Raw genomic sequence first — 56,277 nt, forward strand, 5'->3', positions numbered from 1 at the left:
TCTGGCGCAGCCGCGCCGACCGCACCGCCGAGCTGGGGTACGTCTTCCATCCCGACCACGGCGGCCGGGGCCTGGCCACCGAGGCGGCCGGCGCGCTGCTGGACTGGGGGTTCGGCGCGTTCGGGCTGCACCGGGTGACGGGCCGGTGCCACGCCGGCAACGAGGCGTCCGCCCGGCTGCTGGCCCGGCTCGGCATGCGCCGGGAGGCGCGGCACGTGCGCAGTTACCGGTTCCGTGACGAGTGGGCCGACCAGCTCGTCTTCGCCGTCCTCGCCGACGAGTGGCGCCCCCGCACGGGCTGAGCCGGCCGCGTGCGGCCCCGGGCGGGCTGAGCCGGCGGCGGGCGGCCCCGGGCCCCGGGAGGCGGTCAGTCGGCGGTGACCGGGTCGCCGACCCGGATCTCGCCGGCGCCGACCGGGATCAGCCGGATGCCGAACCACACCTTCCCGTCCCACCGCCGGTGCCGCGCCAGCGTGCGGATCGGCTCCCTGCCGCTGGTGAGCGTCACCGGGTCGATCAGCGTGAGCGAGCAGCGGTCGCAGCGTTCGGCGACCCGGAAGTCGACCGCGCCGATGCGCACCCGGGTCCAGCCGTCCTCGGCGAACGGCGCGACCGGGCCGTCGAGCACCACGGTGGGCCGGAACCGGGCCATCGGCAGCGGGTCCGGCGCCGGCTCGCCCCGCTCCAGCGCGCCCTCCACGATCCAGTCCCGCAGCCGGCGCAGCGACGGCAGCGTGGCGACCAGCAGCGGGCCGGCGTCGGCGAGGTTCAGCGGGTCGCCGGGGCGGCCTCCGTGGTCGGTCGACACCGGGCGGCGGCGCGGGTCGTCCAGCCAGCCCAGCCGCACCGGACGCGCCAGGCGCTCGGTGAGCCAGTCGTGCGCCTCGGCGGTGGCCAGGCGCACCGAGTCCAGCCGGGACAGCGTGGTGGCGGCCGGTGGCCCGGCCACCGGCTCGGGGACGACCAGCGAACCGCCGGCCCGGTCGGTGAGCGTGAGGGAGTCGACGCCGGGCACGGCGGTCAGCCCGAGCATCCGGGGCGCGGTGCGGGCGGTGAGCACCGCGCCGTCCGGTTGCAGCAGCACCCAGCGCCGGTCGTGGCGCAGCCCCCACGGCTCGACCGTGGCCCGTTCGACGTCCACGCCGGCCAGCGACTTCACCGGGTGGATGTGGGCCGAGACGAGTCGCACCGGTCAGCCGACCTTCGGGGTGGCCCGGTCGATGATCGCGGCGAGGTCGAGGCCGCCGGGCAGCGTCCCGTACGCCTGACCGTGGTCGCCGCCCAGCCGGGACGCGCAGAACGCGTCCGCGACCGCCGGGTGGCCGTGCCGGACCAGCAGCGCGCCCTGGAGCACCAGCGCGAGCCGCTCCACCACGCGGCGGGCCCGCAGCTCCAGGTCGGTGTGGTCGGCCAGCTCGTCGCGCACCGCGCGGACCGCCGCGTCGAGGCGCGGGTCAGCGCCGGCCGCGGCGGCCACCTCCGCCTCGTACGCGGCCAGCACCTGCGGCTCCCGGGTGAGCGCGCGCAGCACGTCCAGCGCGGCGACGTTCCCGGAGCCCTCCCAGATCGAGTTCAGCGGCGACTCGCGGAACAGCCGCGGCATGCCTGATTCCTCGACGTAGCCGTTGCCGCCCAGGCACTCCAGCGCCTCGGCGGCGTGCCCCGGCCAGCGCTTGCAGACCCAGTACTTCCCGACCGCCAGCGCCAGGCGCTTGAACGCGGTCTCGCCGGCGTCGCCACGCGCCGACCGGTCGGTCGCGCCGGCCAGCCGCGTCATCAGCACGGTGGCCGCCTCGGACTCCACCGCCAGGTCGGCCAGCACGTTACGCATCAGCGGCTGCTCGGCCAGGTAGCGGCCGAACACCTTCCGGTGCGTGGCGTGGTGCACGGCGGTGGTCACGCCCTGGCGCATGCCGGCCGCCGCGCCGATCACGCAGTCCAGGCGGGTCAGGTTGACCATGTCGATGATGGTGCGCACGCCGCGACCCTCGTCGCCGACGCGCCACGCCACCGCGTGCTCGTACTCGATCTCGGCGGAGGCGTTGGAGCGGTTGCCGAGCTTGTCCTTCAGCCGCATCAGCCGCATCGGGTTGCGACCGCCGTCGGGCAGCACGCGGGGGACCAGGAAGCAGGTGAGGCCGTCCGGCGCCTGGGCGAGCGTGAGGAACAGGTCGCACATCGGCGCTGAGGTGAACCACTTGTGCCCGACCAGCCGGTAGCTGCCGTCCGGCTCGGGTTGGGCGGTGGTGGTGTTGGCGCGCACGTCCGAGCCGCCCTGCTTCTCGGTCATCGACATGCCGGCCAACAGGCCGCGCTTGCTCTCCGGCGGGCGCAGCCCGAAGTCGTACTCGGTGCTGGTCAGCAGTGGCTCGTAGCGCGCGGCCAGCTCGGGGCTGTGCCGCAGCGCCGGCACCGCCGCGTAGGTCATCGAGATCGGGCAGCCGTGCCCGGCGTCGGGCCGCCAGACGTAGAAGCCGGCGGCGCGGGCCACGTGCGCGCCGGGCCGGTCGTCGGCCCACGGCGCGGCGTGCAGGCCGTGCCCGACCGCGGTGCGCATCAGCTCGTGCCAGGACGGGTGGAACTCCACCTCGTCGACGCGGTGGCCGTAACGGTCGTGGGTGCGCAGCACCGGGGGGTGCTCGTTGGCCAGCCGGCCGTGCTCGGTGGCCGTCTCGCCGCCGGCCAGCCGGCCCAGCTCGCGCAGCCCGGCGGCGGCCCAGCCGGCGCCCTCCCGCGCCAGCCCGTCGAGCAGCGCCGGATCGTCGGCGGTGTCGTGGCCGACCAGCGGCGGGACCTGGTTGACGACCTCGTGTGTGGTCACGGCGGCACTCCCAGCACGCGGTGGCGGAAGGTGGATTGAACCACCGTTCAACCCCGACCGGCAACCGCGCGTCGACCGGTCGATTCGGCTCGATTCGGTTGACATCATCCCGCTCGGCGAGAAGAGTGGCCGAAACTTTCTTTTGTTCGGAAAGCGGCAGGGGGGCCAATGTCCAGGAACAAGCTCGGCGTGATCGGCGCGGCGCTCACGCTCGCGGCCGGTGTCCTGTCCGGATGCAGCGGCGGCGAGGCCGTCGACGTCGGTGACGGCGGCGGGAGCGCCGGGGGCGCGGGCGGTGTCCTCAACGCCGCGATCGGCGGCGAACCGGACCAGCTCGACCCGCACAAGACGTCCGCCTACTACAGCTTCCAGGTCCTGGAGAACGTCTACGACACGCTCGTCGAGCCGGACGCCGACCTGAAGATGGTGCCGTCGCTGGCCACCAAGTGGACCACCAGCGCCGACCAGCTCACCTGGACGTTCACCCTGCGCGACGGGGCGAAGTTCTCCGACGGGTCGCCGCTGACCTCGGAGGACGTCGTCTACTCCTACGAGCGGATCATCAAGCAGAAGCTGAACACCGCCTACAAGTTCGCCACCGTCAAGTCGGTGACCGGCCCCGACCCGGCCACGGTCGTGGTGACGCTGACCGCGCCCACCCCCAACCTGCTGGCCAACCTGGGCGGCTTCAAGGGCGTGGCGATCGTGGAGAAGTCCAACGTGGAGTCCGGCAAGGTGAAGACCGCGCCGGTCGGCAGCGGCCCGTTCAAGGTCGCCGGCTACACCTCGGGTGACAGCATCAAGCTGGTCCGCAACGACACGTACTGGGGCGACAAGCCGAAGCTCGACGGCGTCACCTTCACGTTCGTCAAGGACCCGACCGTCGCGCTGCAGAACCTGCGCAGCGGCCAGGTGCAGTGGACCGACAACCTGCCGCCGCAGCAGGTGACGTCGTTGCGCGACGGCGACGACCCGGTGGTGAAGACGGCCCCCTCCACCGACTACTGGTACGTGGCGCTCAACGAGGCCCGCAAGCCGTTCGACAACCCCGAGGTCCGCCGCGCGATCGGCTACGCGCTGGACCGGGAGGCGATCACCAAGGCGGCCAAGTTCGGTCTCGCCACGGTCAACCAGGCCGCCATCCCGCGCAACAGCGCGTTTTTCTACGACTACGCGCCCTTCTCGCACGACCCGGCCAAGGCGAAGCAGATGCTCGGCCAGGCCGGCGTCGGCAACCTCACCATGGACCTGATGGTCACGAGTGAGTACCCGGAGACGGTCACCGCCGCCCAGGTCATCGCCGCGCAGCTCAAGGACGTCGGGATCACCGTGAAGATCCGTACGCTGGACTTCGCCCAGTGGCTCGACGAGCAGGCCAAGGGGAACTTCGACGGGTTCATGCTCGGCTGGCTGGGCAACGTCGACCCGGACGAGTTCTACTACGCCCAGCACCACAGCGGCGGCACGTTCAACTTCCACAAGTACGCCAACCCGGCCGTGGACAAGCTGCTCGACACCGCCCGCACCGAGACCGACCAGGGCGCCCGCAAGCAGGCGTACGACCAGGCGGCGAAGCAGATCGTCGACGACGCCAGCTACCTCTACCTGTACAACCCGGACGTGGTGCAGGGCTGGTCGAAGAAGGTCTCCGGCTACGACGTCCGCAGCGACCGGGCGATCCGGTTCCGCACGGTCGCCCTCGGCAAGTGACATGACCCGCTTCGTCCTGCGGCGGGTCCTCCAGTCCGCGGTCGTGCTGCTCGGGGTGACCCTGGTGGTCTTCCTGCTGCTGCAACTGGTGCCCGGCGATCCGGTGCGGGTGGCGCTCGGCACCCGCTTCGACCCGCAGACGTACGAGGCGCTGCGGGAACGCGCCGGCCTGGACCAGCCGCTGCCCGTGCAGTACGCCAGCTATCTCGGTCACGCGCTCACCGGCGACCTCGGGGTCAGCTTCCGCACCGGCCAGCCGGTCAGCCGGATCGTGCTGGAACGACTGCCGGCGACGCTGTCGCTGGCGCTCACCGCGGTGGTGTTCGCGCTGCTGGTGGCGTTCCCGCTGGGCATCGTCGCGGCGGTGCGCAGCGGCTCGGCGGTCGACCACGCGGCGCGCGTGTTCAGCCAGTTCGGCGTCTCGGTGCCCGACTTCTGGATGGGCATCATGGGGATCATCCTCTTCGCCGGTGTGCTGGGCTGGCTGCCGCCGTCGGGCTACGTGGCGCTCACCGAGGACCCGGGCCGGTGGGCGTCGCACGTGGCGCTGCCGGCGGTCACCGTCGGCCTGGTCACCGCGTCGATCCTCACCCGGTTCATCCGCTCCTCGGTGCTGGAGGTCCTCTCCGCCGACTACGTGCGCACCGCCGAGGCGAAGGGGCTGCGCAACCGGGTGGTGATCCTGCGGCACGTGCTGCGCAACGCGCTGATCCCGGTCGTCACCGTGGTCGCGGTGCAACTGGCCAGCCTGCTCGGCGGGGTGATCGTCATCGAGGTGCTGTTCGCCTGGCCCGGCATCGGCCGGCTCACGTTCGACGCGGTCCAGGCCCGCGACTATCCGGTCCTGCAGGGCGCCGTGCTGCTCGTGGCCGCGCTGTTCCTGCTGGTCAACCTGCTGGTGGACATTCTCTACGCCCGCCTCGACCCGAGGATCACGGTCAGGTGAGCGGCGCATCCGAGAGCACCCGGCGTCGCGTGCTGGACGCGCTGCGCCGCGACCCGCTCGCCGTCGGCGGCACGCTGGTCCTGCTGCTGCTGGTCGTGGTGGGCGTCGCCGGTCCCTGGCTGGCCCCGTCCGGCGTCAACGACGTCGACGTCGACGCGATGCTGCGACCACCCAGCGGGGCACACCCGTTCGGCACCGACGAACTGGGCCGGGACGTGCTCAGCCGGGTGCTGGTCGCGGCGCGCGTCTCGCTCCAGGTCGGCGTGGTCAGCGTCGGGATCGCGCTGGTCGCCGGCGTGACGCTCGGGCTGTTCGCCGGCTACTACCGGGGCTGGCTGGACAGCGTGCTGATGCGCTGCATGGACGTGCTGTTCGCGTTCCCGGTGCTGCTGCTGGCGGTGGCCATCGTGGCGGTGCTCGGGCCCGGCCTGCTCACCGCCATGGTCGCCATCGGCGTGGTCTACACGCCCATCTTCGCCCGGATCACCCGCGCCGGTGTGCTGGCCGTCCGCGAGCAGGTCTTCGTCCGGGCCGCCGTCTCCATCGGCGCGTCCGACCTGCGCATCATGCGCCGGCACGTGTTGCCCAACATCGCCGCGCCGCTGATCGTGCAGACGTCGCTGTCGTTGGCGTTCGCGATCCTGTCCGAGGCGGCGCTGTCCTTCCTCGGGCTGGGCATCCAGCCGCCGGCGCCGGCCTGGGGTCGGATGCTCTTCGACGGGCGGGGCTTCGTCACCGACGCCTGGTGGCTGGGCGTGTTCCCGGGCGCGGCGATCTTCCTGACCGTGCTCGCGTTCAACCTGGTCGGTGACGCGCTGCGCGACGTGCTCGACCCCCGCCAGCTCACCCTCAGCGAGGCCCGCAGGAGCACCACCGCATGAGCGAGCGCACCGAGCGAAGCGAGGGCCACGAGCGCATGACCAGTGACGATGTCGTGTTCTCCGTCGAGGACCTCACCGTCACCGTCGGCACCCGGCGCGGGCCGGCCCGCGCCGTGGCCGGCGTGTCCTGGCAGGTGCGGGCCGGCGAGACGTTCGCGCTGGTGGGCGAGTCCGGTAGCGGCAAGAGCATGACGCTGCTCGCGGCGACCGGCCTGGCGCCACGCGCCGCCACGGTCACCGGCCGGGTCCGGCTGCTCGACACCGAGCTGAGCGCGCTGCCCGACGACCGCCGGCGCAGGCTGCGCGGCCGGCACGTCGGGTTCGTGTTCCAGGATCCGATGACCTCGCTCAACCCGGTGCTGCCGGTCGGCCGGCAGGTCACCGAGGCGGCCGAGGCGCACCTCGGGCTGACCCGCCGCGCCGCCCGGGCCCGGGCGGTGGAGCTGCTCGACCTGGTCGGCATCCCGTCGGCCGCGCAACGGGTCGACGCGTTCCCGCACCAGTTCTCCGGCGGCATGCGCCAGCGCGTCGTCATCGCCATGGCGCTGGCCTGCGAGCCGGACCTGCTGATCGCCGACGAGCCGACCACCGCGCTCGACGTCACCACCCAGGCGCAGATCGTCGAGCTGGTCGCCGACCTCCAGCAGCGGCTCGGCACCGCGGTCGTCTGGGTCACCCACGACCTGGGCGTGGTCGCCGGTATCGCGGACACCGTCGCGGTGATGTACGGGGGGCGGATCGTCGAGCAGGGCCCGGTCGACGCGGTGTTCGACGCCCCGACGCACCCGTACACCCGGGCGTTGCTCGCGGCCCGGCCGGACCCGGCCCGCCGGGGCGAGGACCTGGTGGCGATCCCGGGCGCCCCGCCGAGCCCGCTCGACCTGCCGCCGGGCTGCGCGTTCTGGCCGCGCTGCCCGGTGCGCGCCGACCCCCGGTGTGAGCACGAGCTGCCCCCGCTGACGCCGGTCGGGGACGGGCACACCGTCCGCACCTTCTATCCGGGAGAGACGCCATGACAGCGGCGGACGTGGTCGCCGAACTGGACGACCTGGCGGTGCACTTCCCGACCCCGGCCGGCGTGGTCCGCGCCGTGGACGGCGTGACGCTGGCGGTCCGCCGGGGCGAGACGCTCGGCCTGGTCGGTGAGTCCGGCAGCGGCAAGTCCACCGCCGGCCTGGCGCTGATGCGGCTGGTCGACCCGACCGCCGGCCGGGTCCGGGTGGCCGGCGCGGACGTGACCCGGCTGTCCCGGCGTCGACTGCGCGGCATGCGCCGGCACGTGGCGATGGTGTTCCAGGACCCGCAGGCGTCGCTGGACCCGCGCCGTACGGTCGCGGACAGCGTCGCCGAGCCGCTTGTGGTGCACCGGCTGGCCACGTCCGCCGCCGCCCGCCGGTCCCGGGTGGCCGAGCTGCTGGAGCTGGTCGGCCTGCGGCCGGAGACCGCCGACCGGCACCCGCACGAGCTGTCCGGCGGCCAGCGCCAGCGGGTGGGGGTGGCCCGCGCGCTGGCCGGCGAACCGGATCTGATCGTGCTGGACGAACCGATCGCCTCGCTGGACCTGAGCGTGCAGGCGCAGATCATGAACCTGCTCCGGCGGCTGCAACGCGATCTCGGGCTGACCTACCTGTTCATCGCGCACGACCTGGCGGCCGTCGAGCACATGAGCGACCGGATCGCGGTGATGTACCTGGGCCGCATCGTGGAGACCGGCCCGCCGGAGCGGATCTACCAGCGGCCGGCGCACCCCTACACGGCGGCGCTGCTGTCGGCGGTGCCGGTGGCCGATCCCCGCGTCGAGCGGGAACGCCGGCGCATCGTGCTCTCCGGTGACATCCCCAGCCCGGTGGACCCGCCCAGCGGTTGCCGCTTCCGTACCCGCTGCCCGCAGGCCCGCGACGCGTGCGCCGGAACCGATCCGGCGCTGGTCGAGGTCGGTCCCGGCCAGCACGCCGCCTGCCTGTTCCCGCTGGACGGCGCGCTGCTGCCCGTCGTCGGAACGGACCGCGCGGACGGGCCGGACCGGGACGGCGGCGCGGCGCGCGCCGACACCGGCGCGGCGTAGGCTCACCGGGCCGCCGTCGCCCGCAGGAGCCGCCCGATGACGTTCACCACCCGGCCGACGCTGCGCGGCACGTTCGGCATGGTCTCCTCGACGCACTGGCTGGCCAGCCAGTCCGCGATGGGCGTGTTGGAGCGCGGCGGCAACGCGTTCGACGCCGCGGTCGCCGCCGGTTTCGTGCTGCACGTGGTCGAGCCGCACCTCAACGGCCCCGGCGGCGAGGTGCCGGCGATCCTCGCCACGGCCGGCGATCCCACCCCGCGGGTGCTCTGCGGCCAGGGCCCGGCCCCGGCCGGCGCCACCGTCGCGCACTTCCGCGCGCTCGGTCTGGACCTGGTGCCCGGCGCCGGCCCGCTCGCCGCCGTGGTGCCCGGCGCGGTGGACGCCTGGCTGCTCCTGCTGCGCGACCACGGCACCCGCACGCTCGACGAGGTGCTGGAACCGGCGATCGGCTACGCCGCCGCCGGTCATCCGCTGGTCGGCGCCGCCGGGCAGACCGTGGCGCGGGTCCGGTCGCTGTTCACCGAGCATTGGCCGACCTCCGCGCGGCTCTGGCTGCGCGACGGCCGCCCGCCCACGCCGGGGGAGATGGTCACCAACCCGGCGTACGCGCAGACGCTGCGCCGCCTGGTCGAGGCCGGGCGGGATGCCGGGGCGGACCGGGTGGCGCAGATCGAGGCGGCTCGGCGCGCCTGGCGGGAGGGTTTCGTCGCCGAGGCGATCGACCGGTTCAGTCGCCGCCCGTTCCGTGACTCCAGTGGTCGCCCGCACGCCGGCCTGGTCACCGGTGACGACCTGGCCGGCTGGTCGGCCTCCTGGGAGGAGCCGGTCACGCTCGACTGGCGCGGGCACACCGTGGCGAAGACCGGTTTCTGGGGCCAGGGCCCGGTGCTGTTGCAGGCGCTGGCGACGCTCGACGCGTTCGACGATCCCCGGGCGCTGGATCCGTCCACGGTGGACGGCATCCATGCCCAGGCCGAGGCGCTGAAGCTCGCCTTCGCCGACCGGGAGGCGTGGTACGGCGACACCGACGTGCCGGGCGCGGCGCTGCTCTCGTCGGCGTACGCGGGTGAGCGGGCCGCGCTGATCGGCGACCGCGCCGCGACCGACCTGCGCCCGGGGACGCCAGCGGGCACGCCGCCCCGACTCCCGGCGCACCTGGGCGCGCACGCCACCCACCGGGCCGGCCCGTCGGATCCCAGCACCGGCGAACCGACGGTACGCGCGGACGGGGTGACCCGCGGCGACACCTGCCACGTCGACGTGGTGGACCGGTGGGGCAACATCATCTCGGCCACCCCGAGCGGCGGCTGGTTGCAGAGTTCGCCCGTCATCCCGGAGCTGGGCTTCCCGCTGGGCAGCCGGTTGCAGATGTGCTGGCTGGAGGAGGGGCTGGCGTCGTCGCTGCGGCCGGGCCGGCGTCCGCGTACCACGTTGAGCCCGACGCTGGTGCTGCGTGCGGGCGAGCCGGTGCTGGCCTGCGGCACGCCCGGCGGCGACCAGCAGGACCAGTGGCAGTTGCTGTTCCTGCTGCGTCACGTCGTCGGCGGGCAGGAGTTGCAGGAGGCGATCGACGCGCCGGCCTGGCACACCACCAGCCTGCCGGCGTCGTTCTACCCGCGTGAGGTCGAGCCGGGCGTGCTGGTAGCGGAGGACCGGATCGACCCGGACGTGCTGGCCGCGTTGCGCGTGAAGGGCCACACCGTGCGCCGCGCCGACCCGTGGAGCCTGGGCCGCCTGTGCGCCGTCACCCGCGACCCGCGCACCGGCGTCCTGTCCGCCGCCGCCAACCCCCGAGGCGCCCAGAACTACGCCACCGGCCGCTGACCCCCTCCCCGCCCCCGTCCCCGCCCCGCCCTCGCCGCGTCGATCTTGCAGATTCGGCCCCGACATCGTGGACAAACCGGGCTTCCCCCGGGCCGCAACTGCAAGATCGCGGGGGAGAGGGGCGGGGTGGGTGGGGCGGGGATTGGTCAGCCGTCGATCCGGGTGATGTTGCGGATCTTGTTGGCGGCGTCCAGTGCCGCCACCTTGTACGCCTCGGCCAGCGTCGGATAGTTGAACACCGCGTCGAGCAGGTAGTCGACCGTCCCGCCGCAGCCCATCACCGCCTGCCCGATGTGGATGATCTCGGTGGCGCCGGTGCCGAACACGTGCACGCCGAGCAGCCGCCCGTCCGTCGGCGAGACGAGCAGCTTCAACATGCCGTACGAGTCGCCGACGATCTGCCCCCGGGCCAGTTCGCGGTAGCGGGCGATGCCCACCTCGAACGGGGTGGAGCTGTCGGTCAGCTCGTCCTCGGTCTTCCCGACGAAGCTGATCTCCGGGATGGTGTAGATGCCGATCGGCTGCAGTTCCGGCATCGCGCGGGCCGGTTCCCCGCAGGCGTGCTGCGCGGCCAGGCGGCCCTGTTCCATCGAGGTGGAGGCGAGCGCCGGGAAGCCGATGACGTCGCCGACGGCGTAGATGTTCTCGACCGCGGTGCGGTAGTCGGCGTCGACCTGGATCCGGCCGCGGTGGTCGGCGGTGAGACCGGCCGCCTCCAGCGCGAGTTCGTCGGTCTGCCCCTGGCGGCCGGCGGAGTACATCACCGTGTCGGCGACGATCTTCTTGCCGCTGCGCAGCACGCAGAGCGCGGCGGTGCGGTGTTTCTCCACCGACGCCACCTCCTCGCCGAAGCGGAAGGTGACCGACAGGTCCCGCAGGTGGTACTTCAACGACTCGACGATCTCCTCGTCGCAGAAGTCGAGCATCCGCTCGCGGCGCTCGACCACCGTCACCTTGGTGCCGAGCGCGGCGAACATCGACGCGTACTCCATCCCGATCACGCCCGCGCCGACCACGACCATGCTGCGCGGCACAGCCTGCAGGTTGATGACGCCGTCGGAGTCGACGATCGTCCGGTCGTCGAAGTCGACGCTGTCCGGGCGGGCCGGGCGGGTGCCGGCGGCGATGACCGCCTTGTCGAAGCTGACCCGGGTCTCCCGGCCGGAGCCGGCGTCGACCCAGACCGAGTGCGCGTCGGCGAACCGGCCGGTACCGGTGATCATCGTGACCCGGTTGCGGGCCAGTTGGTCGCGGATCACGTCGGTCTGCCGGCCGATCACGTGCTGGGTCCGGGCGGCCAGGTCGGCGACCGTGATGTCCTCCTTGACCCGGTAGCTGCTTCCGTAGAGGTCACGCTGGCTCAGCCCGGTCAGGTAGAGGACCGCCTCGCGCAGCGTCTTGGACGGCACGGTGCCGGTGTTGATGCACACCCCGCCGAGCATGTCGCGACGGTCCACGACGGCGACGCGACGGCCCAGCTTGGCCGCGGCGATCGCCGCCTTCTGTCCACTTGGTCCGGAGCCCAGCACCAGCAGGTCGTAGTCATACACGCCCGACAGCCTGGCAGCATGTCCCGGCGGACGCCAGCGGAGGGGCCTCCAGAAGTGGATCATTCCCGTATGGTGCGCTGATGCGTCACCGCGTACCGCTGATCCTGCTTCTCGCGCCGCTGCTCGCCGCCGGGTGCACCGCCGACCCCGCCGCGCCGGCCGCCGACCCGTCCACTCCGCCGACCACGCCCGTTCCGAGCGCCCCCGCCGTCGACTACACCGCCTGGCAGGCGGGCCGTTCCACGCCGGTGGCCGACAAGGTCTACCCGGCGCGGGGCACCGACGCGCTGGACGTCCTGCACTACGACCTGGCGGTGGAGTGGGCACCGTCGACCCGGACCCTCACCGGCGCCGCCACGCTGCGGATCCGTCCGGTCCGGGACGCGCCGAACCTCGTGCTCGACTTCATGCCCTACCAGCTCGACGGCGTGACGCTGGACGGCACGCCGGTCACCGCCGCGGTGGCCCGGGAGAAGCTCACGGCGTCCGCGCCGGTCGTCGCCGACAAGCCGGTGACGCTGGTGGTCAGGTACCACGGCCGGCCGCGGACCACGCCGATGCCGTCGCACCGCAAGGACGTGGAGGACCTCGGCCTCACCGTCACCAAGGAGGGCGGCCTCTGGACGATGCAGGAGCCGTTCGGGGCGTTCACCTGGTACCCGGCGAACGACCAGCCCGCCGACGAGGCGCTCTACGACATCCGGGTGACCGTGCCGGCGGGGTGGACCGCGATCGCCGGCGGCACCCCGGCCGGGCAGTCCGGCACCACGTTCTCCTACCGCAGCGCCGACCCGGTCGCGACGTACCTGACCACGCTCGCGGTCGGGAAGTACCAGAAGCTGACCGCCAAGGGGCCGCGCGGCGTGCCGCTGACCTACTGGTACCGCAAGGGCGCCGACGACGATCTGGTGCCGTACCTGAAGAAGTCCCCGCAGTACCTGGCCTGGCTGGAGAAGAAGTTCGGCCCGTACCCGTTCCCCTCCGGCGGTGTCGTGGTGGTGGACTCGGCGTCGGGCATGGAGACCCAGCAGATGATCACGATGGGCGGGAAGATCGAGGACACCCGGGCCCGCCGGGACCGCTGGGGCAGTGACCTGCTGCACGAGTACGCCCACCAGTGGTTCGGCAACTCCGTCACGCCCACGAGCTGGACCGACCTGTGGCTGAACGAGGGGTGGGCGAAGTACGCCCAGGACCTGTACACCCAGGAGACGCTGAAGCTGAGCGCGGCGAGTCTGGACCGCTACCTGCGCGAGGGCGACGCGGCCCTGCGCAAGAAGCTGGGCCCGCCCGGCAGACCCGATCCGAAGCGGTTCGCCGAGGGCAACGTCTACCTCTGCCCGGCGGCCATGCTCCGCGAGATCCACCGGCAGGTGGGCGACAAGACGTTCTTCGTGCTGGCCCGCGCCTGGGTGCAGGACCAGCGCAACACCCAGCAGGACCGCGCGTCCTTCATCGCGTTCCTCAACGAGCGGACCGGCCGCGACTTCACCAAGCTGGTCAACACCTGGCTGGACTCGAAGACCACGCCGAAGTCGATCAAGGTCGGTTGACCGGGTCCGGGGCCCCGCGGGTCGGCGGGGCCCCGGACCGGCTCAGCGGCCCTGGAGCGCCCGGATGTTGTCGCCGAACGTCCAGCCCTTCGACCCGTCCCAGTTGATCGACCAGGTCATCAGGCCCTTGAGTCCCGGCACAGAGGTCCAGGCCTGGCTGACCAGCGACGGGCTCAGGTAGCCACCGCCCGCGCCGGGCTGCGCCGGCAGGCCGGGGACCTGCTTGTCGTACGGGACGCGGATGGTGACGCCCTGGACGGTGAGCCCGTTGTTCAGGCACTGCGTCTGCACGGTGAAGCCCTGCACGGTGCCGGCCGGGTACGAGTCACCGGCGCAGCCGTACATGGAGCCGTTGTAGTACTGCATGTTCAGCCACCAGAGCCGGCCGTTGTCGGCGTACTTCCTGACGATCGGCAGGTACGCGCCCCAGATCGAGCCGTAGGTGACGCTGCCGCCGGTGACGTACGCGGTCTCCGGCGCCATGGTGAGCCCGAAACCGGCCGGCATCTGGGCCAGCACCCCGTCGATGATCCGGATCAGGTTGGCCTGCGACGGCGAGAGCTGGTTGATGTTCCCGCTGCCGGTCAGCCCGGTCTCGATGTCGATGTCGATGCCGTCGAAGTTGTGCCGTTTGAGGATCGGCACCACGGTCGCGACGAACCGGTCGGCGACGGCGGCGGAGCTGAGGTCGATGCCGGCGGCGGCGCCGCCGATGGAGAGCAGCACGGTCAGGCCGGCGGCCTTGGCCTGGCAGACCTGCGCCGGGGTGGGCACCTTCACGCCGGCGTCCATGCCGTCCTCCCAGAGCACGGTGCCGTCGGCGCGGATGACCGGGAACGCGGCGGTGACCACGTTGTAGCCGTGACCGGTGATCCGGGCGTCGGTGACCGGGATCCAGCCGAGTCCGGGGTGCACGCCGTTGGCCGCGCCGTCCCAGTTCTCCCAGTAGCCCTGGAGCACCTTGCCGGTCGGCCGGGACCGCAGCGCGCAGGTGTCACCGCCCGGCGTGGACGTCGCGGTCGGGGTCGGCGTGGGGGTCCGGGTGGGGGAGGGGGACACGGTGGGGCTGGGCGTGGGCGACGGTGGCCGGGTGGTCGGGCTGGGTGACGGTGTGCCGCCGGTGCAGGCGCCGAGGTCGGTCCAGAGCGCCGGTACGGCGGCCGGCGTCCAGCCCGCGCCGACCGGCGGGGTGTGCGTGACCAACGCCTGGTAGAGCCGGCCGGCGTAGCTGGCCCGGCTGCCGGCGGTCCAGGTGACGCCCTCGGCCCAGGCCGGCGCGTCGCAGGCCACCAGCGCGGTGGGGTTCGCGGCGGCGGCGAAGCCGCCGGCGGCGGGCAGGGCCACGGTGGCGGCGAGCAGCGCGACGCCACCGAGCAGAGCGGTCGTCCCACGTCCGAGTCGCATGACATACCTCCTCATCGATGCGGCGGAGGTTATCAGTTAACTTTGTTAAGTGTAAATGCGCAGTAGTCTGTCAGCACTTCGTTCAGGACGTGAAATGTAGGAAGGACGGCGGCGGACGTGGACGCCAGACGCACCACGGTGCGCGACATGCGCCGGGCCAACCGGTCGGTCCTGCTCACCCGGATCTGGCTGGACGGCCCGCTCAGCCGGCACGAGCTGGGCCAGTCCACCGCGTTGAGCCTGGCCAGCGTGAGCAACCTGGTCGGCGAGATGATCACCGAAGGGCTGGTCGAGGAGGCCGGCTCGGTGGAGTCCGACGGCGGTCGCCCCCGGGTGCTGCTGCGGGTCGCCCCCGGCCACGGCTACCTGGTCGGCGCCGACGTGGGCGAGACCCGGGTGCAGGTCGAGCTGTTCGACCTGACCATGACCGCGCTGGCCAAGGCGGAGTACCCGATCGCCACCGCCGAGCCCGACCCGGGACAGGTCGCCACGCACCTGCTGCACGGCCTCGCCGCGGTGACCGAGCAGGCGGGCGTCGACCCGGCCGCGGTGCTCGGCTTCGGCGTCGCCGTCTCCGGCACGGTCGAGCGCGCCGCCGACGCGGTGGTGCACGCGCAGACGCTCGGCTGGGACGGCGTCCCGCTCGGCGCGATGCTGCGCGCCGGCACCGACGTGCCGGTGCACATCGACAACGGCGCCAAGACGCTCGGCCAGGCCGAGATGTGGTTCGGCGCCGGCCGGGGCGTCCGGCACGCGGTGGTCGTCCTGGTCGGCTCCGGCGTCGGGGCCTGCGTGGTCGCCGACGGCGTCGGCTACCGCGGCGCGCACAGCAGCGCCGGCGAGTGGGGCCACACCACCATCGTGTACGGGGGCCGGCGCTGCCGCTGCGGCAACCTCGGCTGCCTCGAGGCGTACGTCGGGGCGGAGGGGGTGCTCGACCGGTTCCGGCGGGCCAACCGGGGCCGCCCGGCGCCCGGCGGGGACGAGGAGAGCGCGTTCGGTGAGCTGCTGCGCGCCGGCAGCCGCACCGCCGCCACGGTGATCGACGAGACGGTCGGCTACCTCGGCGCCGGCCTGGCCAACCTGGTGAACCTGTTCAACCCGGAGCGGGTGGTGCTGGGCGGCTGGGCCGGGCTGGCGCTGGGCGAGCGCCATCTGCCGGCGATCCGCGAGGCGACCGCGCGGCACGCGCTGCGCCAGCCGTACGCGCAGACCTCGGTCGAGCTGTGCCGGCTCGGACCGGACGCGGTCGCGATGGGCGCGGCCACCCTGCCGATGGCCCGGCTGCTGCGCGACGGCGGCGTGCGCCGCGAGCCGGCCGCCCGGCCGGCCCCGGCGCGGCGGTCGCGGGAACGCTGACCGGCCGCGCCGACCACGCCGGGCCGGCCGCACCGGGCGGCGGCCGGACCGGCGTCACCCGCGGCAGCGGCCGGACCGGCGTCGCCACCGGCCCGGCCGCCCGGGGGATCAGGACGGCAGGGTCCACTTCTGGTTGGCGCCGCCGGTGCAGCTCCACACCTGCGTCTTCGCCCCGTCGGCGGACGTGTTGCCGGTGACGTCGAGGCACTTGTCCGCCTGCGGGTTCACCAGGTCCCGCCCGGCGGTCGCGGTCCACTGCTGGGCGGCGCTGCCGTTGCAGGTCCAGAGCTGCACCCTCGTGCCGTCGGCGGTGCCGCCGCCGGCCACGTCGAGGCACTTGCCGAGCGCGCGCAGCGTCCCGTCGGCGGCCCGGGTCCAGCGCTGGTTGGCCGCCCCGGTGCAGCTCCAGATCTGCACCGGCGTGCCGTCGGCGCTGGTGTTGTCGGTGGCGTCCAGGCACTTTCCGCCGATGCCGGTGACCGGGCCGGTCGGCGTCGCGCCGCCACCGGACTGGGTGCCGGACCAGGTGAACGTGGCGGTGGTACGGGCCGGCAGCGGGTAGCTGAAGGACTGCCCGCCCCACACCACCCGGACCGACTGCGCGGACGTGCCGCCGTTGTGCGCCAGCAGCGCCTTGGAGCCGTCCGGGTTGCGGTACGCCACGTTCTGCACCGTGCCGTTGGCGGTGGAGTCGATCCGGGTCGCCCCGGGCCGGACGAACCTGGTCAGGTGCCCGGTGGTGTAGTACTCGACGGTGTAGTCGACCTGGCCGGCCCGGGCGCCGCCCTCCTGCACGGTGATCAGGCCGGTGCAGGTGCCGCAGCCGCCGTTGTGCGGGCCCATGTTCTGGTTGACCGCGAGGCTCCACTTCACCACGCTGCGGCTCCAGTTCCGGGCGTAGTTCACGATGTCGGCCATGTCCTCGTTGTGCTGGTTGGTGATCCAGGTGCCGCCGGAGTGCTCGGTGCTGAACTGCGGCACCGCCGGGTACTGCGCGCGCACCTGGCTGCCGACCGCCGGGTCGCCGAAGTAGCCGTGCCAGGCGATGCCGCCGAAGAGCGGGTCGGTGCGGACCGTGCTGTCGGCGAGCAGCCCGGAGCCGATGGTGCCGTAGTCGCCGTAGTTCCAGTCGTGCACCAGCACCTTCGTGTTGATCCCGGCGGCGCGCAACGCCGGGTAGACGAAGTTCTTGGTCAGCTCCGTCAGGCCGGAGGCGTTCCAGCTCATGCCGGGGTAGTCCATCGCGGTGGGGTTGCCGGCCTGGCAGCAGTTCGGCTCGTTCTGCACCGAGAGGTAGTCGACGGTGACGCCGCGCGCCGCGTACGCCTGAAGCGTCCGGACCAGGTACTGCGCGTAGGTGGCGTAGTGCTCCCACTTCAGCCAGCCCATCTGGTCCATCCGGCCGTTGTCCTTCATCCAGCCGGGCGCGCTCCACGGCACCACCATCACCCGCAGCGCCGGATTGAGCTGGCGGGCCTGCGCGGTGAGCAGCTCGACGTTCGTGTCATAGCCGTTCGCGCCGAAGTCGTTGAGGTCGCAGCAGGTGTCGTCGAGGGACACGTTGCCGGGCCGGGACAGGTCGGACGCGCCGACCGGGTTGCGGACGAACGACAGCCCGATCCCGTCGGTGGGGCTGAACAGCTTGCGCATCACCGCGTCCCGGGTGGCCGCGCTGATCGGGCCGCCGCGCAGCAGGTACGCGGTGGTGTCGGTGATGGACGCGCCGGCGCCCTCGAACGGCTGGTAGCGGGTGTTCTCGTCGACGGTGATGGTGTGCGTGGCGCCGGGGCTGGTGGCGGCGAAGGCGAGTGGGCTCTGCTGTTGCAGCCCACGGGTGACGGTCCGGCCGCCGCTGTCGGAGGTGGTGGTGAGCCAGACGTCGACGCGTTCACCGGCGGCGTGGGCGGCGGTGGTGGGGACGAGGGCGCCGGCGGTGAGGCAGAGCGTCAGGGCGACGCGGCCGGCGAGGCGGGCAACGGTGGTGGGGGACACGGGTGCTCCTTCCGGATGAATAGACATCCGCGAATGAGCGAACCGTTGTTCCGGGCTTATGTCAAGACGTGAAAGAAAGGGGCGGCCGCCCGGGAAGCTCCCGCTCGGCCGCCCCGCACGCCGGATCAGCGCCGCTCGCGCGCCCGCCGGACGGTGTCGCGGTACCACAGCGCGCTGCGCTTCGGGGTGCGGCGCTGGGTGTCGTAGTCCACCCGGACGATGCCGAACCGCTTGTCGTAGCCGTACGCCCACTCGAAGTTGTCAAGCAGCGACCAGGCGAAGTAGCCCCGCACGTCCGCGCCCGCCTGCCGGGCCCGGGCCACCGCCCGCAGGTGCTCGGTCAGGTAGCCGACCCGGTCGTCGTCGGCCACGAACCCCTCCGCGTCCGGCTCGTCGTCGAACGCCGCGCCGTTCTCGGTGATCACCATCGGCACGCCCGGGTAGTCGCGGTGCAGCCGCACCAGCAGGTCGGTGAAGGACTCCGGGACGATCTCCCAGTCCATCGCGGTGCGCGGCAGGTCCCGGCGGACCACCCGGCGCACCGGCCGGCCGTCGTCGTCGCGCTCCCGGCCCTGCTCGTCCACGCCGGAGTGCAGCTGCCCGAAGTAGTAGTTCACGCCCAGCACGTCGATCGGGGTGGCGATGACGTCCAGATCCCCGTCCTCGACCGGGATCCGCACCCCCTCGGCGGCCAGGTCGTCGATCACGTCCTGCGGGTACGACCCGCGCAGCACCGGGTCCAGGTAGAGCCGGTTGCCCAGCCCGTCCGCCGCGCGCGCCGCGTCCCGGTCCGCCGCGCTGTCGGTCGCCGGGTCGGCGGTGGACAGGTTCACGGTCAGCCCCAGCTCGATCGGCGTCTGTGCGGACGCGCGCAGCCGCTGGCTGGCCAGCCCGTGCCCGAGCAGCAGGTGGTGCGCGGCGGCGATGCCGTCGCCCAGGTTCCGCCGGCCGGGGGCGTGGTCGCCGTAGGCGTACCCGAGCATCGCCGAGCACCACGGCTCGTTCAGCGTGGTCCAGGTGCGGACCCGGTCGCCGAGCGCGGCGAAGACCAGCTCCGCGTAGTCGGCGAAGCGGTACGCGGTGTCCCGGTTCGGCCAGCCGCCGGCGTCCTCCAGCTCCTGCGGCAGGTCCCAGTGGTAGAGCGTCACCCACGGGTCCACGCCGCGGCCGAGCAGCTCGTCCACCAGCCGGTCGTAGAAGCCCAACCCGGCCGCGTTGGTCGGCCCGCGCCCGCCCGGCTGCACCCGCGGCCAGGCCACCGAGAACCGGTACGTGTCCAGCCCCAGGTCGGCGATGAGCGCCACGTCCTGCGGCATCCGGTGGTAGTGGTCGCAGGCCACGTCGCCGTGGTCGGCGTTGGCCACCGCCCCGGGGACCCGGCAGAAGGTGTCCCAGATCGACGGCGTGCGACCGTCCTCGGCCACCGCGCCCTCGATCTGGTACGACGACGTCGCCACCCCCCACCGGAAGGTCGGCGGCAGCGTGTCGATCGGGTCGGCCTGATCGACGCTCGGGCGGTTGAGGTCGGTGTCCATGGTTCTCCTCGCGGTAGCGGTGGGCTCGGACTTCTCAGCGGGGCAAGGGGGCGACGGCCGGGTGCAGCCAGCACGCGACGGCCCGGGTCGGATCGTCGACACCGGGTGGGCCCAGCACCGGCAGGCGCTCGTCGCACGGCGCGAACGCCTTCGGGCAGCGCGGGTGGAACGCGCAGCCGGCCGGCATGGCGCGCAGGTCCGGCGGGGAGCCGGGGATGCCGGTCAGCTCCCGGCGCGGCCCGTGCAGCGCCGGGAACGAGTGCAGCAACCCCTCGGTGTACGGGTGCAGCGGCTCGGCGTACAACCGGGCCGCGGGCGCCTCCTCGACGATCCGGCCGCCGTACATGATGGCGATCCGGTCGGAGAACTCCACCAGCAGCGACAGGTCGTGGGTGATGAACAGCACCGCGAAGCCGAGCCGCTCGCGCAGCTCGCTGAGCTGGCCGAGGATCTGCCGCTGCATCACCACGTCCAGCGCGGTGGTCGGCTCGTCCATGATGACCAGTTGCGGCTCCAGCGCCAGCGCCATGGCGATCATGACGCGTTGCCGCATGCCGCCGGAGAGCTGGTGCGGGTAGCTGTCCAGCCGGTCGGCGGCGATGCCGACCAGCCGCAGCAGGTCCTTCGCGCGGGCCAGCCGGCCGGCCGTGGTGCTCTTCGGCTCGTGCGCCTTGATCACGTCGAGGAGCTGGGTGGAGACCCGGTGCACCGGGTTGAGCGAGTTCATCGCGCCCTGGAACACGATCGACGTCTCCGCCCAGCGGAACTCGCGCAGCCGGGCGGGGCTCAGCGTGAGCACGTCCACCGGTGGGCCGTCGGTCGGGTGGTAGATCACCTGGCCGCCGCTGACCACGCCGGGCGGCGGCAGCAGCCGGGTCAGCCCGTACGCCAGGGTGGACTTGCCGCTGCCGCTCTCCCCGGCCAGGCCGAGCACCTCGCCGCGGTGCAACGTCAGGTCCACGTCGCGGACCGCCCGCACCGCGTCCGCGCCGACGCCGTAGTCGACGCACAGCCCCCGGATCTCCAGCACCTGGTCGCTCATCGGGTCTGGTCCTCTCGGGTGTCGGGCATCGGGACGGGGGCCGCCGTCGGGGCCAGCACCGGGGTGAACCCCACCCGCATCCGCACCGTGCGGCCGTCCGCGGTGCGGATCCGGGTCCGGCCGCCGGTGCGCAGCCGGGGGCTGACGAACTCGTCGATGCCGAAGTTGATCAGCGCGAGCGCGGTGCCGAGCAGCGCGATGGCCAGCCCGGCCGGCACGAACCACCACCACGCGCCCTGTGCGAGCGCCTGCTGGCCCTGGGCCCAGAACAGGATGGTGCCCCAGTTCCAGGAGCTGACCGACGAGATGCCGATGAACGCCAGGGTGATCTCCGACATCACCGCGAAGATCACCGTGCCGACGAAGCCGGAGGCGATGATCGCGGTCAGGTTCGGCAGCACCTCGAAGCCGATGATCCGCCAGGTCCGCTCGCCGTTGGCCCGCGCCGCCTCGACGTAGTCGCGGCGGCGCAACGACAGCGTCTGGGCGCGCAGCACCCGGGCGCCCCACGCCCACGAGGTGAGCCCGATGATCAGCGCGACCAGCAGGTCACCGGCCTGGTCGACGAGCGACGCCACGATGATGATCAGCGGCAGCGCCGGGATCACCAGGAACACGTTGGACAGCGCGGAGAGACCCTCGTCGGCCGCGCCGCCCAGGTAGCCGGCGGTCACCCCGATCAGCACGGACAGGATGGTGGCCAGCACGCCGGCGATCATGCCCACCACCATCACGCTGCGCGCGCCCACCAGGATCTGGCTGAAGATGTCCTGCCCGAGGTGGGTGGTGCCGAACCAGTGCCGGGTCGACGGCGCCTGGAGCACGTCCGCGCCTCGCGCGTCCGGGTCGTACGGCGCGATCCACGGCCCGATCACCGCCAGCAGCACGTACACGCCGAGGAGGGCCAGGCCGGTCGCGGCCTTGGCGTTGGCCACGAAGCGGAACCGGCGGCGCCGGGCCCGGGCCGACGGCTGCGCCATCGCGCCCTGGCCGGGGATGACCTGCTCGATGCTCGACGGGGAGATTGTCATCGCTCAGCTCTTTCGGGTCCGCGGGTCGAGGAGCAGGTACGCGACGTCGGCGAGCAGGTTCGCCACCAGCACCGAGATCGTGATGATCAGGAAGATGCCCTGCATGAGCGGGTAGTCCTTGCTGCCGACGGCCTGGAAGAGCTGGAACCCCAGGCCCGGATAGGAGAAGACGATCTCCACCAGCAGCGTGCCGCCGACGATGAAGCCCAGCGACAACGCGAAGCCGGAGACGTTGGGCAGCAACGCGTTGCGCGCGGCGTAACTGAGCGCCACCCGACGCTCGGAGAGCCCCTTGGCGTGCGCCACCGTGATGTAGTCCTCGCTGGCCACGGTGACCATCATGTTGCGCATGCTGAGGATCCAGCCGCTCATCGAGGAGACCAGGATGGTCGCCGCGGGCAGGATGCTGTGCTGGAGCGCGCTCGGGATGAAGTACGCGTCGAACGCCGGCACCAGCCCCGGCTCGTAGCCGCCGGAGGAGGGGAAGAAGCTGCCCGGCCCGGCGAACAACGCGATCGCCACCAGACCCAGCCAGAAGTAGGGGATCGAGGAGAGGAACGTGGTGGCCGGCAGCAGCCCGTCGATCCACGAGCCGCGCCGCCAGCCGGCGCCCACGCCCAGCGCGGTGCCGAGCAGGAAGCTGACCACCGTGGTGACGCCGACCAGACCGACCGTCCACGGCAGGCTGCTCCCGATCACCTCCGACACCGGCGCCGGGAAGAACGTGAACGACAGGCCCAGGTCGCCGTGCAGGAGCTGCCCCCAGTAGGCGACGTACTGCTCCCACAGGTTGCGGTCGGAGTCCAGCCCGAACAGCACCCGCAGCGAGGCGATCGCGTCGGCGCTGATCCGACCCTGGTTACGGGAGATCAACGACTGCACCGGGTCGCCCGGCACGATCCGCGGGATGAAGAAGTTGAGCGTGATCGCCGCCCAGGCGGTGAACAGGTAGAAGGCCACCCGTTGCAGCAGGAACCTCATCGGGCTGCCTCCCGCCCGGCGGTGCCGGCCTTCTCGGTCGCCTCGGCGGTTCCGGTTCCCTCCTCGGCGACGGTGGCCGGGTCGAACAGCCAGCAGGCCGCCCAGTGCCCGGGCCGGTCGTCGATCGGGATCGGCGGCGGCAGGTCGGTGGCGCACCGGGGCATGGCGTGCGGGCAGCGCGGGTGGAACCGGCAGCCGGCCGGCGGGCGGATCAGGCTCGGCGGCTCACCGTGGTCCGGCCCGGCCGCCGCGACACCGCCCCCGCCGGTGATCCGCTCCGGGTCCGGCGCCGAATCGATCAACAACCGGGTGTACGGGTGCGCCGGCCGCTGGGTGACCGTCTCGCTGTCGCCGCCCTCGACCATCCGCCCGGCGTACATGACGATCGTCTCGTCGGCGAAGTAGCGGGCCGAGGCGATGTCGTGGGTGATGTAGAGGATGGCCAGGTTCAGTCGATCCTTGAGGTCCTGGAGCAGGTTGAGCACGCCGAGGCGGATCGAGACGTCCAGCATGGAGACCGGTTCGTCGGCGAGCAGCACCTCCGGGTCCGCGCCGAGCGCCCGGGCGATGGCGACGCGTTGGCGCTGGCCGCCGGACAGCTCGTGCGGGAACGCGTCGAGGTAGCGCTCGGGCGGGGTGAGGCTGACCCGGGTGAGCAGGTCGGCGAGGGCCTTCTCCAGCCCGTCCGCGCCGTCGCCGGCGTTGCCGTGGATGCGCAGCGACCGGGTGAGGTGGTAGCGCACGGTGTGCACCGGGTTCAACGAGGCGAACGGGTCCTGGAGGATCAACTGCACCCGGCGCACGTACGCCCGGAAGCGCCGGCCGCCGCGGACCCGGGTCGGGACGCCGTGCAGCCGGATGTCGCCGGCGGTGCGCGGATAGAGCTGGGCCAGCAGCCGCGCCACCGTGGACTTGCCGGAGCCGGACTCGCCGACCAGCGCGGTCACCCGGCCGCGGCGCAGCGCGATCGAGACGTCGTCGACGGCGTGCACCACCGCCGAGGTCCGGGAGAGGAGGTCGCGCAGCCGCCGGCGGACCGGGAAGTGCTTGGTCAGGCCGACGGCCTCCAGCACCACCTCGTCGGCCGGCGCCGGGGCGCTCTCGGTCGTCGTCATGCCGCATTCCTGTCTGGGGTTGCCGGGGTGAGGGGCGGGCACCGTCTCCCCGGCCGGCGGGCGCGCCGGCCGGGGAGACGACGCCGGGTCAGCCGGCGGTCGGCTTGAGGTGCAGCACCACGTCCACCGCGTTGGGCTGGGTGGGCTGGAGCGCGCCGTACGGGTTCGAGTCGTCCGGCCAGCCGGTCCAGTTCTTCACGCTGTACGCGCCGCCGATGTTGTCCGCGCCGACCGGGATCATCGGCACCTGCTCGACGAAGATCTTCTGGAGCGTGGCGAGCGCGGTGGTGCGGGCGGCGTCGTCGGTGGCGTTGGCGTACGCGATCAGCGCGTCGGTCGCCGCCTTGTCGTCGAAGCGGCCGAAGTTGCCGGCCGGCGAGGCGGTCCCGACCGGCTTGAGCACCCGGCCGTCCATGATCGTCCGGTAGATGTCGTACGGCGTCGCGCCGCTCTCGGTCCACCGGAACGTGGCGTCGAAGTTGCCCTGCTCCACGTTGCGGAACCAGGCGTCCTGGTTGGCCTTGTCGATGGTCGCCGCGATGCCGATCTTGGACAGGTTGTCCTTCACGATCTCCAGGCTGGTCTGGTAGTCGGACCAGCCGGCCGGGTCGGTCAACTTGATCGTCACCGGCTTGCCGCCCTTGTCCTTGAGCGTGGTGCCGTCGAGCTTGTAGCCCGCGCCGGTGAGCAGCGCCTTGGCGCCCTCGACGTCGACCTTGTGCTCCTGGCCCTTGTACTCCGCCGCGATGAACGGGTCCCCGGCCGGGCTGGGCAGCCCGGTCACGCTCTTCACCTCGGGGTGGAAGTACGCGGCCTCGGCGGTGGTGAAGATGTCCGCCCGGTCGACGACCATGTTCATCGCCTTACGCAGCGTCGGGTCGTCGAACGGCTTCTTCGTGGTGTTCAGGTAGAGGCCGTGGATGCCCAGCACCGGCGGCGCCCACACCTTGTGGTTCTTCTGGTCCTTGGCCACGAACACGGTCTGGTAGTTGGGGATGAAGACGAAGCTCCACTCCGACTCGCCGTTGGCCAGCGCGGTGGTCTGCGCGCTGTTGTCGGTGTACGAGGTGAAACGCAGCTCCTTCACCTTCGGCGCGTCCTGCCAGTAGCCCTTGTCCCGCACGGTCAGCGTGGTGGTGGCCGGCGTGAACGACTTGAGCGTGTACGGCCCGCTGCCGACCGGCTGCTTCACCGGGTCGGTGGTCGGGTCGGCGATCTTCTCCCAGAGGTGCTTGGGCACGATCGGCACCCGCCACAGCACCTTCTGCTGGTTGACGAACTGCGGGCTGGACATCGAGATGGTGACGTCGTTGCCGGTCGCGACCGCGTCCGTGTACGGCACGCCCTGGTCGTTGAGCGCCGGGAACTTCTTGACCAGGTTGTAGGTGAACGCCACGTCCTCGGCGGTGACCTTCTGCCCGTCCGACCAGGTGGCGTTGTCGCGGACGGTCACCTTCACGGACTTGTAGTCCGGCGACCACTCGGCCTTGGTGGCCAGCCACGGCTTGAACGGGTCCGCCGGCTTGACCGGGTTCCACATCATCAGCGGCTCGTAGATCTGCCAGCGGTAGCCCAGCGACGCCGCGGCCGAGGTGGTCAGGAACGGGTTGTTGTTCTCCGCCTGCGGGCCGTTGGGCATGCCGACGTTCAGCACGGTCGCGGCCTGGCCGCTCTTCTTGTTCGCGTTCGGGCTGTCGCCGCACGCGGCGACCGTGGTGGTGACCATCGCGCCGGCCAGCGCGACGGCGAGGAGGTGCCTTCTTCTCATGGAGGTCTCCCTCGGTGGTCCCGCATGTCCTCGGGCGGGATGTGGTGGATGGAGGGTGTGCGGTGGTGCCACCGGCGGGCGGGCCCGCCGGTGTGGTCGCCGGGTTCGGCGGGGGTGACTGCTCAGGTGACGCGGGTGGAGGCGCGGGCGGCGAAGCCGGTGGGGATGACGGTCGGGGTGTCCGGCAGCGGCGTGCCGGTGAGGTGGGCGATGAGGAGCCGGGCGGCGGCCGCGCCCATCTCCCTGAGCGGCTGGTGCACCGAGCTGAGCGGCGGGTGGGTGTGCCCGGCCAGCGGCAGGTCGTCGAAGCCGACCACCGCCACGTCCTGGGGGACGCGGCGGCCGGCGTCGCGCAGCGCCTGGAGCGCGCCGGCGGCGGAGAGGTCGTTGTGCGCGAAGACCGCGTCGAACGGCACGCCGTCGGCGAGCAGCCGCCGCACCGCCGCGCGCCCGCACTCGAACGTGAAGTCGCCCTCCACCACCCGCGCCGGCTCGATGGGTACGCCGGCGTCCGCGTAGCCGCCGGCGAAGCCGGCGAGCCGTTCCCGGGTGCAGCCGAACCGGCGCAGGCCGGTGATGACGAGCGGTCGTCGGCGTCCGAGCGACAGCAGGTGCGCGGCGGCGGCCCGCGCGCCGGCCTCGTTGGTGGTCCGCACGGACGGGAAGCCGGGCTGGTGACCGCGGTCGTCGATCAGGATCACCGGCAGGCCGCGGCGGTGCAGCCCGGTGATGTAGTCCAGGGTGCCCTCGGGTTCGACCACGAGCAGGCCGTCGAAGGACTTCGCGGAGACCTGGGAGGCGAAGCGACGCATCGACTCGTCGCCGTGGGTGCAGGTGAACAGCAGCATGCCGTAGCCCTCGGCCTCGACCGCGTCGGCCGCGCCCTGGAGCACCTCGCCCATCCACGGCCAGGTCAGCGCCGGCACCAGCATGCCGACCACCCGGGTACGCCCCCGGGCCAGGCCGACCGCGCGGGCGCTGGGCACGTAACCGAGGTCGCTGATCACGGCGCGGACCCGGTCGGCGGTGCGGATGTGCACCTCACCCTTGCCGTTGAGCACGCGCGAGACGGTCGTCTTGCTCACCCCGGCCCGGGTGGCGACGTCGGCGATGGTGATCGGCACGTGACGCTCCCGGGTCGCAGGGGTGAGCGGAATGTTTCGGAACCGGTTGCGGTAGCGGTTCCGTGGCAGTCAACCGAAGTGCCGCCGGTCACGTCAATAACGGCCAGATAACAAAACACAGCTAAGTTCGAGCCCTGAAAAAAGCGGCAGGGCAGCGGATGCGTGGATCAAGCCGGTGAGCAGCGTCGATGTGATGTCGGAGCGGTGGTCCGATGTGGACCGACGTCAGCTCCGCGCGTACACGTCGCCGGCGTTCGCCTCGTGCGGCACCGCGCACAGGTACGCCGCCACCTCGGCGGCCGACCGCCAGCCGGGCAGCGCGAATCCCATCTCGTCGCCGAGCGCCACGGCGAACCCGGTGAAGCCCAGCGCGGTGAGCCGGTCCAGGCAGCGCCCGGCCAGGTCCCGCGCGATGGTGGTGAACTCGAACGACAGGGCCGGCACCGGCCGGCTCAGCCCGGCCAGCACCGCGTCCTCGAAACCCTCCACGTCGATCTTGACGAACGCCGGCACGCCGTGCGCGGCGATGAGCGCGTCCATGGTGGTGCCGGCCACCTCGATCTCGGCGTCCCAGGTCTCACCCGCCCAGCCGGCGGCCTGCCCGGCGGCCCGGACGAAGCCGGGGGAGGCGGTGGAGACGGTCGGGTTGGCGGAGTTCACGTGCAGCCGCACCGGTCCGGTGGTCCGCCCGCAGGCCGCCTCCACCACGGTGACCGCCTCGTCGCCCGCGTGCAGGGCGCGCAGCACCCGTGCGCAGAGCGGTTGCGGCTCCACGGCCACCACCCGGGCGCCGAGCCGACGGAAGCTGGCCAGCCGGTCACCCACGTGCGCGCCGATGTCGAGGACCAGGTCGCCGGCGCGCACCAGCGGCGCGTAGAACGCGTCCAGCGCGGCCTCGCGGGCCCGGTCACCGTGGTAGAAGTCCAGCGAACGGCGCAGTCCGGCCAGCGCCGGATCCGCCTTGAGCGCCTCGAGCACCCCGTCCCGACCCCCCACCTCACCGACCGTAGTCACCCGTGCCGGAACACGAGCGGCATTCGGTCGTTCCACCGATCACACTATCCTCCTAGGATGCCGTAGCGGGTGTGACCCGTCGGCGGCGCACACAGGAACGGGTGCCGCCCGGCGGGCGGGCGGGGACAGCCCGCTCAGGGCGTCTCGACGACCTCCTGGCCGAGCGGCCAGAGCGCGGCCGGGACCAGCTTGAAGTTGGCCACCCCGAACGGGATACCGATGATCGTCACGCAGAGCGCGACCCCGGCGAGGATGTGCGACAGGGCGAGCCACCAGCCGGCCAGCAGCACCCAGAGCACGTTCGCCAGCCCGGACGGGACGCCGGCGCCCGGCTTCGGCACGAGCGTGCGCCCGAACGGCCACAGCGCGTACGAGGCCAGGCGCAGCGAGGCCACGCCGAACGGGATGGTGACGACCAGGACGAAGCAGATCAGGGCGGCCACGCCGTAGCCCAGGGCCAGGACGATGCCGCCGCCGAAGACGAGCCACAACAGGTTCAGCAGGAAGCGGATCACCACTCCATGGTGCCTGCCGCCGGCAACCGGCCCGAACCGCGGCGGGGATCGGGTTACCGTCGGGTCGCGGCCCGGTCGGCCGCGCGGAGAGGAGCACGCCGTCATGGAGCCGTCGACCGAGGGCGTCACCCGCACCGAGTTGCAGCGCGTCCACGCCGAGGTGCCCGGCCGCCTGATCGTGCAGACCCTGTTCCAGATTCCGGTCGGCAGCCAGTCGGGACGGCACAGCCACCCCGGCGAGGAGGTCGGCTACCTGATCCAGGGCGACATCGTGATGGAGTTCGACGACCGGCCCGCGCTCGCCGTGGCGGGCGGGGAGCCGTTCCTGATCCCGCCGGGCGTCGTGCACAACGCGCGCAACGTCGGCGACGTCGAGACCCGGATGCTCTCGTCGTACTTCGTGGACGACAGCCGGCCCCTGGTCACCCCGTACTGACCTCGGGCCGGTCCGGCGTCAGCAGGGCCACCACGGCGTCGGCGGTGTCCGGATACGCGGCGAGCAGCGGCGAGCCGCCGCCGGTCGGCTGGTCGGGCCCGGTGGGGGAGCGCCACGGCGCGTCGCAGCCGAGCAACGCGGCCACCGCGTCCAGCGCGGCCGGGTGGGCGACCAGCATGCCGGCCACCGGGCCCGCCTGGGTCGGCGGCGGTGCCGCTGTGGGCGCGGCGGGTGCGGCGGCCCACGGCGGTGTCCAGGCGTCCAGCTCGGGCAGCGTGGCGGGGAAGGTGCGTTCCGCCTCCTTGACCAGCAGCGGCACCAGCTCCGGGCCGTGCTCCCGCAGCGTGGTGATCAGGGTGGGCAGCCACGGCAACAACACCGGGTCCGGCAGCCCGGCGAACGCGGCCGACATGGTCTCCACCACGAACGGCGCCAGCCCCGGCACCGGGTCGAGGGCGTGCACGAACCCGGACAGGTACTGCGGGAACGCCGGCACCACAAGCGGGTTGCCCAGCAGTTCGGCGCAATTTTCCCGGAGTTGGGCCAGCGGCAGCAGGCCGAGCTGGTGGCGGGCGGCCCAGAGCAGCGCCAGCTTGGCCGGCGCCTCGGGGTGGGCCTGGGCGACGGCCAGTTCGAGCTGGGACCGGTCGCAGCCCAGCGACAGCGCGAGGCTCTCCATGTGGAACAGGAAGCCGAGCATGGCGCCGACCTGGCGGACACCGGTGGCCTCGTCGACGAACGCGGTGGGCAGCAGCGTGCAGTAGTGGGCGTACCCGGTGGTGACGAACGCCTGACACCAGGCCGGCAGCGTCGGCGCGGTGGTGCGGTGGTGGGCGAGCAGCCGCCGGATGCGGCGCAGCACCTCCGGCGCGTCGTCGACGGTGCGTTCGGCCGCGAGCAGTTCCACCGCCCGCGCGCCGAGTTCGTCGACCAGCCGGGGACTGTCGAGCAGGCGGATGGCGTCCTCGACGGCGGCGAGCGCGCGGGCGGCGGTGGCGTCCGGGCCGCGGACCGCGCGCCGTAGCCGCTGCTCCAGCACCTGTTCGACGGTGACGCCCTCGTAGCCCAGCTCGATGAGGGCGCGTTGGTTGCGGCCGAGGGCGAGGTCCCAGCTCTCCTGGGTGGAGCGGTGGCCGAGGCGGCGCTCGCCCATGATCGGGCGGACCGCGTCGGCGGGCAGCAGGTGGCGCAGCATCCAGAGCAGGTCGGAGCAGGGTTCCAGCGCCGGGTCGGCGCGCAGGTCGAGCAGCGCCCGCTGCACGGTACGCCGCTCCAGGTCGAGCCCGAGCGGGCGGAGCCGGTCGAGCACGTCGCGGGCCAGCGGCGGCAGCGAGTCGTATCCGACCTGGCCGACGCGGTCGCCGCCGAGCAGGATCTCGCAGAGCCGGCGGACGTCGCGTCGGCCCGGCACCACGTCCTTCTCGATGCAGGTGACCGCGGCGTCGGCGAAGTCGTAGGGGGTCGGCTTGGCCCGGTTGCGCAGGTTGGCCAGCAGGATCGAGGTCTCGAACACGGCGATCGCGTCGGCGGTGCTGGCGAGGTAGCCGTTGCGGCGGGCGAGCCGGACGATGTCGACGCACCAGCCGCGCAGTTCCGCCTCGTCCAGCGCGTCGAGCGCCGGTGGCGCGGCGAGGAAGCCGCTGAGCCGGTCGGCGGTCTCGTCGGGCGGGGTGGCCGTCGGGGTCGCCCGGGTGCGGCGGCTCTTCTTGCCGGTCTGCTGTCCGGCCAGCCGGTACGGCGTGAGCCGGGTGCGGCCGACCGCGGCGGCCCAGTTCGCGGCCGCGATGGAGACGGTGCCGGGGGCGAGGCCGAACTGCGCCTCGATGGCGGAGTGGCTGGACGGGATGAGGCCGTAGCGCCAGCGGGTGCCGGTGCGGGGGCTGATCGGGAAGTCCGGGGCGGTGGAGTCGAGGCCGAACTGTTCGACGTGGCTGGCGGCGTGGAACGCGCCGCAGACGTAGAGGCAGTCGGCCGGGTCGGCGCCGGAGGCGGCGAGGTGCTGGCGCATCCGCGTCCACATGTGGCGTTCGCGGTCCTCGTCGCGGTCGTCGCGGGCGGACCGGGTGGGGCGCAGCCGCCGGAACAGGCTGCCGATCAGCACCATGACCTGCCGGTAGGTGTCGTGGTCGGCGTCGGCGAGGGGGCGTTCGACGTACTGGTCCCACCACTCCGACCAGTGCCGGACCTTGCCGTGGTGCAGCAGGTGGGCTTCCAGTTCGGCGAAGCGGGGGCGCAGGTCGCCGATCTCCACGCCGACCGCGTCGCCGTGCAGCGCGGCGTCCTCGTCGGCGGCCGGCGTCGGGTCGGGGTCGGCCGGCTGGTCGTCGCGCGGGGTCCACTGGAAGACGTGGTCGGTGGAGCGGTCCACCAGCACCAGCTCGACGCCGGGCGTGTCCAGCGCGTACGCGATGGCCTGGTATTCGGCGGAGGCCTCGGTGATCGGGGCGATGACGCTCAGCGGGCTCCACTCGGCGGGGAAGCCGTCGAGTTCGGTGGCGAACGCCTGCACGGCCACCGGGAGGCGGCAGTTGCGCAGCTCGTCGAGGAGGGGGCGCAGGTCCTCGCAGAGTTCGAGGTAGATGACCTTGGGTGGGCGGCCGCGTAGTCGCCGGGCCATGGCCAGCGCGGACGCGGGGGAGTGGTGGCAGACCGGGAAGATCTCCAGCCGTTCGCCGAGGGCCCGGTCGACGTCGTCGACCATGCCGGCGAGGATCCCGGCGAGCGCGTCGGGGGACTCGGCGAACGCGGCGGCGGCGTCGGTGAGCTGCTCGCGCAGCGCGCCGAAGAGGCCGGTCGGGGCGGGTGCGGTCATGACAGCGACGCGATCGCCTGGCGGCCGCCGTCGAGGAAGCCGTCCCACTCGCCGCCGTCCGCCTTGGCCCGGGGCTCGACGACGCCGTGCAGGTACTTGTTGAGGATGGCCAGGTCCTCCGGGCTGCGTCGGGCCAGCGAGCCGATCAGCGACCCGGCGAGCGTCCCGGCGCGCAGGGTGCGGTCGCCGAAGAACTGGCTGTGCAGCACGGCGTCCTCCAGCACGCCGATCTGCTCGGCGGTGGACAGCGCCGACTCGAGCTTCTCGTCGTCGCTGGTGGCGGCGGACGCGGCGGCGCGCAGGTCGGCGAAGCTCTGCAGCAGGATGTCGAGCAGGGTGGGCGGGACCTCCAGCTCGATGCGGTGCCGGCGCAGCAGCTCCTCGGTGCGGAAGCGGACGATCTCGGCTTCGCTGCGCTTGTTGGTGACCACCGGGATGCGGACGAAGTTGAACCGGCGCTTGAGCGCGGAGGAGAGGTCGTTGACGCCCCGGTCGCGGCTGTTCGCGGTGGCGATGATCGAGAAGCCGGGCTGGGCGAAGACGATTTTGTCCTGGTCCAGCTCGGGGATGGAGACGTACTTCTCGGACAGGATCGAGATGAGGGCGTCCTGGACGTCGCTGGTGGAGCGGGTCAGCTCCTCGAAGCGGCCGATGACGCCCTGCTCCATCGCGGTCATGATCGGCGAGGGGATCATCGACTCGCGGGACTGGCCGCGCGCGATGACCATGGAGACGTTCCAGGAGTATTTGATGTGGTCCTCGGTGGTGCCGGCGGTGCCCTGCACGACCAGGGTGGAGTTGCCGCAGATGGCGGCCGAGAGCAGCTCGGCGAGCCAGCTCTTGCCGGTGCCCGGGTCGCCGATGAGCAGCAGGCCCCGGTCGGAGGCGAGCGTGACGATGCTGCGTTCGACGAAGCTGCGGTCGCCGAACCACTTCTGCGGGATCTCCCGGTCGAGGCCGTCGGCGCGTTCGGAGCCGAGCACGAACAGCCGGACCATGCGGGGGCTCAGGCGCCAGGAGAACGGCTTCGGCCCGGTGTCGACCGACTCGAGGTAGGCCAGCTCGTCGGCGTAGGTGACCTCGGCGGGGGCGCGGAGCATGTCGGACATCAGGGGTGCTCTCCTAGGTGAGGAAGTTCTTCAGCTCGACGACGAGCTTGCGGATGTGGCCGGAGATGACGGGGGTGCCCAGGTCCTTGAGGCGTTGCCGGAACCAGGGGTTGACGCTCTGGTTGCCGGAGCTGTTGACGGAGCCGACCGGGATGAACTTCACCCCGGAGCGGTGCACGGCCTCGATGCCGTCGAACAGCGGCTGGGAGCGGTCGAACTCGTAGAAGTCGGAGATCCAGACCAGCACCGTGTTGCGGGGCTCGACGATCTTGGGGCGGGCCAGTGCCATGGCGACCGGGCCGTCGTTGCCGCCGCCGAGGTTGGTGCGCAGCAGCACCTCGAACGGGTCGTGCACCCACGGGGTGAGGTCCAGCGCCCGGGTGTCGTACGCGATGAGGTGCACGTCGACCTTGGGCAGCCCGGCGAAGATGGAGGCGAGGATGGTGCAGTTGACCATCGAGTCGACCATCGAGCCGGACTGGTCGACCACCACGATGAGGCGCGACGGCGTGGTGCGGCGCGCGGTCTGCCGGTAGTAGAGCCGGTCGACGTAGAGGCGTTCGTCGTCGGGGCTCCAGTTGGTGAGGTTCTGCCAGATCGTGCGGTCGAGGTCGAGGTTGCGGAAGACCCGCTTGGGTGGCACCGAGCGGTCGACCGTGCCGACGGTGGTCTGTGCGACCTGGGTGCGCAGCACCTCGGCGACCTGGTCGACGTAGCGGCGGATCAGTGACTTGGCGTTGGCCAGCGCCACCCCGGACAGGTTCGACTTGTCGCGCAGGAGCTGCTCGATCAGGGACATGCTCGGGGTGAGCCGGGCGGCCAGCGCCGGGTCGGCGAGCACCTCCCGCAGGCGCATCCGGCGGACCAGGTCGCCCTCCAGGCCGGCGAGTGTGGCGCCGAGACCGGTCCCGTCGCGGCGCAGCTCCCCGGGGGCGACGCCGCAGGCCTGCTCGAACCAGCCGGCGTCGGCCTGCCAGCGGGCGAGCTGCCCGGCGCTGACCTCGCCGGCGCCGGTGGCGAACACGTTGAGCAGCAGCTTCGAGGCCAGCGCGGCCCGGCGTACCTCGGTCTCGGTGGGCTCGAAGGGGCCGGCCGGTGCGTCGGGGTCGGGGGTGAGCAGGTCGCGCAGCTCGTCGGCGAGCGCCGGGAAGCGCTGGACGACGGTGTCGACGGAGACGGCCGGGTCCAGCAGCGCGGTGGGCAGGTCGAGGTCGTCGACGACGGCGACGCTGGCGGATTCCAGCGCCGGCTGCTCGTCGGGGTGGAACAGGCGGGCGAGCAGTCGCCAGTAGAGCACCTGGCGGCGGTTGGCGTGGTCGCGGTCGGCGGTCATCGGCGCAGCAACCTTCCGGCGCGTTCGCGCAGCACGGCCACCGCGTCGCCGGCCCGCGCCTCGGCCTTGGCCACCTTCGGGTCGGTGACGCCGCACGCCCAGTCACCGTTGTGCGCCTCGACGGTCTGCCGTTTGACGGTGGCCCGCACGGCGAGTGGTTGCAGCAGCCAGCGGTCGTCGTCCCAGCGGAGCAGGCCGAGGCACGCGGTGGCGGCGTTGACGAGCGCCGGGGTGAGCGGCCCGGCGGCGGGCAGCCGGTCGACGGCCAGCGGGATCGTCCGGCCGTCGAGCGCGACCACCGGCTCACCGTCGTCGTCGCGGACGACGCGGCCCTCGACCAGGACCGGTTCGGCGAGCGCGGCAGGGTGGCGTTGCAGCGGCGGGGTGGCCGGCGCGGTCGCGTCGGCGAGCAGCACCCGGGCGGTGGCGAACGGGTCGGCGGGGTCGCCGAGCACGGCGCGATCCTCGACCCAGTGCAGGTCGCCGCCGTGCGCGGGCAGGTCGGTGACGGTCACGGCCCGCCGCTCGGCGAGGGCCTTGAGCAGCACCGGGTACGCCTCCAGCAGCCGCCAGCCGGCCGGACCGACGATGGTGGCGACCTTGGCCGCGACGACGGTGACCCGGACCAGCCGGCCCGGGCCGCCGCCGGCCGGTTCGAGCAGGGCGTGCAGCTGCGCCTGGAACGCGGTGTCGTGCTCGTGCACGTCGACGCCGAGCGGCAGCAGCCGGCCGGACACCGTCTCCGCCGGGGCGGCCTCGGTAGCGGCGCCGGCGGCGAGCAGCACGGCCCGGGTCCACAGGTCGGCCCACCGGCGGGTGGGCACCGGCGTCGCGGCGGTCACCGGCAGGCCGGCGCGCAGCTCGGCGGCGAGACCGTCGAGCAGCACCGCGAGGCGGCGCTGGGAGGGCTCGGCGAGCGTGGCCTCCACCGGCCCGGCGGCGCCGGAGAGCAGCTCGTGGTCGGCGCCCCGCCAGCCGGCGAGCGTCAGCTCGTGCAGCCAGGCACGCGCCCCGGCCAGGGCGGGGATGGTGCCCGGCGCGGCCGACGGCGCGGCGGCCCACGGAGCGCGGGAGCGGTGCAGCGCGGTGTCGAGCCGGTCCAGCAGCGCGTCGTGGACGGCGCCGAGCAGCGCGGCGCGGGCGCCGGCGAGGACGGCCAGGTGGTCCTCGGTGAGCGCGCCGGTGGTCGCGGCGCGTACCGCCTCGGCGGCGCGTTCGGCCAGCGGGGTGCCGTCGACCGCGGCGGCCAGCGCCGCCCAGGCGGCGGCGTCCGGCTCGCCCGGCCGGGCCAGCCCGCGGGTCAGCGAGTCGTCGACGCCGTCGACCACGGCGAGCGCCTCGGCCAGGCCGGCGGGTGCGCCGTCGTCGAGTTGGGTGAGCTGCGCGGCGAGCATCAGCGCACCGCCGCGGTGGCCGGGAACCAGTGCAGCTCGGGCACCGGCGCGGTGCTCGGCGGGACCTCCAGGTAGGCCAGGTGGCGCAGGAAGCGGCTGAACACCACCGCCGCCGGCCCGGGCTCGTGCCGCGCGTCGGTGCGGGCCAGCAGCGCGACGCCGTTGTCGACGCCGTCGCCGGTGTCGATGCGCAGGTAGCGGGCGACCTGCTCGACGCCGTACTGGAGCACGGCCTCGTCGGCCAGCGCGTGCAGGTGCTTGCAGAGCAGGCTGCCGCGCAGGCCGCCGCAGGGGCGGTTGTTGTTGGTGCTGCAGTTGACCGCGTGGCTGCCGGCGGTCACCGAGGAGACGTAGACCCGTTCCACGTCGGACCCGCTGGACACCACCCCCTGCAACCGGCCGTCGGCCAGCTCCACGAAGGGCACCTTGGCCAACTTGCGGGCCCGCGCCGGGGGCGCGACCCGCAGCACGCTCCGTCGTCGCCGTGCGGCGTCCGTCGGCTCCGTCATCGTTTCGACCTTCCCGCCGGTGGGCGTCGCCGGGCACGCCGGAACGCCGTCGCCGGCCCGTGCTCCGTGCCGCTGTGACGACAAGGATCATGGACCACGGGTACGACAGCGACGCGGACTCCCACCGCCGCCCAAACGACCGTTAAGCTGGCAGGGTCCGGACCCGGACGCTGCACCGGCTCACCCACCCCTGGAGCTCATCGCGCTATGAACGTCGACCGGATCCTGCCCACCGACGAGGCACACGACCTGCTGGAGCTCGCCACCGAGCTCGCCGACCGGGAGTTGGCGCCGAAGGCCGCCGGCTTCGAGGAGCGGGCCGAGTTCCCCCGGGACGTGCTGCGCACACTGGGCCGGGCCGGCCTGCTCGGCCTGCCGTACGCCGAGGAGCACGGCGGCGCCGCCCAGCCGTACGAGGTGTACCTCCAGGTGCTGGAGATCCTCGCCAGCCGGTGGCTGGCCGTGGCCGAGGCGGTCAGCGTGCACACGCTGTCCTGCTACCCCCTCGCGCAGTTCGGCACCGACGCGCAGCGCAAGCTGCTGCCCGACATGATCGGCGGGGAGCTGCTCGGGGCGTACTGCCTCTCCGAGCCGCAGGGCGGGTCGGACGCGGCGTCGCTGACCACCCGGGCGGTCCGCGACGGCGACGACTACGTGGTGACCGGCACCAAGGCGTGGATCACCCATGCCCGGGTCGCCGACTTCTACAACATCTTCTGCCGCACCGGCGGGCCCGGCCCGAAGGGCATCTCCTGCCTGCTGGCCGACCGGGCCACGCCCGGCATCGCACCGCAGGCCGCCGAGCGCACCATGGGCCTGCACGCCTCCCCGGTCGCGCAGATCGCGTTCGACGACGCCCGGGTGCCGGCCGAGCGGCTGATCGGCGGCGAGGGCGCCGGTTTCACCATCGCCATGTCGGCGCTGGACTCCGGCCGCCTCGGCATCGCCGCCTGCGCGGTCGGCCTGGCGCAGGCCGCGCTGGACTACGCGGTCGACTACGCGCGCCAGCGGCAGCAGTTCGGCCGCGCCATCGTCGACTTCCAGGGGCTCGGCTTCATGCTCGCCGACCACGCCACCGGCATCTCCGCCGCCCGCGCGCTGCTGTTGGCGGCCGCGCGGCTGCGCGACGCGGGCCGGCCGTACTCGATCGAGGCGGCGAAGGCGAAGCTGTTCGCCACCGACCTGGCGATGCGGGTGACCACCGACGCGGTGCAGGTGCTCGGCGGCGCCGGCTACGTCGCCGACCACCCGGTCGAGCGGTACATGCGCGAGGCGAAGGTGCTGCAGATCGTCGAGGGCACCAACCAGATCCAGCGGCTGGTCATCTCCCGCGCCCTGGCGAAGGGCTAGCCTGTCGCGGTGACCTTCCCCCGGATCACCGCCGACCCCGACGTGATGGGCGGGGCGCCCTGCGTGCGGCAGTCCCGCGTGCCGGTGGCCACGCTGCTGGCCATGCTGGCCGACGGCATGTCCGTCACGGACATCCTCACCGATCTGCCGTTCCTCGACGAGGAGGACATGGTGGAGGTGCTGAACTACGCCGCCGACGCGGTCCGCGACCGCACGGCCCGCTGAGCGTCACCGCGGCGAGGCGGGTACGGCGTGGGAGCGCTATCTCCGGTAGGTTGCAGCGCGTGGAGGAGATCGACCGCGCGATCGTGGCCGCGCTGACCGGGGACGGTCGCCTGTCGTACACGGATCTGGCCGAGCGGGTGGGCCTGTCGGTGTCCGCCGTGCACCAGCGGGTCCGCCGGCTGGAGCAGCGCGGCGTGATCAAGGGGTACGCCGCCCGCGTGTCGTTCGAGGCGCTGGAGCTGCCGTTGACCGCCTTCGTGGCGATCCGGCCGTTCGACCCGTCGCAGCCCGACGACGCGCCGGAGCGGCTGGCCCACCTGCCCGAGATCGATTCCTGCTACTCGGTCGCGGGGGAGGATTTCTATCTCCTGCTGGTGCGGGTGGCCGGCCCGGCCGACCTGGAACGGCTGCTGCAGGAGATCCGCATCGCCGCGAACGTCACCACCCGCACCACAGTGGTGCTGTCCACGCCCTACGAGAACCGGCCGCCGAAGATCAGTGGCGAGCCGCCTGGTCGGGGCCGTTCCCGGCCGTCGTCGGAGCCGGCAGGTTCCACCGCTGGATGACCCGCCGGCCGTGCTCGTGACCGAGCACGCTGAGCGTGGCGGTGTCCAGCCGCAGCAGCCCGCCGGCCGACGGCGGCAGCCCGATCCAGCGTGCCCCGAGCACCCGCAGGCTGTGGCCGTGCCCGACCAGCGCGACGGTGCCGTGTTCCAGCAGCGGGACCACCCGGTCGAGGACCCGGTCCAGGCGGGCCCCGACGTCGTCCGGTGACTCCCCGCCGCGGCCGCCGTCGGTCCAGATGCTCCAGCCCGGTCGTTCCTGCTGGATGTCGGCGGTGGTGCGGCCCTCGTACTCGCCGTAGTTCCACTCGGCCAGCTCGGGGTCGGTGGCGTCGACGGTGAGCCCGGCCAGCAGCGCGGTGCGGGTGGCCCGCTGCCGGGGGCTGGACAGCACGCGCGCGAAGCGCCGGCCGGCGAGCAGGGGAGCGAGCGCGCGGGCCTGCCGCTCACCGTCGGCGGTCAGCTCCAGATCGGTGTACGAGGTGTGCCGGTGACTGGCGCTCCAGGTGGTTTCGCCGTGCCGCACCAGCAGGATCTCGTTCATCGGCTCAGTCAACCACGCGGGTACCGGCCCCGCCCGGCACTCACCTTCACCCTATTGTCCTAGGATGCCTTAACGGTGGTGCGCCACCGCACGTGTTTGCGATCCGAGACACCGGGGACGCGACAGAGGAACGCGCAGCCCAGACGAGGAGGGCGACATGAGCTTCACCGACAAGGCGAAGAACAAGGCCCAGGAAATGAGCGGCATGGCCAAGGAGCGCATCGGTGACGTGACCGACAACGAGCGGTTGCGGGCCGAGGGTGCCAGCGAGCAGAGCACGGCGCGCGCCAAGCAGGCCGGGGAGAACGTGAAGCAGGCCGGCCGCGACGTCAAGGACGCGTTCGAGAAGTGACGACGGACGAAGGCGGGCCACCGGAGTGCCGGTGGCCCGCCTTCGGGTGTGTGTCGGCGCGGGTCAGTCGTCGCGGTGGGCGTGCCACCAGGACTGGCCGGCCTCGGGCAGCGTGTCGATCGGGTCGTAGTAGGCGTAGCGCTTGTTGAGCGCCTCCAGGTCGGCGGACTCGATCGAGGTGCGGTAGTTCTTCGTCCAGTAGGAGATGCCGCGCTCACGGTCGTAGTCGGTGAGCATGTGCACCCAGCGCTTGCCGACGAACGGCACGTCGCAGACGATGCGCGGGGTGGCGTAGCCGGGCAGGTAGCCCATGATGTCGTGCTGGAGCTGCTGGGCGTGCCAGACCGGGACCCGCCAGTGCTCGGCGTTGGGGATCATGTCGCACATGTAGAAGTAGTACGGCAGGATGCCCGTCTCGCCCTGGAGTGCGAAGCAGAGGTCGAGCAGGTCGGCGCTGGTGGCGTTGACGCCGCGCATCAGCACGCCCTGGTTGCGGACGTCGCGGACGCCGACGTCGAGGGCGGTCTGGGCGGCCCTGGCGACCAGCGGGGTCAGCGACTGGGCGTGGTTGACGTGGGTGTGGATGGCGAGGTTGACGCCGCGCCGGGCGGCGGTGCGGGCGACGCGTTCGAGGCCCTCCACGACGTCGGGCTGGAGCCAGTGCTGGGGCAGGCCCATCAGGGCCTTCGTGGCGAGCCGGATGTCGCGGATGGTTTCGATCTCCAGCAGGCGCATGAGGTAGGACTCAAGGTTGCGCCACGGCACGTTGGCGACGTCGCCGCCGGAGACGACCACGTCGCGTACGCCGGGGTGGGCCTTGAGGTAGGCGATGTGGGCGTCGTAGCGGTCGACGGGCTTGAGCGTCAGCTTGAGCTTGTCGACGGCGGGGGTGGAGTTGCCGACGAGGTCCATGCGGGTGCAGTGGCCGCAGTACTGCGGGCAGGTGGAGAGCAGCTCGGCGAGGACCTTGGTGGGGTAGCGGTGGGTGAGGCCCTCGGCGACCCACATGTCGTGTTCGTGGAGGCTGTCGCGGCTGGCGTAGGGGTGTGAGGGCCAGTCGGTGCGCCGGTCGGAGGCGACCGGGATCATGTAGCGGCGGATCGGGTCCGCGAGCAGCGCCTCGGTGGTCATGGGCGCGAACGGCACCATCGTGTTGATCATTTGTGGCGGCACCAGCATGGACATGGTGGCCAGGGCCTTCTGGTCCGCTTCGAGGTCGGCGTAGAAGGTCTCGTCGACGGTGTCGCCGAGGACGGCGCGGAGCTGCTTGATGTTCTTGACGCAGTTGACGCGCTGCCACTGGGCGTTCTCCCACTGTTCGCGAGTGACGTGGCGCCAGCCGGGGAAGCGGGTCCAGTCGGGCTCGACCAGGGGGGCGCGCCGGTATTCGTAGGGCTGTCCGGCGGCGGGGACGGCGACCGGCGTGGAGCGGGGCGTCGGGATGGTCTCCACCGGTTGGGTCTGGGTCACGGCCCCTCCTCGTCTGCGGTGCGGGTTGATCAACCTTGCGAAGGCTACTGGAAAATCTGCGGTGAAGAAATTAGTCTGCCGTAAGTTTTCCCGCGACGCGAACCCCACCCCGGGGTTCGGGCGGCTGGACGTAGGGGGTCGGCGTGACGTCACCGGTGGGTCTGCACCGAGTCGTGGAACCGGCGGGGGTGCTGCCGCAGGCGGCCTGGCGGCTGGACGCCGACCCGCGGATCGCGGCGAACGAGGTGCGGATCCGGGTGGAGCGGCTGAACCTGGACGCGGCGAGTTTCCGGCAGCTGGCGGAGAAGCACGGCGGGGACGGGGAGAAGGTCCGCGCCGAGGTGCTGGAGATCATCTCGACCCGGGGGAAGATGCAGAACCCGGTGACCGGGTCCGGCGGGATGCTGATCGGCACGGTGGAGGAGGCGGGCCGCCGGTCCCCGCTGGGGCTGCGCGCGGGCGACCGGGTGGCCACGCTGGTGTCGTTGACGCTGACGCCGTTGACGATCTCCGACGGGCTGGCCCGGTGGGACGGGCGCAGCGAGCAGGTGCCGTGTGACGGGTACGCGATCCTGTTCGCCCGGTCGATCGCCGCGGTGCTGCCGGCGGATCTGCATCCGGAGCTGTCCCTGGCCGTGCTGGACGTGTGTGGGGCGCCGGCGTTGACGGCGCGGGTGGTGGCCGAGCAGGTGGCGCGGCGGGCCCGGGCGGGTGACGCGCGTCCGGTGTCGGTGGCGGTGATCGGTGGGGCCGGTAAGAGCGGGTCGTTGTCCCTGGCGGCGGCGCGGCGCGCGGGCGCGGGTCGTACGGTCGGGGTGGTGCCGGTGGCGGCGGAGCGGGACGCGCTGACGGGGGCCGGGTTGGCCGACGCGGTGGCGCTGGCGGACGCGCGGGATCCGGTGGGGTTGTCGTCGGCGGTGACCACGGCGTTGGGGGTGCCGGCGGACGTGACGGTGGTGTGCGTGGACGTGCCGGGGTGTGAGCACGGCGCGGTGTTGGCCACGGCGGACGGCGGGACGGTGATCTTCTTCTCGATGGCGACGAGTTTCGCGGCGGCGGCGTTGGGGGCGGAGGGTCTGGCGGCGGACGTGACGATGCTGGTGGGGAACGGGTTCGTGCCGGGGCACGCGGAGCTGGCGTTGGAGTTGTTGCGGGCCGAGCCGGGGGTGCGTGGTCTGTTCGAGGCGCGGCTGGCGGCAGACTGAGGTCATGACGAACCCCTCGACGCTGTACCGCGGTGGAGTGTTGCATTGTCCGGCCGAGCCGAGCGCGACGGCGTTGTTGGTGCGGGACGGGCGGATCGCCTGGTTGGGTGCGGACGCGGAGGCGCCGTCGGCGGACCGGGTGGTGGAGTTGGACGGCGCGTTGGTGACGCCGGCGTTCGTGGACGCGCACGTGCACGCGACGGATACCGGTCTGGCGTTGTCGGGGCTGGATCTGTCGGGGGTGCGGTCGGCCGGGGAGCTGTTGGACGCGGTGTCGGCGTTCGCGGCGGGGTTGCCGGGTGACGCGGTGGTGTTGGGGCACGGTTGGGACGAGTCGACGTGGGTGACGCCGGTGGTGCCGGACGCGGCGGCGGTGGATCGGGCGGCGGGTGGGCGGCGGGTGTATCTGTCGCAGGCGTCGATCCATTCGGCGTTGGTGTCGGCGGCGTTGCTGGCGGCGTGTCCGGAGGTGTCGTCGGTGGCGGGGTACGACCCGTCGGGTTGGTTGCGGCGGGACGCGCATCATGTGGTGCGGGCGGCGGCGTTCGGGTCGGTGACGCGGGCGCAGCGGGTGGCGGCGCAGCGGCGGGCGTTGGGGCATGCGGCGTCGTTGGGTATCGCGGCGGTGCACGAGTGCGGTGGTCCGGGCATTTCGGACGAGGAGGACTTCACCGGGTTGTTGGGCATCTCGGGGGCCGGGGTGCCGGAGGTGTACGGGTACTGGGGTGAGTTGCTGGGTGCGGCGAAGGCCCGGGAGTTGGGTGCGGTGGGTGCGGGTGGGGATCTGTTCGCGGACGGGGCGTTGGGGTCGCGGACGGCGCACGTGTCGGCGGCGTATCTGGACGGGGAGCCGGGGGCGTGTGGGCACGGGTACGTGTCGGCGGAGCAGGTTCGTGATCATTTGTTGGACTGTGCGGCGCACGGGATGCAGGGCGGGTTCCACGCGATCGGGGACGCGGCGATCGGCACGGTGTTGGCGGGGTTCGCGGCGGCGGCGGAGAAGGTGGGCACGGAGCGGTTGCGGGCGGCGCGGCACCGGGTGGAGCACGCGGAGATCATGAGCAAGCGGTTGATCGCCGGGTTCGTGGAGTTCGGGATCGTGGCGTCGATGCAGCCGGCGTTCGACAGGTTGTGGGGTGGCGCGGGTCGGATGTACGAGTCGCGGTTGGGTTTGTCCCGGTCGTTGGAGTCGAATCCGATGGGTGCGATGCACGGGGTGGGGGTGGCGTTGGCGTTCGGTTCGGATTCGCCGGTGACGCCGTTGGATCCGTGGGGTTCGGTGCGGGCGGCGGCGGCGCATCACAATCCGTCGCAGCGGATGAGTGTGCGGGCGGCGTTCGCGGCGCACACCCGCGGCGGGTGGCGGGCGGTGCATCTGGACAGCGAGGGGGTGCTGGCGTTGGGGGCGCCGGCGACGTTCGCGGTGTGGGATGCGCCGGCCGGGGTGGACCGGGGGTTGCCGGTGGTGTTGGCGGCGGATCCGGAGTTGCGGGGGCCGGATGATGCGACGCCGCTGCCGGTGTGTCGGGCGACGGTGTTGCGCGGTGACGTGATCTATCAGGAAGGGTCTTCGTGACAGGGAAGCTTGGGCTGGATCCGGTGCTGGTGTCGCGGGCGCGGGAGTTGGCGCGTCGGGCGGGGCAGCCGGTGGTGGATCTGGCGCGCAGCCATACCACGGTGTCGGTGGAGCGGGCGGTGCTGCGGCTGGCCGGGGTGTCGGGCGCGGACCCGGACGGTATTCCGTGGGTGAACCGTCTGGTGGACGCCGTGGTGGCGGATGTGGGCCTGGGTCACGGGGTGGCGTTGCCGGTGTTCGACGCGTTGGCGCGGGAGGGCATCTCGGATGTGACGTTGCTGGCGCAGAAGGCGGCGGCGGGGTCGGTGCGGTTCGGGGTGCCGTCTTCGAAGGCGGCCACGGCGGCCCGCCGGGCGGCCCGGAAGGCGGTCGCGGCGGGGATCCGGCAGATCGACCGGCGGCGCGCGGAGCGGGATCGGCTGGTGCGGCGGCACGGGGATCCGAAGCAGCGGCCGTGGATCTATCTGATCGTGGCGACGGGCGACATCTACGAGGACATTCCGCAGGCGCAGGCGGCGGCGCGGGCGGGCGCGGACGTGATCGCGGTGATCCGGTCGACGGGGCAGTCGTTGTTGGACTACGTGCCGGAGGGGGCGACCCGGGAGGGGTTCGCGGGCACGTACGCGACGCAGGAGAACTTCCGGTTGATGCGGGCGGCGTTGGACGAGACGTCGCGGGAGTTGGGCCGGTACGTGCGGTTGACGAACTACGCGTCGGGGCTGTGCATGCCGGAGATGGCGACCCTCGCGGGCCTGGAGCGGCTGGACATGATGCTCAACGACTCGATGTACGGGATTCTGTTCCGGGACATCAACCCGATCCGGACGTTCGTGGATCAGCGGTTCTCGCGGCAGGTGCACGCGCGGGCGGGGATCATCATCAACACCGGTGAGGACAACTACCTGACCACGGCGGATGCGGTGGACGAGGCGCACACGGTGACGGTGTCGCAGTTGCTCAACGAGTTCTTCGCGCACGAGGCGGGGTTGTCGGACGGCTTGTTGGGGCTGGGGCACGCGTTCGAGATCAATCCGGATGTGCCGGAGTCGTTCCGGTTGGAGTTGGCGCACGCGTTGTTGGCGCGGGAGTTGTTCCCGGACGCGCCGTTGAAGTGGATGCCGCCGACGAAGCACATGACCGGGGACGTGTTCCGGGGGAACCTGTTGGACGGGTTCTTCAACCTGGTCGGGACCATGACGGGGCAGGGCATTCTGCTGGTGGGGATGATGACGGAGGCGGTGGTGACGCCGTGGCTGTCGGACCGGGACGTCGCGTTGCAGAACGTGCGGTACGTGTTGGGCGCGGCGGGTGGGTTGCACGAGGATTTCGTGCCGGCGCCGGGCGGGTTCATCCAGCAGCGGGCGCATCGGGTGCTGGGTGAGGCGGTGGAGTTGTTGGAGCGGATCGGGGAGCAGTCGTTGTTGACGGCGATCGCCGAGGGCACGTTCGGGATCATGAAGCGGCCGGCGGACCGGGGCAAGGGTCTGGACGGGGTGGCGCGGCACGAGGGTGACTACTACAACCCGGCGACGGAGATCCTGGAGCAGCCCTCATGACGGGGAAGACGGTGGTGCGGCCGTACGGGGACACCACGGGTGACGGCATGGTGCAGGTGTCGTTCACGTTGCCGGTGCCGCACGACAAGCGGGCCGAGGGCGCCGCGGTGCAGTTGGCGAACAAGATGGGCATGGATCCGGCGATGCTGGTGCACGCCAAGCCGATCGGGGACGGGTTCACGTTCTTCGTGGTGTACGGGCGGGTGAACCACCTGGTCGACCTGGACAGGGTGCAGGTGGTGGAGCGGGACTTTCCGCTGCTGTCGGCCAAGGAGGTCAACACGGTGGTGAAGCAGCGGATGCGTCGCAAGTTGTCGGTGGTGGGGGCGTGTATCGGCACGGACGCGCACACCGTGGGCATCGACGCGATCCTGAACGTGAAGGGCATCGCCGGGGAGAAGGGTCTGGAGTACTACCGGGAGTTGAAGGTCAGCAATCTGGGTGCGCAGGTGAGTGTGCCGGAGCTGGTCGAGGCGGCCCGGAAGGAGAAGGCCGACGCGGTGCTGGTGTCGCAGGTGGTGACGCAGCGTGACGCGCATCTGCACAACACGCGGGAGATGTCGGCGGCGTTCCGGGAGGCGATGCCGGCCGGGAAGCGGCCCCTGCTGATCGTGGGTGGGCCGCGTTTCGACGAGACGATGACCGGCGAGTTGGGCGTGGACCGGATCTTCGGTCGCGGGACGACTCCGGGTGAGGTGGCCAGTTACCTCGTGCACGCGTTGATCACTTCCAGGAAGGCGAGCAGTTGAGCGAGCAGGATCCCCGGGTGGGGTTGACCGTCACGCACCGCCGGTATGTGCCGTACTCGCACGCCCACTACGCCGGGAACCTGGTGGACGGGGCGTACGCGTTGGGGTTGTTCGGGGACGTGGCCACCGAGGTGTGCATCCGTACCGACGGTGACGAGGGGTTGTTCGCGTCCTACTCCGATGTGCAGTTCCGGGCGCCGATGAAGGCCGGTGACGTGTTGGAGGTGGTCGCGACCGTCATCCGGGTCGGCACTCGCAGCCGCACCATCGACTTCGCCGCGCGGGTGGTGTGCCGGGGCCGCCCCGACCGGGGTGAGTCGGCCGCCGAGGTGCTCGCCGAGCCGGTCGTGGCGGTCACCGCCACCGGCACGGTGGTCGTTCCTCCAGCGGCGTGAGCATGGTTCTGCGGCGCCCGGGGTCGCTGACGAAGGGCAGCGGCGCGTGAACCTCGCCGTCTGCGCCGATGTCGGGTCGACGTACACGAAGGCCGCGGTGGTGGACCTCGACGGTGGTCGGCTGGTCGGCGCGGCGGCCGCGCCGACGACGGTGGGCACCGACGTGTTGCACGGTCTGGACGCGGCGGTGGGCGCTGCCACCGGCGGGCTGGCCGGCGGGGACCTGCCCTGGTATGTGTGTTCGTCGGCGGGGGGTGGGCTGCGGCTGGCCGTGGTCGGCTACGAGCCTCTGGTGACGGCGCAGGCGGGCCGGCGGGTCGGGTTGTCCGCCGGGGCGAATGTGGTGCACGTGGCGGCCGGGCGGCTCGGGCGGGCCGACCTGGCGGCGTTGCGGGCCGCCCGGCCCGATGTGGTGCTGCTCGTGGGCGGCACCGACGGCGGTGACGCGGACACCCTCACCCACAACGCGACCCGGTTGGCGCGGGCGCGCTGGCGGGTGCCGGTGGTGCTGGCCGGCAACGTCGACGTGCGGGGCGATCTGGGTGCCGTGTTGTCCGCGGCGGGGGTGCCGGTGACCGCCGCGGACAACGTGTTGCCGCGGATCGGGGTGCTGACGCCCGGCCCGGCCCGCGCGGCGATCCGGGAGGTGTTCCTGCGGCACGTCATCGGTGGGAAGAAGTTGTCCCGCGGTGGTCGTTTCGCCCGGTTGGTGCGGGCGGCCACCCCGGACGCGGTGCTCACCGGGGTGGAGGCTCTGGCCGACGCGCTCGGCGGGGACCTGGCCGTCGTCGACGTCGGTGGCGCCACCACCGACGTCTATTCGGTGCTCACGCCCGACGAGCGGGACAGCGGTCCCGGCCAGGAGGTCGCCGGCACGCTGTGGCGGGCCCGCACCGTCGAGGGGGATCTGGGGATGCGGTGGAGCGCCCCGGGTGTGGTGCGGGCCGCCGTCGAGGAGCGGCTGCTCGCGGTGGGGGAGGCCGACGACCTGGCGGCTGCGGCGGCGGTGCGGGCCGCGGATCCCGGGTTCCTGCCCGTCGACGACGCCGACCGGGCGGCGGAGCGGCGGATCGCCGGGCTGGCCGCGACGGTGGCGTTGCGTCGGCATGCCCGGGGCGCGGCGACCGGTGAACGCGCCGGCCGGGATCTGCGGGACGTGAAGGTGATGGTCGGCTCCGGTGGGGTGTTGCGGCACGCCGCGCCGGTCGACGCCGCCGGTGTGCTCGCGGCGGTGCTCGGTGACCACGCCGGGGGGTGGCCGCTGCCGCGGGCGGCGCGCGCCGTCGTCGACGTCGACTACGTGCTGGCCGCCGGTGGGTTGCTCGCGGTTGATCATCCGGGCGCGGCGGCGGCCCTGCTGCGTCGGCATCTGGCCGGCTGAGCGGGCGGCCGTCGGGTGTCGGCGTATCGAGACGCGCCGACGCGACACGCCGTGGCGCAACACACGACAGGCCGGGGTGGGTTGACAGCGGCGGGGGTGCACGCCGTACCGTCTTTGAGTCCTACCACGGGAAGCGGCTGTTGTTCGTTTCGTCCTCTCGTCCGCTGGCCGAGTGACCGGAAGGTTGCGGCGGCCAGGTCCAGCGGGCGGGGGTCGGCGGGGCGGCGCGAACCGGTCGCGGTTACCGGTGTACGGGCAGGGTGAGAGGAACGGCCAGTAGACAACGGCCAGGCGGGGGCAGCCAGTCCACGTCCGGTCGGTCCGAAGGTCGGCGCCGATCGTCCTCGCCCCACCGGCCGGGGAGGGCCTGGGAGCATCGGGGCGCGGCTTGGGCCGCGCCCCGATTTCCGTCGCCGGGGCACCTACGGGCGCCTCGACGCGGCGGCCGGGTAGCCTTCGGCCCGTGATCGTGGTGAGGTGCCGGTGACGACGCTCGACCGGGAACAGCCGCGTGCCACCGACGGGGCACGCCATCCGGGTGCCGTGGCGCGTCCGCTGCCGCTGAGGCTGGCCGTGCCGGCCGCCGTGTCGGCCGGGCTGGCGTTGCTGGTGGCGTTCCCACCGTACGGGCTGTGGCCCCTCGCGCCGGTCGGGGTGGCGTTGCTGGCCGCCGCGGCGCACCGGCGGCGGCTGCGTGCCGGCGCCGGGTTGGGTTTCCTGGCCGGGGTGGCGTTGTTCGCGCCGCTGCTGGAATGGACGAATCTGCACACCGGTTGGCTGCCGTGGGCGCTGTTGTCGCTGTTGCAGGCCGGCTACCTGGCGCTGCTGGGCGCCGCGACGGCCTGGGTGTCGCCGCTGGCCGACCGGTGGCGGGTGGGGTGGCCGCTGCTGACCGGGGTGCTGTGGGTGGGGCAGGAGGCGCTGCGCGACCGCACGCCGTTCGGGGGCTTCCCGTGGGGGCGGCTGGCGTTCAGCCAGGACACGTCGCCGCTGCTGCGGCTGGCCGCGCTCGGCGGCGCGCCGCTTGTCACGTTCGCCGTGGCGCTCGCCGGTGGGCTGTTGCTCGCCGTGGCGTGGCGGGACTGGCGCCGCCGGGCGGGGCAGTGGCGGCCGGTCGCCGGGCTGACCGCCGTGCTGGTGGCGTTGCTGGCCGCCGGGGCGGCCGTCCCGGTCGGGGTACGCGGCGGCGGGGACACCGTGACCGTGGCGATCGTGCAGGGCAACGTGCCGCGTCTCGGGCTGGACTTCAACGCCCAGCGGCAGGCGGTGCTCAACAACCACGTCGACGCCACCGTCGAGTTGGCCGAGCGGGTCGGTCGCGGCGAGGCGCAGCGTCCCGACCTGGTGGTGTGGCCGGAGAACTCCAGCGACATCGACCCGCTGCGTAATCCGGGGGCCGGTTACCGCATCTCGCAGGCCGCCGACGCGATCGGCGCGCCGATCCTGGTCGGCGCCGTGCTGTCGGGTCCCGGCCCGGGTCAGGTCCGCAACGCGGGCCTGCTGTGGCGGCCCGGCAGCGGCCCGGACCTGGGCCAGGTGTACACGAAGCGGCATCCGGTGCCGTTCGCCGAGTACGTGCCGCTGCGGGCGATCGCCCGGAAGGTCAGCGCCGAGGTCGACCGGGTGCGCTCCGATTTCGTCCCCGGTGACCGGCCGGGGGTGCTCGATGCCGGGGTGGCCACGCTGGGCGACGTGATCTGTTTCGAGGTCGCCTACGACGGCATCGTGCGGGACACCGTCACCGGCGGCGCGCAACTGCTGGTGGTGCAGACCAACAACGCCACGTTCGACGTGGCGGAGGCCCGCCAGCAGTTGGCGATGGTGCGGCTGCGGGCCGTCGAGCACGGCCGTGCCGCGTTGATGGCCTCCACGGTGGGGGTGTCCGGGTTCGTTTCCCCGGATGGGCGGGTAGACGGTGCCACCGGGTTCAACACCGCCGAGGTGGTGGTGCGGCAGATGCGACTCGGGGACGGGCGTACCCCGGCCACCGTGGTCGGGGCGTGGCCGGAGGTGGCGTTCGCGGCCCTCGGGGTCGCGGCCCTGCTCGGCGCGGCCGTGGCGCGTCGACGCCGGGAGGTCGTTCCCGGCTGAGCCGAGGAGAGGCGGTACGACGGTGGGTGCGCAAGCCGGCCATCCCGGGGTGGGGCGGGTCCTGGTGGTCATCCCCACCTACAACGAGGCGGACAACGTGCGGCGGATCGTCGCCCGGGTCCGCGCGGCGGCGCCAGCGGTGGACGTGCTCGTCGCCGACGACAACAGCCCGGACGGCACCGGCGGCATCGCCGAGGCGATCTCCGGTGTCGACCCGCAGGTGCACGTGCTGCACCGGCCCGGCAAGGATGGTCTCGGTGCGGCCTACCTGGCCGGGTTCGGGTGGGCGCGGGAGCGCGGCTACGACGCGGTGGTGGAGATGGACGCCGACGGGTCGCACGCCCCGGAGGACCTGCCGGCGCTGCTGGCCGCCGCCCGCGACGCCGACGTGGTGATCGGCTCGCGGTGGACGCGCGGCGCGCGGGTGCTGAACTGGCCGTGGCGGCGGTTGCTGTTGTCGCGGGTCGGCAACCTGTACGCGCGGGTGGCGTTGGGCATGCCGGTCAGCGACGCCACCGGCGGTTACCGGGTGTACCGCTCGGCGGTGCTGGACGCCATCGACCTGGGGTCGGTGCGGTCGCAGGGGTACGCGTTCCAGGTGGAGTTGTCCCGGCTGGCGCACCGTGCCGGGGTGCGCATCGTGGAGGTGCCGATCACGTTCGCCGAGCGGGAACACGGCGACAGCAAGATGAGTCCGTTGATCGTGGCGGAGGCGTTGTGGTGGGTCACCCGGTGGGGGGTGCGGGACCGTCGGGCGGCGGTGCGGGGCCGCCCGGACGCGTTGGCCCGGTGGCCGTGAGCGGGGGCGTGTCATGCTGGAGGGGCGTGACGACACGTGTGGGCCGATGAGGTGAGATGCGCCGAGGACTGAAATTCGTACCGTTGGCTCTGCTGTTGCTGACGCTGCTGGAGCTGGCCGTTTTCGTCCTGGTCGGGCGGGCCGTCGGGTTCGGTGCGGCGCTGCTGCTGGTGTTCGCGGCGTCGCTGCTGGGTCTGGTGCTGCTGCGCCGGGAGGGCATGCGGGCGTGGCGGCGGTTCCGGGCCGCCGCGCAGGCCGGCCAGCCGCCGGGGCCGCAGGTGACCGACGGCCTGGTGGGGCTGGTGGGTGCGCTGTTGTTGGCGTTGCCGGGGCTGGTCAGCGGCGCGGTGGGGCTGCTGCTGCTGGTGCCGCCGCTGCGGCGCCTCGCCGGTGGTGGGGTGCGCCGTACCGCGGAGCGGCGGGTGTCGTCGATGGTCGCCGGTGACCTGTTCGGTCCGCGTCGGGTGCGGGTGTACCCGGGTGCGCCGCAGCCCGCGCCGGCGCCGTCGCCGCAGTCGCCGCCGGCGGGGCAGTCGCCGCAGCCGGGGCCGGCCATCGAGGGTGAGATCGTGGACCGTTGAGATCGTCGCGGACGTGACGAAGCGCCCCCGGGGATGATCTCCCCGGGGGCGCTTCGTCGTTGTCGGTGCTCAGGCGCGCCCGCGTCGGGTGCGGACCTCCTGGAGCCGCTCGGCGAGGATGTCCTCCAGCTCGGCGATGGACCGCCGCTCCAGCAGCATGTCCCAGTGGGTACGCGGCGGCTTGGCCTTCTTCTGCTCCGGCTCGTTGCCGTCGACCAGCCGGGCGACGCTGCCGTCGAACTTGCACTCCCAGGTCGTGGGGACCTCCGCGTCGACGGCGAACGGCACCTCGAACTGGTGGCCCTTGGCGCACAGGTACTCGCGGGTCTGACGCGGCGCGAGCTCCGTGTTGCGGTCGGATTCGTAGCTGACCGCGCCCAGCCGGCTACCGCGCAGCATACGCTCGCCCATGATCGACTTCCCCTCGTTCGTGGTGCTGGTCCTCAGGTGTAACGGCCGGTCACCGCCCGCCCATTCCCCACCCGCGTCGGTCGGGCCGTACGCGGGTCGGGAGCGTCAAGGGTAACCGGCCGGGGCAGCCGCCCGAATCGGCTGGAGTGTTTCGCCCGTCACCGGGGATGTTACCCACCATGCGTGCCGGAGGTGACGATGAGCAGTGACGCGCCGGTCGGGGCCCGACCGCCCGCGGGTCGGACCTTCTTCGGTCACCCGCGGGCGCTGTCCACCCTCTTCCTCACCGAGATGTGGGAGCGGTTCAGCTTCTACGGCATGCGGGCCATCCTGGTGCTGTACCTGACCGCGACGGTCGCCGACGGCGGTCTCGGCGTCGGCGAGTCCACCGCCAACGCCGTGTACGGCACGTACAACGCGATGGTCTACCTGATGGCGCTGCCCGGCGGCTGGGTCGCCGACCGGCTGCTCGGGGCCCGGCGCAGCGTGCTGTGGGGCGGCGTGGTGATCGCCGCCGGCCACTACGTGATGGCGGTGCCCACCGGGTGGAGCGTGTTCGCCGGCATGGCGTTGATCGTGCTCGGCACCGGCCTGCTCAAACCCAACATCTCCACCATGGTCGGTGACCTGTACGAGCGGGACTCGCCGCGCCGCGACGCCGGCTTCTCGATCTTCTACATGGGCATCAACCTGGGCGCGTTCATCGCGCCGCTGATCACCGGTTTCCTCGGCGAGAAGATCAACTGGCATCTGGGGTTCGGCGCGGCCGCGGTCGGCATGACCTTCGGCGTGGCGCAGTACGTGCTCGGCCGCCGCAACCTGGGCGACGCCGGCGCCCGCCCCGCCGACCCGCTGCTCGGCGCCGACCGGCGGCGGGCGCTGACCCGCGCCGGCGCGGTCACCGCCGTGCTGCTGGTGGTCCTGCTGGGGTTGCTGCTGACCGGCTGGTTCACCGTGAACACGGTGGTCAACCTGCTCACCGCGGTGACCGTGCTGGTGACCGTCGGCTACTTCGCGCGGATCCTCACCGACCGGGAGATCAGCGGCACCGAACGCCGCCGGATGAAGGCGTACGTGTGGCTGTTCGTGTTCGCCGCCGCGTTCTGGCTGATCTACGACCAGGCCGGCTCGGTGCTGAACATCTTCGCCGCCGAGCGCACCGACCGGAACGTGGCCGGGTTCACGTTCCCGGCGTCCTGGCTCCAGTCGGTCAACCCGATCCTGATCATCATCGGCGCGCCGCTGGCCGCCTGGCTGTGGCTGCGCCTGGGCCACCGGGTGTCGACACCGACGAAGTTCGCCGTCGGCCTGGTCCTCAACGGCCTGTCGTTCGTGCTGATGGCCGCCGCCGCGCAGGCCGCCGTCGGCGGCGACCTGGTCTCCCCGTGGTGGCTGGTCGCGGTGTACGCGATCCAGGTCGCCGGCGAGCTGTCGCTGAGCCCGGTGGGCCTGTCGGCCACCACGAAACTGGCCCCGGTGAAGTACGCCAGCCAGATGCTGGGCCTGTGGTTCCTCGCCACCGCCGTCGGCGACGCGATCGGCGGTCAGGTCGCCCGGCTGGCGCAGAACTGGTCGCAGTCGGCGTACTTCCTGACGTTCGGGCTGGCGTCGGTGCTGCTGGGGGTGGCCGCGGTGATGTTCACCCGGCAGATCCGCGGCCTGATGGCCGGCATCCACTGACCGGCGCCCGCGAGCCGGCCCAGCGCCGGACGGCTCACGCCGCCGGTGTGGGCGGCAACGGCAGCGGCAGGCCGGGCAGCCCGTCGATGCTGGTCGCGACGTGTTCCTTGCCGGCGAAGTACGCCGACAGCGACGCGTCGTCCTCCCGGGCGAACCGCCGCCCGTGCAGGTCCCGGTCGGTGTCGTAGCTCATCAGCGGCACCGCGTAGCCGCAGGTGTCGCGGATCAGCTCGGCGCGCACCACGATCACCGCCCGCAGGCCGTGCGGGCCCGGGTCGATGTCGGGAAAGTGCCGCAGCAGGTCGGGCCAGCGCGGGTCGTCGCGGAACACCGGCTCGCCGCGCCCGTGCACCCGCACGATGTTCGGCGGGCCGGCGAACGCGCACCACATCAGCGTGACCCGGCCGTTCTCCCGCAGGTGCGCGATGGTCTCGGCGTTGCTGCCGGCGAAGTCCAGATAGGCCACCGTGTGCGCGTCGAGCACCGCCAGGGCGCCGCGCAGCCCCTTGGGTGACAGGTTGACGGTGCCGTCGCCGGACAACGGGGCGGTCGCGACGAAGAACATCGGCTGCGCCTCGATGAACTCCCGCAACCGGCCGTCGATGCGTTCATGCGTCTTTCCCATGCCGTGATCCTCGCCCGGCCGGCCGGTGCCGCGCTGCCCCGTCCCGCTGCGTGGCCGCTCAACCGGCGCCGAGCCGCGCGAGCGGCCCCGGCCGGAATCCGATCAGGCGGGACGTCCGAGCCGCGCGAGCGCCCCGGCCAGGTCGCTGACCTGGTCGGCGAGCTGCCCGGCGCGCCGTTCGGCGGCGTCCCGGTCGGTGTCCGCCGCGGCCAGCCGCGCCGCCGCCTCGGCGGCCCGCGCCTGCGCGACGCCCACCGCCCGCCGGGCCTCGGCCAGCTCGGCGGCGAGCGCCTCCCGTTCGGCCCGCAGCGCCGTCGCCTCGGCGCGCGCGGTGTCGGCCACCGCCACCGCCTCGGCGCGCGCGGTGTCGGCCCGTTCCCGGTCGGCGCGGGCCCGCTGCGCGTCGGTGGCCTGCGCGTCGGCGCGTTCGGCGGCGGCCCGCGCCGCCCGGCGGTCCTCGGTGGCCTGCGCCCGGGCGGCCTGGGCGTCGGCGCGGGCCGCGTCCGCGTCGGCGCGGGCCCGCTGCGCCCGGTCCAGCGCCTCGGCGGCGGCGTGGGTGGCGCGTTCGGCGTCGGCGCGGGCGGTGTCCCGGTCGGCGGTCAGCTCGGCGGCCCGCTGCCGTTCGGCGTCGCGTTCGGCCCGCACGGTCCGCAGCTCGGCGCGCGCGGCGTCGCGGTCCCGTTCGGCCTGCACCCGCAGCGCCTGCGCGGCGCCGGCCTCGGCGCGGGCGGCGTCGCGGGCGGTCTCGGCGGCGTCGGCCCGCTCGACGGCCGCGCGGGTCGCCGCCTCGGCGGCGTCGGCGCGCTGCCGGGCCGTGTCGCGGTCGGTGCGCGCGGCCCGCGCGTCCTGCCGGTCGCGGGTGGCCGACGCGGCGGCGTCCTCGGCGTCGCGGCGGGCGTCGTCGCGTTCCGCGTGCGCGGCGGCGACCTGCGCCGACGTTTCGGCGCGCAGTTCGGCGAGCTGCCGTTCCACGCCGGCGGGGGACAGCTCGGCGTGCAGCGCGTCGGTGAGCGTCTCCACGATCTGGTCGAGCCGGTCGACGGCTTCCCAGGTGCGGGCCACCTGCCCGGGCAGGCCGGGGGCGTTGCGGTGCCGCATCCGCGAGTTGCGGGCGGCCCGCTGGCAGGCGCCGTCGTTGTCCCGGCAGTAGCGGAACGGGCGGCCCGCGCCGACACGCTGCGGCACGTCCCGGGCGCAGTGGGCGCAGGGGCGGGTCTCGGTGGCGGGTTCGGCGTCCATCGGGGGCGAAGTGGCGTCCATCGGGGGCGAAGTCTAGTGGCCGGCGTCGGCGCGGGCCGCGCCGTCGAGCGTGTAGCGGCGTTGCAGCAGCACCGCCACCACCATCACGGCGGCGGGCAGCAGCCCGAAGCCGTACCGCAGCGCCGCGAGGGCGCCCGCCGACTGGGTGACGGTCTCCCCGGCGCTCGACGCGACGAACCCGCCGGCGGCCAGGCACAACGCGTACGCGTACGGGCCGAGCGCCGCGCCGGTGGCCTCGGTGGCGGTCCACACGCCGGTGTAGGTGCCGGCGCGGGGCGCGCCGGCGGCGCGGATCACGTCGGGCAGCATCGAGAACGGCAGCAGCTGCATGCCTGCGAACGCCACCCCGAGCACCGCCACGGCGGCGACCAGCACCGGCAGGCCGACGGCCCGGCCGAGAGCCAGCACCAGCGACCCGGCCGCGAACGCGGCCTGCGCGGCCAGCAGGGCACGCTGCTTGCCGACCCGCCGGGCCAGCGCCGACCAGGCCGGCGTGACCAGCAGCGCCGGCGCGACGAACGCCGCCACCAGCACCGTGGTCAGCCCGGCGCGGCCCAGCTCGTACCGCGCGTAGTAGGGCACCCCGGCCAGCACCAGGTGGGTGGTGGTCGACATGGCCAGGTACGCGCCGGCCAGCCGACGGAACTGCCGGTCCCGCAGGCTCGCCGTCAGCGCCCGCCACCCGCCGGTGGCGTGCCGCACCGTCGGGTCGCCCGCCGCGCGGCGCAGCCGGCCGATGCCCGCCACCCCGACCAGCATCGCGGCGAGCATCCCGGCCGCCAGCACCCCGGCCATCCGCAGGTAGCCGGCGCGGGTGGCGTCGTCGCCGCCGGCCAGCAGCGGCGCCAGCAGCCCGGAGACCAGGAGGCCGAGCGTGAGCACCACCATCCGGAACGCCATCAGCCGGGTCCGCTCGTGGTAGCCGATCCGCAGGTCCGCCGGGGTGGCCAGGTAGGGCACCTGGTAGGCGGCGAACAGCAGGTTGCCGACCACGAAGCACACCGCCACCCAGGCCGCGGCGGGCGCGCCGGTGAGGCCGCCGGGCACCGCGAACAGGGCGGCGAACGCCACCGGCAACGCGCAGCCGGCCAGCAGCAGCCGCCGGCGGTGGCCGCGGCGGGCCTGCTCGACGTCGCAGCGGTGCCCGATCCACGGGTGCAGCAACACGTCGGCGACCTTCGGCAGCAGCAGCGTCAGCCCGGCCAGCCACGGCGCGACCGCGAGGACGTCGGTGAGGAAGTACAGCAGCAGCAGCCCCGGCACGGTGATCCACACGCCCATGCCCAGCGAGCCGGCGGCGAACCCGACCAGCGGGCCGCGGGGCAGCGCGCCGGTGCCGCGCCGCGGGTCCACCCCGGTCATCGCCGCCTCCTGCCCCGGGGCAAGCCCACCCCAATCCAACGGATGCTGGATTGTAGGGGGAACAATGGCCGGATGACCATGCCCCGTCGCCGGCCGGGCCGGCCCCGCCGCGACGACCAGCGACCGACCCGCGACCTGGTGCTGGCCGCCGCCACCGCGCTGTTCGCCGAGCGGGGCTTCGACGCGGTCAGCGTGCGCGACGTGGCCGCCGCGGCCGGCGTCGACGTGGCCACCGTCGCCCACCACACCGGCACCAAGGCGCAGCTCTACGACGCCTGC

General features: G+C 73.2%; 50 protein-coding genes (2 of these 50 only partly in view). 25 read left to right on the forward strand and 25 right to left on the reverse strand.

Annotation, left to right across the window (positions count from 1 at the left end; genetic code table 11):
* Window positions 1-302, forward strand: the 3' portion of a protein-coding gene (locus ACLQ2W_RS21455) for a GNAT family N-acetyltransferase (RefSeq protein ID WP_425788006.1). The gene continues 256 nt to the left of window position 1, outside the view; the window shows 302 of its 558 coding nt (coding positions 257-558); its start codon lies off the left edge, out of view; its stop codon occupies window positions 300-302.
* A gap of 65 nt (window positions 303-367) precedes the next feature.
* Here the strand turns inward: ACLQ2W_RS21455 and ACLQ2W_RS21460 are convergent, their stop codons facing one another.
* Window positions 368-1,189, reverse strand: a complete 822-nt coding sequence (locus ACLQ2W_RS21460; RefSeq protein ID WP_425788008.1) for an MOSC domain-containing protein — start codon at window positions 1,187-1,189, stop codon at window positions 368-370.
* 3 nt (window positions 1,190-1,192) lie between these two features.
* Window positions 1,193-2,821: an acyl-CoA dehydrogenase family protein gene (locus ACLQ2W_RS21465; RefSeq protein ID WP_425788010.1), complete on the reverse strand. Its 1,629-nt coding sequence runs from the start codon at window positions 2,819-2,821 to the stop codon at window positions 1,193-1,195.
* A gap of 168 nt (window positions 2,822-2,989) precedes the next feature.
* On the opposite strand from ACLQ2W_RS21465, the gene ACLQ2W_RS21470 reads away from it, so the two are divergent.
* From ACLQ2W_RS21470 to ACLQ2W_RS21495, 6 genes are read left to right on the forward strand one after another with little or no spacing between them, the layout of a single operon-like run.
* Entirely contained in the window at window positions 2,990-4,531 is a 1,542-nt protein-coding gene (locus ACLQ2W_RS21470) for an ABC transporter substrate-binding protein (RefSeq protein ID WP_425788012.1), read from the forward strand.
* Window position 4,532: 1 nt separating this feature from the next.
* Window positions 4,533-5,477, forward strand: coding sequence for an ABC transporter permease (locus tag ACLQ2W_RS21475; protein ID WP_281941108.1), 945 nt, complete (start codon window positions 4,533-4,535; stop codon window positions 5,475-5,477).
* Entirely contained in the window at window positions 5,474-6,358 is an 885-nt protein-coding gene (locus ACLQ2W_RS21480) for an ABC transporter permease (protein ID WP_357301778.1), read from the forward strand. Before ACLQ2W_RS21475 ends, ACLQ2W_RS21480 begins: the two co-directional genes overlap by 4 nt.
* Window positions 6,355-7,374, forward strand: a complete 1,020-nt coding sequence (locus tag ACLQ2W_RS21485; protein WP_425788015.1) for an ABC transporter ATP-binding protein — start codon at window positions 6,355-6,357, stop codon at window positions 7,372-7,374. The genes ACLQ2W_RS21480 and ACLQ2W_RS21485 overlap by 4 nt, the downstream gene beginning before the upstream one ends.
* Complete coding sequence (locus ACLQ2W_RS21490; protein ID WP_425788017.1) at window positions 7,371-8,423, forward strand: ABC transporter ATP-binding protein; 1,053 nt, start codon at window positions 7,371-7,373, stop codon at window positions 8,421-8,423. Before ACLQ2W_RS21485 ends, ACLQ2W_RS21490 begins: the two co-directional genes overlap by 4 nt.
* A gap of 36 nt (window positions 8,424-8,459) precedes the next feature.
* The gene (locus ACLQ2W_RS21495) at window positions 8,460-10,247 is read left to right on the forward strand and encodes a gamma-glutamyltransferase family protein (protein ID WP_425788019.1); all 1,788 of its coding nucleotides are present in this window, start codon (window positions 8,460-8,462) and stop codon (window positions 10,245-10,247) included.
* Window positions 10,248-10,393: 146 nt separating this feature from the next.
* On the opposite strand, the gene sthA is transcribed toward ACLQ2W_RS21495, so the two are convergent.
* Window positions 10,394-11,797 carry a Si-specific NAD(P)(+) transhydrogenase gene (sthA, locus tag ACLQ2W_RS21500; RefSeq protein WP_425788021.1) on the reverse strand — a complete coding sequence of 468 codons (1,404 nt, stop codon included), beginning with the start codon at window positions 11,795-11,797 and terminating at the stop codon, window positions 10,394-10,396.
* Window positions 11,798-11,877: 80 nt separating this feature from the next.
* Here sthA and ACLQ2W_RS21505 point away from each other — a divergent pair, with 80 nt between their 5' ends.
* Complete coding sequence (locus ACLQ2W_RS21505; protein ID WP_425788023.1) at window positions 11,878-13,350, forward strand: M1 family metallopeptidase; 1,473 nt, start codon at window positions 11,878-11,880, stop codon at window positions 13,348-13,350.
* Window positions 13,351-13,392: 42 nt separating this feature from the next.
* Here ACLQ2W_RS21505 and ACLQ2W_RS21510 read toward each other — a convergent pair whose 3' ends face one another.
* The gene (locus ACLQ2W_RS21510) at window positions 13,393-14,754 is read right to left on the reverse strand and encodes a glycosyl hydrolase family 18 protein (protein ID WP_425788025.1); all 1,362 of its coding nucleotides are present in this window, start codon (window positions 14,752-14,754) and stop codon (window positions 13,393-13,395) included.
* Between the two features lie 117 nt (window positions 14,755-14,871).
* Between ACLQ2W_RS21510 and ACLQ2W_RS21515 the strand changes: the two genes are divergently transcribed.
* The gene (locus ACLQ2W_RS21515) at window positions 14,872-16,113 is read left to right on the forward strand and encodes an ROK family transcriptional regulator (RefSeq protein ID WP_425788027.1); all 1,242 of its coding nucleotides are present in this window, start codon (window positions 14,872-14,874) and stop codon (window positions 16,111-16,113) included.
* 108 nt (window positions 16,114-16,221) lie between these two features.
* Here the strand turns inward: ACLQ2W_RS21515 and ACLQ2W_RS21520 are convergent, their stop codons facing one another.
* The 10 genes from ACLQ2W_RS21520 to ACLQ2W_RS21565 all read right to left on the reverse strand — a co-directional run bounded on the left by ACLQ2W_RS21520 (window position 16,222) and on the right by ACLQ2W_RS21565 (window position 28,230).
* Window positions 16,222-18,105 (reverse strand): ricin-type beta-trefoil lectin domain protein, encoded by a 1,884-nt coding sequence (locus ACLQ2W_RS21520; RefSeq protein ID WP_425788029.1) that lies wholly within the window; start codon window positions 18,103-18,105, stop codon window positions 16,222-16,224.
* Window positions 18,106-18,230: 125 nt separating this feature from the next.
* Window positions 18,231-19,640, reverse strand: coding sequence for a GH1 family beta-glucosidase (locus tag ACLQ2W_RS21525; protein WP_425788031.1), 1,410 nt, complete (start codon window positions 19,638-19,640; stop codon window positions 18,231-18,233).
* A 34-nt stretch (window positions 19,641-19,674) separates the two neighbouring features.
* Window positions 19,675-20,682, reverse strand: a complete 1,008-nt coding sequence (locus tag ACLQ2W_RS21530) for an ABC transporter ATP-binding protein (RefSeq protein WP_425788033.1) — start codon at window positions 20,680-20,682, stop codon at window positions 19,675-19,677.
* The gene (locus ACLQ2W_RS21535; RefSeq protein ID WP_425788035.1) at window positions 20,679-21,713 is read right to left on the reverse strand and encodes an ABC transporter permease; all 1,035 of its coding nucleotides are present in this window, start codon (window positions 21,711-21,713) and stop codon (window positions 20,679-20,681) included. The genes ACLQ2W_RS21530 and ACLQ2W_RS21535 overlap by 4 nt, the downstream gene beginning before the upstream one ends.
* A gap of 3 nt (window positions 21,714-21,716) precedes the next feature.
* Window positions 21,717-22,694, reverse strand: a complete 978-nt coding sequence (locus ACLQ2W_RS21540; protein ID WP_281941130.1) for an ABC transporter permease — start codon at window positions 22,692-22,694, stop codon at window positions 21,717-21,719.
* Complete coding sequence (locus tag ACLQ2W_RS21545) at window positions 22,691-23,809, reverse strand: ABC transporter ATP-binding protein (protein ID WP_425788038.1); 1,119 nt, start codon at window positions 23,807-23,809, stop codon at window positions 22,691-22,693. The genes ACLQ2W_RS21540 and ACLQ2W_RS21545 overlap by 4 nt, the downstream gene beginning before the upstream one ends.
* Window positions 23,810-23,897: 88 nt before the next feature.
* Entirely contained in the window at window positions 23,898-25,577 is a 1,680-nt protein-coding gene (locus tag ACLQ2W_RS21550; RefSeq protein WP_425788040.1) for an ABC transporter substrate-binding protein, read from the reverse strand.
* 122 nt (window positions 25,578-25,699) lie between these two features.
* A complete protein-coding gene (locus ACLQ2W_RS21555) occupies window positions 25,700-26,701 on the reverse strand; it encodes a LacI family DNA-binding transcriptional regulator (RefSeq protein ID WP_425788042.1) in 1,002 nt (333 codons plus the stop codon).
* 225 nt (window positions 26,702-26,926) lie between these two features.
* Window positions 26,927-27,697, reverse strand: a complete 771-nt coding sequence (locus ACLQ2W_RS21560; RefSeq protein WP_425788044.1) for an FkbM family methyltransferase — start codon at window positions 27,695-27,697, stop codon at window positions 26,927-26,929.
* Window positions 27,698-27,849: 152 nt separating this feature from the next.
* Window positions 27,850-28,230, reverse strand: a complete 381-nt coding sequence (locus ACLQ2W_RS21565) for a YccF domain-containing protein (protein WP_199199704.1) — start codon at window positions 28,228-28,230, stop codon at window positions 27,850-27,852.
* Between the two features lie 103 nt (window positions 28,231-28,333).
* On the opposite strand from ACLQ2W_RS21565, the gene ACLQ2W_RS21570 reads away from it, so the two are divergent.
* Window positions 28,334-28,666 carry a cupin domain-containing protein gene (locus ACLQ2W_RS21570; protein ID WP_425788046.1) on the forward strand — a complete coding sequence of 111 codons (333 nt, stop codon included), beginning with the start codon at window positions 28,334-28,336 and terminating at the stop codon, window positions 28,664-28,666.
* On the opposite strand, the gene ACLQ2W_RS21575 is transcribed toward ACLQ2W_RS21570, so the two are convergent.
* The 5 genes from ACLQ2W_RS21575 to ACLQ2W_RS21595 are packed head-to-tail and all read right to left on the reverse strand — an operon-like array spanning window position 28,653 to window position 35,784.
* The gene (locus tag ACLQ2W_RS21575; RefSeq protein ID WP_425788048.1) at window positions 28,653-31,478 is read right to left on the reverse strand and encodes a hypothetical protein; all 2,826 of its coding nucleotides are present in this window, start codon (window positions 31,476-31,478) and stop codon (window positions 28,653-28,655) included. The two genes, ACLQ2W_RS21570 and ACLQ2W_RS21575, sit on opposite strands and share 14 nt — an antisense overlap.
* Window positions 31,475-32,587 (reverse strand): ATP-binding protein, encoded by a 1,113-nt coding sequence (locus tag ACLQ2W_RS21580; protein WP_425788050.1) that lies wholly within the window; start codon window positions 32,585-32,587, stop codon window positions 31,475-31,477. The genes ACLQ2W_RS21575 and ACLQ2W_RS21580 overlap by 4 nt, the downstream gene beginning before the upstream one ends.
* A gap of 13 nt (window positions 32,588-32,600) precedes the next feature.
* On the reverse strand, window positions 32,601-33,920 hold the full coding sequence (locus ACLQ2W_RS21585) for a VWA domain-containing protein (protein WP_425788052.1): 1,320 nt from the start codon (window positions 33,918-33,920) through the stop codon (window positions 32,601-32,603).
* Complete coding sequence (locus ACLQ2W_RS21590) at window positions 33,917-35,314, reverse strand: hypothetical protein (RefSeq protein ID WP_425788054.1); 1,398 nt, start codon at window positions 35,312-35,314, stop codon at window positions 33,917-33,919. The genes ACLQ2W_RS21585 and ACLQ2W_RS21590 overlap by 4 nt, the downstream gene beginning before the upstream one ends.
* Complete coding sequence (locus tag ACLQ2W_RS21595; protein WP_425788482.1) at window positions 35,314-35,784, reverse strand: hypothetical protein; 471 nt, start codon at window positions 35,782-35,784, stop codon at window positions 35,314-35,316. The genes ACLQ2W_RS21590 and ACLQ2W_RS21595 overlap by 1 nt, the downstream gene beginning before the upstream one ends.
* A 246-nt stretch (window positions 35,785-36,030) precedes the next feature.
* On the opposite strand from ACLQ2W_RS21595, the gene ACLQ2W_RS21600 reads away from it, so the two are divergent.
* From ACLQ2W_RS21600 to ACLQ2W_RS21610, 3 genes are read left to right on the forward strand one after another with little or no spacing between them, the layout of a single operon-like run.
* Complete coding sequence (locus ACLQ2W_RS21600; RefSeq protein ID WP_425788056.1) at window positions 36,031-37,173, forward strand: acyl-CoA dehydrogenase family protein; 1,143 nt, start codon at window positions 36,031-36,033, stop codon at window positions 37,171-37,173.
* Window positions 37,174-37,182: 9 nt separating this feature from the next.
* Window positions 37,183-37,398 (forward strand): DUF433 domain-containing protein, encoded by a 216-nt coding sequence (locus ACLQ2W_RS21605; RefSeq protein WP_107156812.1) that lies wholly within the window; start codon window positions 37,183-37,185, stop codon window positions 37,396-37,398.
* Between the two features lie 59 nt (window positions 37,399-37,457).
* Complete coding sequence (locus tag ACLQ2W_RS21610) at window positions 37,458-37,964, forward strand: Lrp/AsnC family transcriptional regulator (RefSeq protein ID WP_425788059.1); 507 nt, start codon at window positions 37,458-37,460, stop codon at window positions 37,962-37,964.
* Here ACLQ2W_RS21610 and ACLQ2W_RS21615 read toward each other — a convergent pair.
* Window positions 37,894-38,505 (reverse strand): histidine phosphatase family protein, encoded by a 612-nt coding sequence (locus ACLQ2W_RS21615; RefSeq protein WP_425788061.1) that lies wholly within the window; start codon window positions 38,503-38,505, stop codon window positions 37,894-37,896. The two genes, ACLQ2W_RS21610 and ACLQ2W_RS21615, sit on opposite strands and share 71 nt — an antisense overlap.
* Before the next feature lie 157 nt (window positions 38,506-38,662).
* On the opposite strand from ACLQ2W_RS21615, the gene ACLQ2W_RS21620 reads away from it, so the two are divergent.
* On the forward strand, window positions 38,663-38,857 hold the full coding sequence (locus ACLQ2W_RS21620) for a CsbD family protein (protein ID WP_091057359.1): 195 nt from the start codon (window positions 38,663-38,665) through the stop codon (window positions 38,855-38,857).
* A gap of 63 nt (window positions 38,858-38,920) precedes the next feature.
* Here the strand turns inward: ACLQ2W_RS21620 and ACLQ2W_RS21625 are convergent, their stop codons facing one another.
* Window positions 38,921-40,327, reverse strand: a complete 1,407-nt coding sequence (locus ACLQ2W_RS21625) for a KamA family radical SAM protein (RefSeq protein ID WP_374709240.1) — start codon at window positions 40,325-40,327, stop codon at window positions 38,921-38,923.
* 155 nt (window positions 40,328-40,482) lie between these two features.
* Between ACLQ2W_RS21625 and ACLQ2W_RS21630 the strand changes: the two genes are divergently transcribed.
* From ACLQ2W_RS21630 to ACLQ2W_RS21670, 9 genes are all read left to right on the forward strand, one after another.
* Window positions 40,483-41,532 carry a zinc-binding alcohol dehydrogenase gene (locus ACLQ2W_RS21630; protein WP_425788484.1) on the forward strand — a complete coding sequence of 350 codons (1,050 nt, stop codon included), beginning with the start codon at window positions 40,483-40,485 and terminating at the stop codon, window positions 41,530-41,532.
* 4 nt (window positions 41,533-41,536) lie between these two features.
* Window positions 41,537-43,108, forward strand: a complete 1,572-nt coding sequence (locus ACLQ2W_RS21635; RefSeq protein WP_425788064.1) for an amidohydrolase — start codon at window positions 41,537-41,539, stop codon at window positions 43,106-43,108.
* Complete coding sequence (locus ACLQ2W_RS21640) at window positions 43,105-44,664, forward strand: lysine 5,6-aminomutase subunit alpha (protein ID WP_425788066.1); 1,560 nt, start codon at window positions 43,105-43,107, stop codon at window positions 44,662-44,664. The genes ACLQ2W_RS21635 and ACLQ2W_RS21640 overlap by 4 nt, the downstream gene beginning before the upstream one ends.
* Window positions 44,661-45,413 (forward strand): OAM dimerization domain-containing protein, encoded by a 753-nt coding sequence (locus ACLQ2W_RS21645; RefSeq protein WP_425788068.1) that lies wholly within the window; start codon window positions 44,661-44,663, stop codon window positions 45,411-45,413. Before ACLQ2W_RS21640 ends, ACLQ2W_RS21645 begins: the two co-directional genes overlap by 4 nt.
* The gene (locus tag ACLQ2W_RS21650; protein ID WP_425788070.1) at window positions 45,410-45,808 is read left to right on the forward strand and encodes a hotdog domain-containing protein; all 399 of its coding nucleotides are present in this window, start codon (window positions 45,410-45,412) and stop codon (window positions 45,806-45,808) included. Before ACLQ2W_RS21645 ends, ACLQ2W_RS21650 begins: the two co-directional genes overlap by 4 nt.
* A gap of 46 nt (window positions 45,809-45,854) precedes the next feature.
* Window positions 45,855-47,189, forward strand: a complete 1,335-nt coding sequence (locus ACLQ2W_RS21655; RefSeq protein ID WP_425788072.1) for a glutamate mutase L — start codon at window positions 45,855-45,857, stop codon at window positions 47,187-47,189.
* A 483-nt stretch (window positions 47,190-47,672) separates the two neighbouring features.
* On the forward strand, window positions 47,673-49,280 hold the full coding sequence (gene lnt, locus ACLQ2W_RS21660; RefSeq protein WP_425788074.1) for an apolipoprotein N-acyltransferase: 1,608 nt from the start codon (window positions 47,673-47,675) through the stop codon (window positions 49,278-49,280).
* Window positions 49,281-49,302: 22 nt separating this feature from the next.
* Entirely contained in the window at window positions 49,303-50,079 is a 777-nt protein-coding gene (locus ACLQ2W_RS21665; RefSeq protein WP_425788076.1) for a polyprenol monophosphomannose synthase, read from the forward strand.
* Window positions 50,080-50,135: 56 nt separating this feature from the next.
* A complete protein-coding gene (locus ACLQ2W_RS21670; RefSeq protein WP_425788078.1) occupies window positions 50,136-50,660 on the forward strand; it encodes an FxsA family protein in 525 nt (174 codons plus the stop codon).
* Window positions 50,661-50,729: 69 nt separating this feature from the next.
* Here ACLQ2W_RS21670 and ACLQ2W_RS21675 read toward each other — a convergent pair whose 3' ends face one another.
* On the reverse strand, window positions 50,730-51,071 hold the full coding sequence (locus ACLQ2W_RS21675) for an RNA polymerase-binding protein RbpA (protein WP_007460094.1): 342 nt from the start codon (window positions 51,069-51,071) through the stop codon (window positions 50,730-50,732).
* Between the two features lie 198 nt (window positions 51,072-51,269).
* Between ACLQ2W_RS21675 and ACLQ2W_RS21680 the strand changes: the two genes are divergently transcribed.
* Window positions 51,270-52,751 carry a peptide MFS transporter gene (locus ACLQ2W_RS21680; protein WP_425788080.1) on the forward strand — a complete coding sequence of 494 codons (1,482 nt, stop codon included), beginning with the start codon at window positions 51,270-51,272 and terminating at the stop codon, window positions 52,749-52,751.
* Between the two features lie 34 nt (window positions 52,752-52,785).
* Here ACLQ2W_RS21680 and ACLQ2W_RS21685 read toward each other — a convergent pair whose 3' ends face one another.
* From ACLQ2W_RS21685 to ACLQ2W_RS21695, 3 genes are all read right to left on the reverse strand, one after another.
* Window positions 52,786-53,376, reverse strand: a complete 591-nt coding sequence (locus ACLQ2W_RS21685) for a pyridoxamine 5'-phosphate oxidase family protein (protein WP_425788082.1) — start codon at window positions 53,374-53,376, stop codon at window positions 52,786-52,788.
* A 102-nt stretch (window positions 53,377-53,478) separates the two neighbouring features.
* Window positions 53,479-54,615: a hypothetical protein gene (locus ACLQ2W_RS21690; RefSeq protein WP_425788486.1), complete on the reverse strand. Its 1,137-nt coding sequence runs from the start codon at window positions 54,613-54,615 to the stop codon at window positions 53,479-53,481.
* Between the two features lie 33 nt (window positions 54,616-54,648).
* Window positions 54,649-55,998, reverse strand: a complete 1,350-nt coding sequence (locus ACLQ2W_RS21695) for an MFS transporter (protein ID WP_425788084.1) — start codon at window positions 55,996-55,998, stop codon at window positions 54,649-54,651.
* Between the two features lie 72 nt (window positions 55,999-56,070).
* Between ACLQ2W_RS21695 and ACLQ2W_RS21700 the strand changes: the two genes are divergently transcribed.
* Window positions 56,071-56,277, forward strand: partial view of a TetR/AcrR family transcriptional regulator gene (locus tag ACLQ2W_RS21700; protein WP_425788086.1) — the start only. 444 nt of this gene lie beyond the right edge of the window; 207 of the gene's 651 nt are visible here — the first part of the coding sequence; its start codon is at window positions 56,071-56,073; its stop codon lies off the right edge, out of view.

The sequence above is a fragment of the Micromonospora sp. DT227 genome (genome assembly GCF_049841835.1).
Lineage (GTDB): Bacteria > Actinomycetota > Actinomycetes > Mycobacteriales > Micromonosporaceae > Micromonospora.

What these genes read in the sequence shown, in the direction of transcription:
- ACLQ2W_RS21470 (WP_425788012.1), top strand. Translation starts at nt 2,990, where the DNA reads ATGTCCAGGAACAAGCTCGGCGTGATCGGCGCGGCGCTCACGCTCGCG.
- ACLQ2W_RS21475 (WP_281941108.1), top strand. Translation starts at nt 4,533, where the DNA reads ATGACCCGCTTCGTCCTGCGGCGGGTCCTCCAGTCCGCGGTCGTGCTG.
- ACLQ2W_RS21485 (WP_425788015.1), top strand. Translation starts at nt 6,355, where the DNA reads ATGAGCGAGCGCACCGAGCGAAGCGAGGGCCACGAGCGCATGACCAGT.
- ACLQ2W_RS21490 (WP_425788017.1), top strand. Translation starts at nt 7,371, where the DNA reads ATGACAGCGGCGGACGTGGTCGCCGAACTGGACGACCTGGCGGTGCAC.
- ACLQ2W_RS21495 (WP_425788019.1), top strand. Translation starts at nt 8,460, where the DNA reads ATGACGTTCACCACCCGGCCGACGCTGCGCGGCACGTTCGGCATGGTC.
- ACLQ2W_RS21505 (WP_425788023.1), top strand. Translation starts at nt 11,878, where the DNA reads ATGCGTCACCGCGTACCGCTGATCCTGCTTCTCGCGCCGCTGCTCGCC.
- ACLQ2W_RS21510 (WP_425788025.1), bottom strand. Translation starts at nt 14,754, where the DNA reads ATGCGACTCGGACGTGGGACGACCGCTCTGCTCGGTGGCGTCGCGCTG.
- ACLQ2W_RS21525 (WP_425788031.1), bottom strand. Translation starts at nt 19,640, where the DNA reads ATGGACACCGACCTCAACCGCCCGAGCGTCGATCAGGCCGACCCGATC.
- ACLQ2W_RS21530 (WP_425788033.1), bottom strand. Translation starts at nt 20,682, where the DNA reads ATGAGCGACCAGGTGCTGGAGATCCGGGGGCTGTGCGTCGACTACGGC.
- ACLQ2W_RS21535 (WP_425788035.1), bottom strand. Translation starts at nt 21,713, where the DNA reads ATGACAATCTCCCCGTCGAGCATCGAGCAGGTCATCCCCGGCCAGGGC.
- ACLQ2W_RS21540 (WP_281941130.1), bottom strand. Translation starts at nt 22,694, where the DNA reads ATGAGGTTCCTGCTGCAACGGGTGGCCTTCTACCTGTTCACCGCCTGG.
- ACLQ2W_RS21545 (WP_425788038.1), bottom strand. Translation starts at nt 23,809, where the DNA reads ATGACGACGACCGAGAGCGCCCCGGCGCCGGCCGACGAGGTGGTGCTG.
- ACLQ2W_RS21550 (WP_425788040.1), bottom strand. Translation starts at nt 25,577, where the DNA reads ATGAGAAGAAGGCACCTCCTCGCCGTCGCGCTGGCCGGCGCGATGGTC.
- ACLQ2W_RS21570 (WP_425788046.1), top strand. Translation starts at nt 28,334, where the DNA reads ATGGAGCCGTCGACCGAGGGCGTCACCCGCACCGAGTTGCAGCGCGTC.
- ACLQ2W_RS21575 (WP_425788048.1), bottom strand. Translation starts at nt 31,478, where the DNA reads ATGACCGCACCCGCCCCGACCGGCCTCTTCGGCGCGCTGCGCGAGCAG.
- ACLQ2W_RS21580 (WP_425788050.1), bottom strand. Translation starts at nt 32,587, where the DNA reads ATGTCCGACATGCTCCGCGCCCCCGCCGAGGTCACCTACGCCGACGAG.
- ACLQ2W_RS21585 (WP_425788052.1), bottom strand. Translation starts at nt 33,920, where the DNA reads ATGACCGCCGACCGCGACCACGCCAACCGCCGCCAGGTGCTCTACTGG.
- ACLQ2W_RS21590 (WP_425788054.1), bottom strand. Translation starts at nt 35,314, where the DNA reads ATGCTCGCCGCGCAGCTCACCCAACTCGACGACGGCGCACCCGCCGGC.
- ACLQ2W_RS21600 (WP_425788056.1), top strand. Translation starts at nt 36,031, where the DNA reads ATGAACGTCGACCGGATCCTGCCCACCGACGAGGCACACGACCTGCTG.
- ACLQ2W_RS21615 (WP_425788061.1), bottom strand. Translation starts at nt 38,505, where the DNA reads ATGAACGAGATCCTGCTGGTGCGGCACGGCGAAACCACCTGGAGCGCC.
- ACLQ2W_RS21620 (WP_091057359.1), top strand. Translation starts at nt 38,663, where the DNA reads ATGAGCTTCACCGACAAGGCGAAGAACAAGGCCCAGGAAATGAGCGGC.
- ACLQ2W_RS21635 (WP_425788064.1), top strand. Translation starts at nt 41,537, where the DNA reads ATGACGAACCCCTCGACGCTGTACCGCGGTGGAGTGTTGCATTGTCCG.
- ACLQ2W_RS21645 (WP_425788068.1), top strand. Translation starts at nt 44,661, where the DNA reads ATGACGGGGAAGACGGTGGTGCGGCCGTACGGGGACACCACGGGTGAC.
- ACLQ2W_RS21670 (WP_425788078.1), top strand. Translation starts at nt 50,136, where the DNA reads ATGCGCCGAGGACTGAAATTCGTACCGTTGGCTCTGCTGTTGCTGACG.
- ACLQ2W_RS21675 (WP_007460094.1), bottom strand. Translation starts at nt 51,071, where the DNA reads ATGGGCGAGCGTATGCTGCGCGGTAGCCGGCTGGGCGCGGTCAGCTAC.
- ACLQ2W_RS21680 (WP_425788080.1), top strand. Translation starts at nt 51,270, where the DNA reads ATGAGCAGTGACGCGCCGGTCGGGGCCCGACCGCCCGCGGGTCGGACC.
- ACLQ2W_RS21685 (WP_425788082.1), bottom strand. Translation starts at nt 53,376, where the DNA reads ATGGGAAAGACGCATGAACGCATCGACGGCCGGTTGCGGGAGTTCATC.
- ACLQ2W_RS21690 (WP_425788486.1), bottom strand. Translation starts at nt 54,615, where the DNA reads ATGGACGCCGAACCCGCCACCGAGACCCGCCCCTGCGCCCACTGCGCC.
- ACLQ2W_RS21695 (WP_425788084.1), bottom strand. Translation starts at nt 55,998, where the DNA reads ATGACCGGGGTGGACCCGCGGCGCGGCACCGGCGCGCTGCCCCGCGGC.